This window comes from Clostridium sp. AM29-11AC (genome assembly GCF_003480545.1).
GTDB classification, from domain to species: Bacteria; Bacillota; Clostridia; order Lachnospirales; family Lachnospiraceae; genus Otoolea; species Otoolea saccharolyticum_A.
The window spans coordinates 71,479-129,149 of the sequence record NZ_QUJI01000004.1 but is presented as its reverse complement, the minus strand read 5'-3'; the positions used below and the strand labels follow the sequence as shown (position 1 = coordinate 129,149).

Sequence of the window (57,671 nt, the reverse complement as noted above, 5' to 3'; positions counted from 1 at the left end):
TACGGAACCCGTTAGACGGAGTGGAAGACAGCGGGCAGGAAGGATTCAGGAAAGGAAGAACAGGAAATGGAACTCAATTTAGGAGATAAGGTGGTCTATCAGATTTACCCGAAGTCCTTCAGGGATTCAGATGGAGACGGGATTGGGGATTTGAGAGGCGTGACGGAAAAGCTGGACTATCTGGAGGAGCTGGGAGTGGATTATCTGTGGCTGACTCCGTTTTTCCCCTCTCTGCAGTATGACAATGGATATGATATTACAGATTACAGGGGCATCGATCCCATGTATGGAACCATGGACGACTTCGATGAGCTGGTGAGAGAGGCAGGAAAGCGGGGGATCAGCCTGATGGTGGACATGGTATTCAACCACTGCTCCACTAAGCATGAATGGTTTCAGAGGGCGCTCCAGGGCGATCCCTACTACAGGGACTTTTTCATTATCAAAAAGGGGACGAAGGAGGGGCTCCCTCCTACCAACTGGACCTCCAAATTCGGGGGAAGCGCCTGGGGATACCTGCCCCGGACAGACGAGTATTATCTTCACCTGTTTCATGTGAGCCAGGCGGATCTGAACTGGGAAAACCCCAATGTCCGCCGGGAGCTCTATGATGTGGTGAACTTCTGGATTGAGAAGGGTGTGAAGGGCTTCCGCTTTGATGTGATTAATCTGATCTCAAAGCCTGCGATCTATGAGGACGATCTGGAGGGGGACGGCCACCGGTTTTACACAGACGGGGCGAGAATCCATGAATTTCTCCATGAGCTGAACCGTGAGACCTTTGGCCCCCACGAGGATATTATCACCGTTGGGGAGATGGCGTCCAGCGATCTTCCCAACAGTATCCGCTATTCCAGACGGGAAGAGCAGGAACTGTCCATGATCTTTGATTTCCATCACCTGAAAATCGACTACCCCTCAGGCAACAAGTGGGAGATTCAGCCCTTCCGGTTTCACGATCTGAAGAAGAATCTGTTTGAATGGCAGGAAGGGATGGAACAGGGAGGGGGATGGAACGCTCTGTTCTGGGACAACCACGATCAGCCGAGAATCGTCTCACGGCTGGGAGACGAGGGCTCCTTAAGAAAACAGTCGGCTAAAATGCTGGCCACAGCCCTTCATGGCCTGCGGGGAACGCCCTACATTTACCAGGGAGAGGAGATCGGGATGACCAATGCCGGTTTTACAGAGATTGGCCAGTACCGCGATATCGAGACGCTGAACGTATTCCAGGAGCTGAGGCTAAAGGGAAAAACATCAGAGCAGATCTATGAAAGCCTCAGAAAAAAATCCAGGGACAACGCGAGAACACCCATGCAGTGGGACAGCACAAAAAACGGAGGTTTCACATCAGGAACTCCGTGGATCAGCGTCAACAAAAATTTCCGGGAGATTAATACAGAGGATCGGGAAAAGCCAGATTCTGTTTTTCAGTATTACAGAAAGCTGATTGAGCTGAGAAAGCAGCTTCCGGTTCTTTCCAGAGGCCATTTTGAAGCCCTTCTCAGGGATGACGGCCGGATTCTGGCCTACAGGAGAGTGCTGGAGGAAAACGGGAAGACAGAGCTCTATGTGGTCTGCAATTTCTTCCGGGAGGAGGCAGAGCTTCCGCCGGGGCTTATACCAGAAGGGGCAAGTCTGCTGCTTGGAAACTATGAGACAGAAGCCGGAACGTCACAGGGAGAGAATTCACAGGCTGACGAAAGGGGCCTTTATGAGGCTGCGGCGGGAAGAAGGCTCAGGCCTTATGAGTGCTTTATCGCTCTGGCCCAGGTGTAAAGAATGCCGGTAAGTGATAAGAAGAGGCTCTGACTGACTGATTGTCAAGCCCTCCCTTTCCGGTTATAATAATACCGAATCATATGGAACGGCTGTGACGGCTTTTGACCTGCAGAAAGGCGGAAGCTGGAAGAATAGCAGGTGCAGCCGGTATGAAACGGAGAACAGACACCATGCGCGTAATGATTATCAGCCACGACAGAGCCACGATCCGCGCTCTGAAATTAGCTCTCGGAAGAAAGATGGAAGAGATCCCGGAGATCGCCTCAGCCTACAGCCGGGAGCAGACCCTGTCTCTGGCAAAAAAGGAAGAGTTTGACATTCTGATCTGCGATGCAGATATGCCGGGAGAGGAGGGAGTCCAGGCAATCAGGGAGCTGAGACAGAAAAAATACAGGGGAGGCGTGATCCTCATCAGCAGCCAGTGCAGCCCGAAAATAGCCAGGGAAGCCCTTCACCTGGAGGCCGGAGACTTCCTTTTAAAGCCTGTGGACGCAGCAGAACTCTGGGAGGCAGCCAGGGGTGTGATAAAAAGGTATAAAGAGAAGCAGGAGGAAGAGCTCAAAAGAGACTACGGGGACTGCTGGATGGAGAACCACATGGCCATCAAGGAGCTGTTCTGGAAGGACGTCTGCCTGGGAAGAATCAGGAACGATCCGGAAACTATCAGCAGGAAGGCTCAGGGGTGCAATATCCATCTGGATGCAGATGCGCGCTGCCGCATGGTGCTTATTACTATAAAAAATGTCGAGGAGGTACAGAAGCGCTGGGGGGAGGAACTGTGTCAGGCAGCAATCCAGAACCTGGCCAAGGGGATTGTAAAGGGGAATGTCCAGACCAGCCAGGTCATTGTGATCTATACCAGAGTAGTCGTGATCCTGGATGAAAGGGAGGGGGAACGGTTCCGTGAGGTAGGCCCCCGTCTGGTTGAGCGCTGTCAGGAGATGCTTGGCGCACAGATCCTCTGCTATGTAAGTGAAAACATTTTCTGCGAGGAGATGGAAAAGACGTATTCCGGGCTTCTCAGGTTCAGCAAGGATGATGTGCTCTGTCAGGACAGCATCCAGTATGTGAAGAAGGAGCAGATGTGCGGTGAAAACAGGGAAAAGCAGTGGAAGGAAAGGGTGATTCTGCCTTCTGACTGGGGCGAGATGATTTTTGCAGGGCAGACAGACCGTCTGATTGAGAAGCTCAGACGGTTTCTGGTGGAGCAGGCCAAGAAAAAGAGGCTGGATGAGATGAGCTTCCGGATTCTGCAGCAGGATCTGCTTCAGCTGTTTTTTGCCTGCATGGAGTACCGGGAGCTGAAGGCGCACCAGCTTTTTGAAGATCCGGAGATCTATAAATATTATCAGACCGCCTGTTATTCCATCGATGGAATGTGCAGCTGGATTAGACGGTGCATGGAGCTGATGAACCGCCTGTCCTTCCCGGAGGGAAGCGGCAGAGGGGAGGAGATGGCAGGCCGCATTAAAAACCTGATTAAGGAAAATCTGAAATCCGGTATCAGCCGGCGGGAAATTGCCGAAAAACTGAACCTGAACCCTGATTATGTAAATCGCCTGTTCAAGAGCGAAACGGGGATGACAGTCAAGGAATACGCTATTAAAAAGAGGATGAAACAGGCTGAGCACCTGCTGAAGCATTCTGACCTTGCAGTCAGCGCAGTTGCCGCCGAGGTAGGCTATGATAACTTTTCCCATTTTATCCGCATGTTCAGGAAGGAAACAGGATACACTCCCAAGCAGTACAGGAAAAAGTTTCGGGAACCTAATGTCGAAAAAACATAATTAAGTCTGAAAAGTGCTATTTATATTCGTAAACCGTAAATATAAATAGCATTTTTTTATTGCATTTGTAAAATTGGCAGGAGAAAAAAGTCGGAAAAACGGCAAAACATGTCGGAAGAGAGAAAGACGCAAAAAGAAAATTTCAATATAATTGGAACAGAATAAATAAAGAGAGGGAAGGCAGTATGGAACAGAGAAGTTCGAAGATACGGCTGGTAGTCAGCGATGTAGACGGAACCCTGGTGGGGGACGACTGCGTGATGGAAGAGGGGATAAAAGAACTCTCCAGGCTTCTCAGAGAACAGGGCATTGCCTTTACGCTTGCCAGCGGAAGACCTGTGGGGATGATGAGGCAATACATGGAGGCCCTTGACATTACTCTTCCGGTGATCGCCTCAAACGGGGCGGCGGGGTATGAGAAGGGCACTTTTATCTGGAAGACCGTTCTTCCCGGCAGAGCAGTCCGGACGGCGGCTGAGGAGGCGGACAGATTAGGACTGGCAGTTTTTCTCAACGACGGAATCACAGAGGGCGTTTACCGCCAGAATGACTATACCCGCAGACAGACGGAGAAAACGGGGCTCTATGAAACGGTGATCCATCCGGAGGGAGATGAGTGGGAGACAATAGAGCTTCAGAAGCTCATGATCATTGATCCGGACAGCCCGGGCAGATGTGATGAGCTGAGAGGACTTTTAAAGGAGCGGGAAAACGGAATCTATGTAGTCCGGTACGATGACCGCTGCTTTGAGGCCATGCCTGAGGGGTGCAGCAAGGGAAGCGGCATCAGGCGCCTGGCGGACTATCTCGGGATTCACCCGGGGGAGATTCTGGCAGTGGGCGACAATATCAATGATCTGGACATGTTTGAGGCCGCAGGATGGAGCGCCGCTGTGGGAAATGCCGCAGAGGAACTGAAAAAGAAGGCAGATTATGTCTGCCGGGGCGAAACCGTTCAGGGCGTCATTGAGGCGGTCAGACATTTTATTCTGGAGGGAGAATGCGGTGAAAAAACCTATACTGAAGAAGGCTGAGCCTTACCTGTGGCTTCTGCCGGCGTTTATACTGTTTGCTGTATTTACATTTTATCCGTTTCTTGTGACTGCATTTAAGAGTCTGTTTATCGTAGATTCTTTCGGTCATCTGAAGCGGTTTGTGGGACTGGAAAATTATGCGTATATTTTTGAGGACAAGGTGTTTGTGAAATCCATCATCAACACTCTGATCTTTACGCTGCTGACAGTGCCCACATCGAAGATTCTGGGACTTCTGCTGGCGCTTTTAGCCAATAAGAGGCGCAAAACCTCTGCCTTTTACGAGGCGTCCTTTGCTGTTCCCATGGCGATGGCATCTTCTGTGACAGCGATGATTTTCCAGCTTCTCTACGTGCCGTCCCTGGGCCTGATCAACGGTGTTTTCGGACTGGATATCCAGTGGCTCAACGATCCGAAGTTTGCGCTGCTGTCCATTTCCATTGTCCAGATATGGCTGTCAACGGGATATGCCTTTATCTTCCTTCTGTCGGCTGTCAGAGGAATTTCACCGGATATTATAGAGAGCGCATCTCTGGAGGGGGCTTCGCCGCTTCAGATGATTTTTAAAATCTATCTGCCGCTGACCTCTCCCACCATGTTTTATCTGATTATCACGGATATTTCCTTCAGCGTTATGATGATGAGCCTTTCCAACGTGCTCACAAACGGAGGGCCTCAGAACTCTACGATCACCATGATGCAGTATATTTACAAGCAGATTGCGGGAACAGCCAATTATACAAATGCAAATCCGGCGGCTATCGTGGCGTTTCTGATTGCCTTTGCGGCCACTATGGCAGGCTTTGCATGGGAGAAGAAAGGAGTGCACTATCAATGAAAAAGAAGACTCTGTGGGATATTTCAGTTCAGGCAGTCTGTATCCTGTGCGCCCTTTTGATCCTGTTTCCGATTCTCTATGCCTGTTCTGTTTCCTTTATGGAGCAGAAGGACGTGCTCTCATCGCCGCCGAACCTGCTTCCGCCCAAGGCAACTCTTGAGAACTACAGAACGGCGTTTTCCAGAACCATGCTGCTCCGGTACATGCTCAATTCCTTTATTGTGGCCTCTGTCTGCAGCGTGACCAGGATGGTAACAGCCACCATGGCGGCCTTTGCCTTCTCATTTTTTGAGTTTAAGGGAAAGAAAATTCTGTTTGCCCTGACTATGGCAACGATTATGATTCCGCCGGATGTGCTGATTGTGTCAAACTTTACGACCATCAGCCGCATGGGACTCATCAATACTTATGCGGGTATGTGCTCGATCTTTCTGGTGTCTGCCACCAACGTCTTCCTGCTCAGGCAGTTTTATCTGTCTTTTGTGAAATCTCTGAAGGAGGCGGCCTATGTGGACGGATGCGGAAATGTGAGATTCTTTCTCTGGGTGCTGCTTCCGGCCAGCAAACCGATTATGGTAACTGTGTTCCTTTCCTCCTTTGTGAGTGTGTGGAACCAGTATGTGTGGCCTATGCTTGTCACCAACCAGAATGAGATGCGCACCATCCAGGTGGGAATTACCATGTTAAAGGACAGGGAGTCAGCAGTATTCGGCCCTGTCATGGCAGGCGTTATCATAGCGCTTCTGCCGACGGTTCTGCTGTTCGTGCTCTTCCAGAGGAAGATTGTCAGCGGAATGATGAGCGGAGCTGTAAAGGAGTAAATTTGTATAACCATTATAAGGAGGATAAAAGTATGAAGTTAAAGAAGATGGCGGCAGCGCTCGCAGCGGGAACTGCTCTTTTAAGCCTGACCGGCTGCGGTGCAGGAGCCGGCGGAAATTCTGAGGGAGGCTCTCCGGTAGGAGCTGTCAGCGAGGATGGAACCAGGGAGGTCGTGTTCTGGCATTCCATGGACGGAGTGTATGCAGAGATCACACAGAAGCAGGTGGATCAGTTCAACGAGACTATCGGAAAAGAAAAGAAGATCCATGTAACCCCGGTATTTCAGAACTGGCCGGGAACAGAGGCGCTGACGGCAGCCATGTCCACTGACGATGTGGAAAATATGCCGGATGTGATTCAGCTTTACGGAGAGCACGTAAGCCTTGTAAGGGACTATGACCGTCTTGTGTGGGCTGAGGATATGCTCTCCAAAGAGGGAAATTCCGTGGCAAAGGAGGATCTGATTTCCAATGCAGTCTCTTCCTTTGAAATCGACGACAGGCTTGCAGGCGTGCCGTGGAGTGTTTCCACCCTCCTTCTCTACTACAATCAGGACTATCTGGATCAGATAGGAGCCCAGGTTCCGGCCACCATCGATGAGATGGCCTCCATTCTGGGAACTCTCAAGGATGAGACAGATGCGCAGTACGGACTGAACGTGAGAGTCAGCCTGTTTGAGCTGGGCAACGGGATCGCAACTCAGGGACAGGGTACCTACCTGGGAGACAATGAGAGCGGACACAGCGGAAAAATGAAATCCATGGCCTGCGAGGAGGCACTGGAAGCCTTCCTCACAGAGTGGCAGAAGGTGGTGGACACAGGAGCCTACAAGCCTACCAATGACTCTATCAACGAGGAGTTTGCCCAGGGGCTGAACGCCATGGCGATTATGAGCAGCTCCAGGATCCCGACAATCAAGGAGCTGGTGGGAGACAGCTTCAACTGGGGAGTGGCTCCTATTCCGGTGGTAAACAGCACCGATGACGGAGGAGCTTATCCAAGCGGTTCAGGACTTTTCCTGTTAAACAGGGGAGACGAGGAGACCGTAAATGCAGCATGGGAATTTGAGCAGTATATGATCTCGCCGGAGGCTCAGGCTATGTGGCTGGACGGGGCAGGATATATCCCGGTTAACAAAAACTCATCAGAGCTTGAGAGCTGCCAGAAGGCTATGGAAGAGACTCCTCAGCTTGCCGTTCCGGGCGAGGTGCTCATGGGAACCAGCGAGAATGTAGTTGCTCCGTTTGTGCCGAACTCTGACGGCGTAGACACTGTGATCAAGGATGCCATGCTGATGTTTGGAAACGGGGAGGCGTCCGTGGAGGATACAAAGACAGCGATTATTGACGGCTGCAACCAGATTTTCAATGACTACTACCGTGCAAACGGGGAATAGAGACGGCAGGAAAACAGATTAGATGAAAAAAGGAATGACTGACACAAATCAATACGGGAAGGCCGTTCAGAAACAAAAGGCAGAATCAGCCATTCAGAAGAAGGTGATCATTGACACGGATCCCAGCGCTGACGACGCTATAGCGCTGATGCTTGCGCTGGCGTCGCCGGAGCTTCAGGTCCTTGGAATGACAGCCGCTTATGGCGTGTGCGACTCCGACAGAAGCATCAGAAACATTATGAAGATACAGGAACTGTGCGAAAGGCCGGAGATTCCGGCTGTGCAGGGGGCGAAAGCCCCCCTTTCGCGCCCTATGGAGTTTGACGATGCCTACTGCGGGCCGGACGGGCTGTCCTGCACAGGGCTGCCGGAACCGGAGAAAAGCCCGGAGAAAACAGAGGCCTTCCGCTGGATGGGAGATATGATAAAGGCCCATCCCGGGGAGGTTTTTATTATTTCTATGGCCCCCATGACGAACCTGGCTCTGATGCTGCAGAATGCCCCTGAAACGGCAGGGCTGACGGCAGGAATTTTCACGATTTCGGGAGGATATGGACTGAATCCCGACCATGGAAGGTTAAACCCGAGACCGGAGTGGAACATCGCCCAGGATCCAGAGGCAGCCTCTGCAGTTTTCAGCTCAGGGATCCCCATCACGGCTGCCGGCCTTGATGTAACCTCACGCCTGGAGGACTCTATGATGGACCGCCTTTTATCAGAGGCAGGAGAGGGAAAAAAGACAGATTTTCTGAGACAGGCTGTGCAGTTTAATCTGGAGCATGGCTTAAATCCCTCAGGCCTTCTCGTAGACAGCGCGGCGGTGGCTCTCACAGCCTTCTCTGACATGGCAAAAACTGCCCGGGGAGGCGTTCTGGTGGAGACAAAGGGGGAATATACGACAGGGCAGACCCTGTTCGGCAACAGCGGGCGTTTTAAAGCGCTCCCGCAGAATGTAAGCGCAGCCTGGGAATATGACTGGAACCGGCTTATCAGACTTCTCACAGAAAGGGTATTTATATGAAATTATCTACATCTACAAATATCGTATTTGAAAGGCCGGACAAGAGCATCATGCCGATGGAGGACATGATGGAGCTGGCCTTTGCGGCCGGCTTTGATACCTTTGACATCAGCTTCTATGACTGGTCTCTGCCCCACTCCCCGTTTCTGACTGACGGGTGGGAGCGCTGGCTGGCAGGGATTGAGAGAAAGAAGGATGAACTGGGAGTAACCTTTGGCCAGTGTCATGCCTATACCTATAACTTCTGCGCAGAAATGACAGAGAGCGAGAGAAGGCGCCATGAAGAACTGACAGAGCGCTCTGTCTACTGCTGCGCCGCCCTGGGCTCCAGACTCTGTGTGACACACCCGGAAACAGACTTTGACAGCCCTGCCCTGGTACAGTCCTCAAAGGAAAAAAATACCGCCTATTTCAGGGAGCTTTTAAGGAAAACGGAGCAGTACCATATGGCCTTTGCCGTGGAAAATATGTGCGATTATGCCATTGCACCAAGGCGGAAATACGGCGTGACTCCCGAGGAGCTGGTGGACTTTGTGACAGATTTCGGCGATGAGAGGATGGGCATCTGCTGGGATTTTGAACATGCAGATATTATGAAGCAGGATCAGAGAAAATCCCTTCTCTATATCGGAAAGCATTTAAAGGCCACTCATGTTTCCGATACCCACAGCATGACCGATCCGAATCTGATGCATGTTCTTCCCCTCTTCGGGACTGTGGACTGGAAGACAGCGGTGGAGACATTAAAGGAGATCGGCTATGAGGGGTATTTCAGCTTTGAGGTCAATAATTACGGAAATTATTTTCCTGACAGGCTTCTCCCCACAGCCCTGAAGCTGGCCTACGAGGTGGGAGAATACCTGATGGGGCTGTAGGTGGGAGGCAGGCTGCCGGAGGTTTTAAAGAAGGAGACAGCAGTGCCAACTGCCGCAATATTTTTCTTCTGCCGGCGGAAACCAGTTGACGAATGGAAAAAGCCATTATATGATAGACCTTGACTAATATCAGCCAGTCAGAGGGGAAAGCGGCAGGCGTTCTGCCGCTTTCGCATATAAAGGAGTAAAGCTATGAATGAAATGCAGGATTCAAAATTCAGCCTGTCCAAAACTCTGTTCAGGGTTCTTCAGGGGGCTTTGATAGGCCTGGGCGCAGTGCTGCCGGGCATATCGGGAGGCGTTCTGAGCGTTATTTTCGGAATCTATAAACCGATCATGGAGCTGCTCTCCAACCCCTTCGCAAACTTTAAGACACACGTTCCGAAGCTGCTCCCCGTGTTTATCGGAGGCGGCATCGGATTTCTGGGGATCGCCAATGTGCTGTCATTTTTCCTGGAAAAATACCCGGCGCCGTCGGTGTGCCTCTTCATCGGTCTGATCACAGGCATGCTTCCGTCCCTGTTTCGCGAGGCGGGAGAGCAGGGAAGAAGCAGAGCGTCCTATGTGTCCATGATTGTGTGCATGTGCGCGATCTTTGCGCTTCTCATCGGACTTAAGATGACCAGTGTGGAAATCAGCCCGAACTTCTTCTGGTATCTGTTCTGCGGCTTCTGCCTGGCTCTCAGCGTGATTGCTCCCGGAATGAGCTTTTCCACCCTCCTGATGCCTTTAGGGCTCTATACCCCCTTTGTGGACGGCATCGGACACTTTGACCTGGGAATCCTCATCCCAGGAGGAATCGGTGCGCTGGTGACTGTGATCGCCCTCGCAAAAGCCATCAACACTCTGTTTGACAGACACTATTCTGTGGCCTTCCATGGAATTATCGGAATAGTCATAGCGGCAACGATTATGACAGTCCCTGTGGACGGCTTTACCACAGTGGCCCAGAGCGCAGTAAATGTGGTCTGCTTCGTGGTGGGAATTTTTGCAGCCCTGGCCCTGGATAAGTTCAACAGCAGGGTAAGTGTGGAGTAGGGCACAGAGAGGTAAGCGGCGCCCAAACAGGATGGAGGATGGGAGGACAGTAACGGTTTCGCTTTATCTGGCGGATCGGATTTCGTTTGATTTAGGAAAAGAATAAAGAGAGTTCAGTACAGGCGGGAAGCAGACATAATTCCAGCCTGTACTTTTTTGTTTTTTAATAAGGCAGGAACTGCCGTGTTTTATTAAGAGTAATAGTGTTCTATCCGGTTTGTATCCTATATGCCGAATCGAAAAAAACCTTCTGAACGTAAGTCAGAAAACATGAGTTTCAGAATAACTCCAAAAAGAAAAAAGCAGCTGCTTAAGTATCAGACAAGATTTTTCATCATTTTTCGCAGTTATTTCCTATAAAATGATATAAAATATAAAATTGTCGAATATAGACGATAAAATAGCAGAAAAACAGTTGAACATCCAGTACAAACGGGATATACTGAAAGAAACGTGGGAAGGGGGAGTTATTTTGATTAAACGGGAAACTTATATGAGACGTATTCGTCCATTTATTGGAAATGAGCTGATTAAGGTTATGACTGGTATCCGGCGGGCCGGTAAATCGGTAATGCTGGAATTGATTCAGGAGGAACTGATTTGTTCTGGTGTAACGCCAGAGCATTTTATTTCTATTAATTTTGAAGATTTGAGATATATGCGTCTTCTGGATGCCATGGCACTGCATGAAGAAATTCTGAGACGGGCAGAGCAGATAAAAGGAAAGGTTTATCTGTTTTTTGATGAAATACAGGAAGTGACGGATTGGGAAAAATGTATTAATTCTTTCAGAGTCTCATTGAACTGTGACATTTATATTACCGGTTCCAATGCAAAACTTTTATCAGGGGAGCTTGCAACATATCTGGGCGGACGATATGTGGAGTTTGTTATCTATCCCTTCTCTTTTTCAGAATTTCTTGAATTATATCATACAATGGATCCAGTTGCTTCCGTACAGCAGTGCTTTAAGAGTTATCTTCTGGTGGGAGGTATGCCATATCTTTCCAATATCCGTTACGAAGAAGAACCGGCGAAACAGTACCTGACGGATCTGTTCCATTCAGTTCAGCTGAAAGATATCGTAAAGAGGAACAAGGTTCGGGATGTGGATTTACTGGAACGGGTAATGGCATATGTAATGGCAAATATAGGAACCGTTTTTTCGGCATCTTCTCTGACAAAATTTCTCAAAAATGAGCATCGGACCACATCAACAGATACAGTACTTAACTATATAAAATACTGCTGTGACTCCTATCTGTTTTATCAGGTGAAGCGGGAGGATTTACAGGGAAAGCAGATTCTGGCGACCAATGAAAAATATTATATTGCAGACCATGGGATCCGGGAAGCTGTGTACGGGGGAAACATGCGGGACATTAACCTGATTCTTGAAAATATAGTGTACCTGGAACTTCTGCGCCGCGGATATAAGGTAACAGTCGGGAAAGTTGGCGAAAAGGAAATAGACTTTGTCTGTGACAGGAGAGGTGAAAAACTTTATATCCAGGTAGCTTATCTGCTGGCAGATGAAAGTACAGTAAAGCGGGAATTTGGAGTATATGATTCCATTCGGGATAATTTCCCCAAATATGTAGTCACAATGGATGAGCTGGATATGAGCCGGAATGGGATTAAACATCGGAATATTCGGGATTTTTTAATGGAAAGCGAATGGGATTAAGGATTAAGGGTGAGGGGCCGGATAAGGAAGCCTTTCACCCTTATTTTATATATGGTTCAGAACTGTGTTCTTTACGCAGGTCTTAAGGCTGCTGGCATAGGTTATAAGTGGAGAAATTGCCTGCTTTGGAGGTGTTATCCCGGTCGGGAGAGAGGAGGGAAAACAATGGGAACTCTGTATGGCTATATTCGTGTCAGTACCAGAGAACAGAATGGAGACAGGCAGATTCTTGCATTGAAAGAGCTGTTTATCCCGGAGAAAAACCTTTTTATGGATACCCGCCGAAGCAAAGACCTGATGGGAACGTTTTTAAGCGATATTGTCCTGCAGGTGCTATCCTTTGTGGCAGAGAATGAGCGCATCAATATACGGCAGCGCCAGGCAGAAGGAATCGCTGCCGCCAAAGCCAGGGGCATTCGTTTTGGAAGACCCCCAGCGCCTTTACCGGAAAACTTTCATCACCTGTATCATCAATGGAAAAATGGAAAAATTACTGGAAAAACTGCTGCGAAACTATGTGGGATGCCGCTTTCTACCTTTCGCTATCGGGCAGAGATTTATGAAAAAAACAATTTTTTGTAAACAGATGTTTTACAAAAACACATATTTATTATATCAACTGCAGGAGGTCATTTTTTATGATGGGAAAGCAAAGAGGACAAATCCAGATGGTAATCTTAGACATAGATTCTATAATTCCAGAGGATCATCTTCTGAGACAGATAAAAACTGTGTAAATTTTGACTTTATGTACGAAAAGACAGTTCCCTATTATTCTCATGTTGGCAGAAGATCTATTGCCCCCGCTGTTCTGATGAAAATGCTGCTAATTGGTTATCTTTATGGGATCAAACCAGAGCGGAGACTTGAGGAGGAAGTATCTCTTAACCTTGCTTACCGCTGGTTTTGCGGAATTGATCTTATGGATAGAGTACTGGATCACTCAACTTTTAGCCAGAATAGAAGAAGACGTTTTCAAGAGGCCGGCATATTCCGGGAAATTTTTAATAAGATCGTATTGAAGTGTATAGATCTTGGAATCGTATCAGGAGAAATCGGTGTTGCAGATGGTTCATTCCTTCCAACGGATCCTGGAACAGCCGCTATGAGGCAGTTGAGGCAGTCCAACGCTCCACTGTAAAGTTTCTTGACAATCCCCTTCTTCCATGGTATCCTATGACACGCAGATAAGCCCACAAAAACCAAGGTCTTACGGGCCTGCCGCCGATTCCCGGCGTTAAATGAATCGAGTGTTCGAGACCTTCCACTCGTAAAACAAAACTAAAGGAGAAACAGAATATGAAAGAATCAAACAAGAAATCCGTGTACCTGCTCACCCAGGGCGCAGCCATCGCAGCGATCTACATTGTGCTGACCCTTATCTTTGCGCCAATCAGCTTTGGCCCGGTTCAGTTCCGGATCTCCGAGGCGCTCTGCGTCCTTCCGTTTTTCACACCGGCCGCGATTCCCGGTCTGTTTATCGGCTGCCTGCTGTCCAATCTTCTGGCAGGAGCCATGACCATGGATGTGATCTTCGGAAGCCTGGCAACACTGATCGGAGCTGTGGGCTCCTATGCCCTCAGAAGAAACCGATTCCTGGTTCTTCTGCCTCCGATTATCTCCAACGCTGTGATCGTTCCGTGGGTTCTGCGCTACGCCTACGGCAGTACAGATCTGATCCCGGTAGCCATGGTGACTGTTGGAATCGGGGAGATTCTGGCAGTGGGAGTGCTGGGAAGCATCCTGATCCGCGGACTGGAGCGATACAGGCATACGGTTTTCGGAGGCGTGAAAACTGCCTGATAGATAAGGCGCGGATAGCCATAGAAGAACGATAAAGGGAAGAGCTGTGAATGTTTCCAAATCTCACAGCTCTTCCCTTTTTCTGTGAGGTCCTGCCCGACAAGCACTCCTTTCCACTGTCAGCCCTGGGGCAACCCGCCAATATGGCTCAAATCTGTTGACATTTCCCTTTAAAAGAAGTTAAATTAAAGAAACATCCTGCATATGCTTATCTGGCGCAGTCTGCCGGACAGGAAGGCAGGGGAAGGCAGGCGGCTTTTAGAGACGCCTGATTCCATGGAAAGGAAAAATCAGGTAAAAGGTGGAAAGAAACATGTATCAGATTGATTTTAATAAACCGCAGCACATTTATTTTATGGGAATCGGAGGCATCAGCATGAGCGGCCTGGCGGAGATTCTGATGGATGAGGGATTTACCGTCACAGGCTCTGACTCCAAAGAGAGCGAGCTCACGGAGCATCTGAGAAGCAGAGGGGCCGTGATCTATATCGGACAGCGGGCAGAAAACATCAGACAGGCAGAGCAGACAGGAAAGAAGATTGACGCCGTGGTGTACACGGCAGCTATTCATCCCGACAATCCGGAGTTTGCGGCTGCGAGGGAGGCGGGGCTTCCCATGCTTTCCAGAGCCGTCCTTCTGGGGGAGATGATGCGAAATTACAGGGAGGCCATCGCCGTGTCGGGAACTCACGGAAAGACCACCACAACCTCCATGCTCTCGGAGATCTTTCTGGCTGCCGAGGCAGACCCTACCATATCTGTGGGAGGGATTCTTCCGTCCATAGGAGGAAACATCCGCGTCGGCGGACCGGAATTTTTCATCACAGAGGCCTGTGAATATACAAACAGCTTTCTGGAATTTTTCCCGACTATTGAGGTGATCCTGAATATCGAGGAGGATCACATGGATTTCTTCAAGGATCTGGCAGATATCCGCAGCTCCTTCACACGCTTTGCAAAGAAAACTCCAAAGCAGGGAGCCGTTGTCATAAACGGGGAGATTGAAGACTGGCAGGAGATTGTGAAAAACACAGAGGGCAGGGTGATTACCTTCGGAACAGACAGAGGGTTTGACTACAGCGCAGGGGAGATTTCCTACGACTCCCTTGCCAGGCCGACCTTTGACTTCTATATAAGAGGGGAAAAGCGGGATACCCTGAGCCTTGGAGTCAGCGGCGAGCACAATGTATACAATGCCCTTGCAGCCGCAGCCGCAGCCCTTGAGGCGGGGCTCTCCCTGGAAGCGGTGAAGCGGGGACTTCTGAGCTTTACGGGAACCAAGCGCCGCTTCGAGAAAAAGGGAGTCCTGAATGGGGTGACGATTATAGACGACTACGCCCACCATCCCCAGGAGATTCGGGCGAGCCTTAAGACAGCTCAGAATTATCCCCACAACCGGATCTGGTGCGTGTTCCAGCCTCACACCTATACGAGGACAAAAGCATTTCTCGACGAGTTTGCAGAGGCGCTTTCCATGGCAGACTGTATCGTTCTGGCCGATATCTATGCGGCTCGGGAAACGGATACACTGGGCATCAGCTCCCGCGACATAGCAGAAAAAATTGAGAGGCTGGGTAAAAAAGTCTGGTATTTTCATACCTTTGAGGAAATTGAAGAATTTCTCAAAAAAAGCTGTATACACGGCGATTTGTTGATAACTATGGGGGCCGGAGACATTGTAAATGTGGGAGAAGCGCTGCTTGCAGAGTAGTTATCCACATTATCCACAAAGTTTTCAACATTTTATGTAAAGGAGCACTGTGGATTGTTTGATTTACATAATAAAAGTTTCTATTGTATGAAAAACATTGAAAATTCAATAGTTTCGACAGGAACAGACAGGATCAGCGCAGAAGAAAAATAAATTTGTCCACATTATCCACAATATCCACATGATATTCTGGGGATAAGTGGAAGTGTTTCCTTTTGACAGAACCTGTGTTATGATGATTCCAGTGGATAAGTGCCCCAAATCCGTCAGCCTGCAGACGGGCTGGCGGTTCCGGGGGCGAAAGACAGGAAAAACGGCAGACAGAAAGGTGAAGCAGATGGGACAGTTCATACAGAACCGTCTGGCCCATGAGGTGACGGTCATCCCCAATGAATTTATAGACAGATACATGGCAGAGGCTAACGGCGAGTATGTGAAGGTATATCTCTATATTCTCAGACACGGAGGCAGCGCAGACGATGTCTCCGAGATCGCGGATGCTCTGAATCACACGGAGGCAGACGTGCGCCGCGCCCTTGTCTACTGGGAGAGAGTGGGAGTCCTTGCGCTTACAGACAGGCCGGCGCCCGCCCGCCCGTCTGTTCCCGCCCGGCAGTCTCCGGCTCCTTCCGGAGGGTTCTCCTCTTCCTTTGAACAGGATGCCTCTGCTTCCGGTCAGACAAAGCCTTACCAGGGAGCCGGCCGCACGGAGGGAGGCAGCCCCGGAACGGGCGATATTCTCTGCAGGCTGTCAGGGGATGAGGAATTTTCCCAGCTTCTGTATATCGCCCAGAAGTACCTGAACAGGACCTTTACCCCCACAGACTGCGACGTGCTGGCCAACCTCTATGGGAACCTCCATATGCCCACGGAGCTTCTGGAGTATCTGATAGAGTCCTGCGCCCAGAATGGACATACCAGCATCCGCTACATAGAGAAGGTGGGACTGAGCTGGCATGAGAGGGGCTTTAAGACGGCGGAGGAGGCCAAATCCCAGTCCATGGGCTATAAGAAGGATATTTTTGCCGTGATGAAGGCCTTCGGCCTGTCTGGGCGAAACCCGGCCAACGGCGAGATTGATCTGATGGACAAGTGGTTTGGAACCTACGGCTTTACCAGGGAGATTGTGGTGGAAGCCTGCAACCGGACGATGGCGGCCATTCATAAGCCCAGCTTCCAGTATACGGACAGCATCCTGACTGAGTGGAACCGGGCAGGAGTGCGCACCATGAGAGATGTGGAGGAAGTGACGCGGATGAGAAAGGAGGAGGCGAGAAGGGCCAGAGAGTCAGGCCAGTCCGCCTCCCCGCAGGCAGGAGCCAGGGGAGCGGCAGCTTCCGCAAGACAGCCAGGGACGTCCGGCTCCAGACGCCAGGGCGCCAGAAAGAGCTCCAACCGCTTCCACAACCTGGAGGAGCACGGCTATGATTATGATGAAATGATCTGGAATATGATCAATACAGGAGCCTCAGACAGCCCCGGGGAGCCTCAGAGCGTCCGACAGGAGGCCCGGGGCGGGGAGAATCCCGGGGCGTCCCGGGGATTCCCGGACAAATAGAAATACTCTGCAGCAAGGGCAGCTCAGAGAACGATTGACAGAATACAGGAGGAAACCATGGCACTGAGCAATTCCCAGTACGATTCCATCATGCGTATTTATAACCAGGCACAGCTTCGACAGAAGAGGGAGCTGGATAAGCGCCGGGAAGAGGTTTATGAAAAAATTCCTGCCGTAAAAGAGATCAATGAGGAGATCACCGCCTCTGCCGTCAAGAGTGCGAGACAGCTTCTGGCAGGAGATGACAGGTCGGCTAAGGGGCTTAAAAGGCGTATTGCAGATCTGTGCGAGGAGAGAGAGGTTCTGCTGTCCGCCTACGGCTATCCTGCCGATTACCTGGAGCTTCACTATGACTGCCCGGACTGCTGTGACACAGGCTACAGGGACGGGAAAAAATGCCACTGTTTCAAGAAGCGGGAGATCAGCCTTCTGTACGATCAGTCCAATATCAGGGAAATCCTGAGCAGAGAGAATTTCGACACCTTTTCCTACGAATACTTTGACGACACCAAGGTGGACGAGCGCAGCAACAAGACAGCCAGGGAGTACATGCGCCAGGTGGTGGCCCTGTGCCGTTTCTATGTGGAGCACTTTGGAGAGCACAAGGACAACCTTCTGTTTACGGGAAAGACAGGGCTTGGAAAAACCTTTCTCAGCAACTGCATTGCGAAGGAGCTTCTCGATCAGAGCTATTCCGTCGTCTATCTGCCGGCTGTGGAAATGTATGAGATCTTTTCAAAGGAAAGGTTTGACTACGATTCCACAGAGGAGGACAGGGATCGCTCCCGCTATCTGCTGGACTGCGATCTCCTGATCATCGACGATCTGGGAACGGAGCTGGTAAACACCTTCACCACCTCCCAGCTCTTCTACTGCATCAATGAGCGGCTGAACCGCAGAAAGGGAACCATCATTTCCACCAATCTTCCGGTCAATGAGATGCGCGATGAGTTCACAGATCGGGTCATGTCGAGGATTGTGAGCCAGTACACGGTGATCCCTCTTTATGGGGAGGATATACGAATCAGAAAAAAGCTCATGCAGGCCAGAAGACAGTAGGGGTCGTGGGAGCCAGGATAAGCTGAAAGAGAAGAACTGGTGGCTTCGCGATTTTGATGCACTCCAGGGTTGACTTGATACGCGAAATAATGATATAAAGAATAAGGATTTACGTTCTTTTTACATTTATTTCATAATCTTATTGACTGTCAGACAGCAGCTGCGGCCCTGCCGCAGAGAGTGATGACAGGTTTGGAGGAAAAACATGCTGTACGAAGAGAAAATCATTGAAACGATCCCTGTAGGGCCTCTGGGGTTAATTCCGCTTAAGAGCTGCAGGACCCTGGGCGAGAAGGTTGACCGGTATCTGGTTGACTGGAGAAGAGAGAGGGAGAGCGAGCATAAGACCACAATCGCATTCGCCGGCTACCAGAAGGATTCCTACATGATCGACGCAGGCACGCCGCGCTTTGGCTCCGGCGAGGGCAAGGGAACCCTGAATGAATCTGTCCGCGGAGATGATCTCTATCTGATGGTGGATGTGTGCAATCACAGCCTTACCTATTCCCTGAGCGGAAAGGTGAATCACATGTCGCCGGACGACCATTTCCAGGACTTAAAGCGCGTGATCGCCGCTGTGGGCGGAAAGGCCAGAAGAATCAACGTCATTATGCCGTTCCTCTATGAGAGCCGCCAGCACAAGCGCACCGGCCGAGAATCCTTAGACTGTGCCCTGGCCCTTCAGGAGCTGGTGAAAATGGGAGTGGAGAACATTATCACCTTCGATGCCCACGATCCGAGGGTTCAGAATGCGATCCCCTTAAAGGGATTTGAAACCGTACAGCCGATTTACCAGTTTATCAAGTACCTCTTAAAGAATGAGAAGGAGCTTGAGATTGACAACGAGCATATGATGGTCATCAGCCCCGACGAGGGCGGAATGCGCCGTGCCGTCTATTTCGCAAACGTCCTGGGACTGGATATGGGCATGTTCTACAAGCGCCGCGACTACACCAAGATCGTGAACGGAAGAAACCCGATTGTCGCTCACGAGTTCCTGGGAAGCAGCGTGGAGGGCAAGGATGTGATCATTGTGGATGACATGATCTCCTCCGGCGAGAGTATGCTGGATGTGGCCAAGGAGTTAAAGAGAAGGAAGGCGAGAAAGGTATTTGTGTGCGCTACCTTCGGACTTTTCACAAACGGCCTTCAGAAATTTGACGAATACTATGAGAATGGCCTGATTGACCGTGTGCTGACCACAAACCTGGTTTATCAGTCAGCAGATCTGCTTTCCAGGCCCTACTACATCGATGTGGATATGAGCAAATATATTGCACTGATCATCGACAACCTGAACCACGATGCCTCCTTAAGCGAGCTTTTAAACCCCACAGGGAGGATCAACCGGCTGATCAGCAAATACAAGGCAGGCATCAGAGAATAGCCGGGTGATGCGCGGGAGCTGAGCCAGGGGATTCTCCTGGCCGGACTGTTTAAAACACCCATAACAGCATCAGCAGAGAACAGAAACGATCAGAAAAGAACAGAATAAATCAGAAACGATCAGAAAAGATCAGACAGAGAACGGGAAGGAGGCTGCCGCTTTTGAAGGGCTGCCTCCTTTTTGCGGCTGCCGCGCAGGAAAACCGCCTGATTTCCCGTGCAGGAAAACTCGTCAGGCAGGAGAATATGGAAGGGGGAAGCCTATATGGAAAACAACATGATGAAAGCACTTGTATTTAAAGGACCGGGCAAGCTGTGCCTTACGAGACGGCCGATACCGACGATTCAAGAGCCCGGGGATGCGATTGTGAAGGTGACGCGCTCCACCATCTGCACCAGCGATCTCCATATCCGAAACGGAGCGGTCCCGAGAGCCAGGGAAGGGGTGATCCTGGGACATGAGTTTGCCGGAGAGATTGTAGAAACAGGAACAGGAGTGAAGGGGCTGAAAACAGGAGACAGGGTTGCAGCCAACTGCGAAACCATCTGCGGGGAGTGCTGGTACTGCCGGCGCGGATATGTCAACAACTGCCTCCATGGGGGCTGGCTTCTGGGCTGCACCATAGACGGGTGCCAGGCAGAATACGTCCGGGTTCCCCTGGCCGACACGAGTCTTTACCGGATTCCCGATGGGCTGACTGAGGAGCAGGCGCTCTTTACGGGGGATATCCTGTCCAGCGGCTACTGGGGGGCAGAGCTGTGCGAGATTAAGCCGGGGGATACGACGGCAGTGATCGGCGCAGGCCCTGTGGGAATGTGCGCCGCCCAGTCCGCCCGGCTGATGGGGGCCGGCCAGGTGATTCTCATTGATCCCAATACATACAGGCTCCGTGTGGCCAGGGAAAATGAGCTGGCCCACGTGTATCTGGAGGAGACGGGAAGAGCTGCAGCGGAGGCTGTGAAACGTCTGACAGAGGGGAGAGGAGCCGACTCTGTCATTGAGGCGGCCGGAAATGAACAGTCCTTTGAACTGGCCTGGCAGCTGGCCCGCCCCAACGCCATCGTGGCTCTGGTGGCAATGTACGAGACCGATCCGGTACTGCCGCTGACCCGGATGTATGGAAAGAATCTGATCTTTAAGACAGGGGGAGTGGACGCCTGCCGCTGTCCGCGGCTTCTGGAGCTTTTAAAGGAAGGTAAGCTGAAAACAGACTTTCTCATTACTCATAGAGGAAGGTTGGACGATATATTAGAAGGGTATGAGATATTTGAGAAAAAACAGGACGGCTGCATCAAGTGGGTGGTGACGGGGGAATGACAACTGCTCCTTAAGAGTCAAAGATTCAGATCTTAGCATAATTTTAATACAAAGGTCTGCCAGTGTTCATAGAAAATTCATAAATACGTACTAAAATCTGGAGAAAAAAGGGGTATTTTTAGACAAAATATATAAAAGGGGTGTGTGAAGATGGGGGAATACCAATACCTGTGTGATATAGCAGCCATTCTGCTCAGCACAAAACTGTTAGGACTTGCGACAAGAAAATTTCAGATGCCGCAGGTAGTGGGAGCCCTGCTGGCAGGGCTCATTCTCGGGCCGGCCATGCTCGGTCTGGTTCAGGAAACGGATTTCGTGAAAAAGACAGCGGAGATAGGAGTCATTGTCCTTATGTTCTGCGCCGGTATGGAAACGGATCTGGAGGAGCTAAAAAAAAGCGGGCGTGCGTCGTTTATTATTGCCCTGATCGGAGTGATTGTGCCTCTGTTAGGCGGATATGCCGTCGCCATGCTTTTTAACCGTCCCGGTATGATTGAATCGGATGCGGGCGGAAGCCTTTTTTTACAGAATATGTTTATCGGAGTCATACTGACTGCGACCTCTGTGAGCATTACCGTGGAAACTCTGAAGGAGCTGGGAAAGCTCAAAACCCGTTCGGGAAATGCCATTCTGGGAGCTGCGATCATCGACGACGTGCTGGGCATTATCGCCCTTACCATCATTACGAGTGTGGCAGATTCCAGCGTCCATCTCAGTGTGATTCTGCTAAAAATAGCCGGCTTTTTCGTCTTTGCCCTGGTAGTGGGAGTTCTGTTTCATAAATTTTATGTAAACTGGATAATGCATGCAGAGCGGGGCCTCCACCGCCATGTTCTGATTGCCTTTGTATTCTGTCTGCTTATGTCCTACGTTGCGGAAACCTTTTTCGGAGTGGCAGATATCACAGGCGCCTTTATCGCAGGAGTTGTCATTTCCAGTACGCAGAGAACGAAATTCCTGGCCTCCAAGTTTGACGTGCTGTCCTATGCCTACCTTTCTCCCATCTTTTTTGCCAGCATCGGGCTGAAGGTATCGCTGCCGTCTATGAACTCCACAGTGATTCTCTTCTCTGCCAGCCTTGTGCTGGTTGCCATTCTGACAAAGGTGATCGGCTGCGGAATCGGCGCCAGGCTCTGCGGCTACACCAATGAGGAATGTGTCAGAATTGGAGTCGGAATGATTTCCCGAGGCGAGGTTGCCCTGATTGTGGCCAGCAAGGGTGAGGCTCTGGGCCTGCTGGGAAGCACATTTTTGGGACCTGTGGTGCTGGTGGTCATTATCACCACTATTGTAACGCCTGTATTTCTGAAGCTGGCCTACCGCAGCGGAGTCAGCCACACGATTCCGGTGGGCGAGGGCTTCTCAAATGTATACGAGGAGATGGGAAATTACAGATCCGGAGCCTATATGTTTAAGGAGCATGAGGAGGTGCCCCGGGGGGAGCGCAGATAGCTCAGAGAGGCGGCCAGACGCCGCAGAGAGCTGTGAATTCATAGGGATGTGCGAAGTGATACAGAAATATGCACAAAATGCCCTGCCAGAAAAGAAGAATATCTGGCAGGGCATTTCATAACAGGAAACTTCGTTCCCTGTTATATAAAAACGCTTCGCGGGGATCGCACTGGGTTGGTAAGGAAAATGCCGCTTCTGCGACCCGCCGCAGGCGGAGAATCCTGCTTCGCACTCGCACGCAAGGTAGATGTTGCCTGAAGGCAACCGCGCTCGGCGCGAGTGTGCGCCTTGGCGCACACTTTTTTATATCCGAACTACGTGGTGGGCAATTCCCTCCTGCTCGAGGATTGCCAGTTCTCTCTTATGGCAGGTAAACACGATAATCTGGCCGCTGTAGGCTTTTGTAAGCCACTTTAAGGCCGTTTTAAGCCGGTCGTCGTCGTAGAGGACGAAGCTGTCATCAAAGATCAGGGGCATGGCATCCCGCCCGTTCTGGATAAACTTGGCAGCCGCCAGCCTGAGAGCCAGGTAAATCTGGTCAGCCGTTCCGCTGCTCACCTGTTCGAGAGGGATCAGCTTCCTTTTCGTGTTGAGGAAGGCGTTCAGGTTCTCGTCGATGCTCATGCTGCTGTATAGCCCTCCTGTAATCCCGCTTATGAGTTCAGAGGCCGCCTTGTTGAGATAGAGTCCGAAAGAGTCGCGGATGGACATGGACAGCTCCTTCATAGTATCCTGAGCCATCTCAATGGCTGCGATCTCTTCCCTGATTCTGTCATTTTCAGCGATAATCTGGCGCAGGGCAGCGGCCTGATCCTTAAGCTCCGCCAGGTGTTCCAGCTTCTTTTCCAGCTCCCACTGGATCCTCTGCTGGCGTTCAATGGTCTCTGAGCATTCATTCTGTCGAACCTGCAGCTGCTCTACCATATCCCTCTGCTGTCTCACAGCCTCCTCTGAGCGGGAGAGCATATGGCACAGCCTTACAAACTCCTCCATTCTGGCACGGAGAGCCTCCATGGCGTTCTCACCCACCGTTTGGTCTCCCAGATGCCTCCGGAAAATTTCTGTCAGGGTGGAGGCGCACAGGGAGGCCGTCTTTTTTGACTGCCGGATCTTCAGGCGCAGGATAACGGCTGCAAAGAAGGACACAGCCGCTGCGCAGGACACGGCGGAGGCGGACAGCAGGGCGTCGATCTCCTGGGGCATCCAGGGAAGGAGCGTATTGTCCGGCACAAAGCCCCAGTAAAAGAAGTAGGCAGCAGCCAGAAGCAGAAGAAAGCCGGCCCCTGCAAAGAGTCCCCCCAGAATCCGGAGAGATTTTTTCTCCGCTCCGGCAGCGGCCTCCCTGTACTGTCTGTAAATGTCCTCGGCATGATCCAGATAGGAGGAGACAGACTGGGCGTCCGTAAACTCAAATTCAGCCAGGGCCTTTCGGCCCTTTTCAATGCGGTGGAGAAGTTCATCCCGCTCTGCCTGCTTCTTTTCAATGGCTGCTTTGAGCTCAGAGCGTTCCCGGGTGAAAGACCGGAGCTGGTTTTCATACTCAGGGGAAGAAATTTCCCTTTCCAGATTTTTGATTTCCCCCAGAAGAGAGGTATAGGTTCTGGCGGCCTCCGGCATGAGCTGGCTCTCAAACTGCCGCTTCTGGTTTTTTAAGTAGGCTGTGGCCCTGGTGATATTCAGAGCCATATTTCCGGAGGTGTTCATGTTGGCAATGTAGTTTTTCAGCTCCGAGATCATGCCGTCCTCGGTTGCGCTCTTTAACTGGCCGATGCTGATGGTGTTGTTGTAGGCTGTTTCACTGAGACCGCAGAGGAGCTCGTCCATGAAGGCCTTCGTGGGCTCCACCTCCCTGCCGGCTGTCTCATTGATCACGATAAAGCCCTTTTTGTTTTTCTGAAAGCTCCTCTCAAAGCGGTATACAACGCCGTCAGACTCAAGGCGCAGCTGCCCCTCGTAGGTGGAGCTGTTCTCCCACGGCTCATATTTGCTGTAGAGGTCATTTTTGGCGGCCCTTCCCCTCTGACGCTCGATGCCGAAGAGCATTCCGCGGATAAAGGTGTGAATGGTGGACTTCCCGGCCTCGTTTTTTCCGTAGACGATGTTAAGGCCGTCCTCGAAGGAGAGGAAGGTATCGTGAAATTTTCCAAATCCCTTTATGTATAAATCGAGAAAACGCATGGTCTGATTCCCCTAGCTCCTTTCGTCTGTAGTCAGAAGCAGGGCGTGGATGCCGTAGTAGAGGGCTTTTTTCTCTACAGGGCTCATGTCCGGCTTCTGCAGCGCCTGGATATAAAAACCGATCATATCGCTGGGATGCTCCGCAAAAAGGGCGCTGAAATCGTACTGCGGCTCCGACTCGTCTAGGATATCCGCAATCCGGTAGCGCATCATCAGAGACTCCAGATCAAAGGAGATGTCGGGATCTCTCATGCCGCGGATGCGGAACCGGTAAATATGTTCTGTGCCCCGTTTTTCTATCTCCTGGGACATGCGCAGAAACAGCTCCGTGTTGGTGGTGCCTGGGGTCACATTTACCATCAGGGGAATATACTGAATCTTAGCCATGGGGATAAATTCCAGGTTGGTTACCCGAAGGCTTGTCTCGCTGATCTCTCCATAGATGATTCCGTGCCGCCCTGTTTCCGTCTTGTCAAGAGGCTCGGGGGAGCCGCACCAGGCAAGGCGCAGGCTCTGGGAAATTTCAGGTTTGTGGATATGGCCCAGGGCCACATAGGAAAAGCCTGCCCGAAGCAGAGCCTCCCGGTCCACAGGGACATGCTTCACATCCCCTCCGTGGCCGAGAAGAATGTGGATCAGACCGTCGTCAGGCGCTGATATATCGTTCAGCCTTGCTTCGGCAATCTCTGCGCTCCAGTAGGAAAAGCCTGTGACCTCTGTGTGCAGCTCCTCAAAATAGACGGAGGAGAACTCCTCGTCTGCCAGAAATGTCACATTGGACGCCCAGGTAAAGCTCAGGACAGCAGAGTTTTTTCTCACCCGGTCATGATTTCCAGCAATCAAAACCACCCGCACGTCGGGAATGGTGGAGAAGAGATAATTCACCTCCTTCAAGTCCTTTAAGAGCGGCTGCCGGTGAAACAGATCGCCTGCGATAAAGAGAAAATCCACAGACAGCTCTCTGGCCTTGCCGATAATGGCGGCAAAGGTTTCGCGGATATCCCTGGCCCGCTCCCTGCTCCAGGGCTTGTCACTGTCAGGAGCCATTCCCCAGTGAATATCCCCCGTATGGATAAATTTCAAGATATCAGTCCCCCTTTTAGACCGCCTGCGCAGCTTTCCTTCCAGAGAGGAGGAAACATCCGCCAAAGGAAGGCTTGCCAGAACGCGGGCGGCAAGATAAAACAGTTAAAAATAAGCGCCAGCCCACAGACAGCATCCGCTGAAATACAGCCGTCAAATTCCAGCCAGACAGCGGCAACAGATAAAGATAAAAGGGTATCTCGAGGAAGGCACACAGCCATCTTTTGAGATACCCTCTCTGCTCACTGATATTCTTTTATGCCGGAACTTAAACGGCTGCTGTCTGTGAGCTGCAGCTCTTCGGTTATCCGGTGATGCCCTTACAGCTCACAGTTGTTGACGGTTCTCGGGAATGGGATTACGTCGCGGATGTTGCCCATTCCGGTCAGGTACATAACGCAGCGCTCAAAGCCCAGTCCGAAGCCGGAGTGGCGCACAGAACCGTATTTCCTCAGATCCAGATAGAAGCCGTAGTCCTCCTTCTTAAGGCCCAGCTCATCCATGCGGGCAAGGAGCTTCTCATAGTCGTCCTCTCTCTGGCTTCCTCCGATGATCTCTCCGATTCCAGGTACCAGGCAGTCCATGGCGGCTACAGTCTTTCCGTCCTCATTCATCTTCATATAGAAGGCCTTGATCTCCTTCGGATAATCTGTAACAAATACAGGGCGCTTGAAGATCTGCTCTGTCAGGTAGCGCTCATGCTCTGTCTGCAGGTCGCAGCCCCAGAATACCTTGTAATCAAACTCGTCGTTGTGCTCCTCCAGAAGCTTCACGGCCTCTGTGTAGGTCACATGGCCGAACTCGGAGTTTAATACGTGGTTCAGCCGGTCGAGCAGTCCCTTGTCAATAAACTGGTTGAAGAAGTTCATCTCCTCCGGTGCGTGCTCCAGCACGTAGCGGATCACATATTTTAACATGCTCTCTGCAAGAGCCATATTGTCGTTCAGATCGGCGAATGCCATCTCCGGCTCGATCATCCAGAATTCAGCCGCATGGCGGGTGGTGTTGGAGTTCTCAGCGCGGAAGGTGGGGCCGAAGGTGTAGACATTCCGGAAGGCCATGGCGTAGGTCTCCGCGTTCAGCTGGCCGCTGACCGTCAGGTTTGTGGGCTTTCCAAAGAAGTCCTGGGAGAAGTCTACAGAACCGTCGGAAGCTTTGGGAACATTGGCCAGATCCATGGTTGTCACCTGGAACATCTCTCCTGCGCCCTCGCAGTCGCTTCCCGTAATCAGAGGCGTGTGGACATAGACAAAGTCCCTCTCCTGGAAATACTGGTGGATGGCGTAGGCGATCAGGGAACGCACGCGGAACACAGCCTGGAAGGTGTTCGTCCTCGGACGCAGATGGGAGATGGTTCTCAGATACTCAAGGCTGTGGCGTTTCTTCTGAAGCGGGTAGTCAGGGGAGGATGCTCCCTCCACTAAAACCTCTGTGGCCTGGATCTCAAAGGGCTGCTTGGCCTCCGGTGTGGCGACGAGAGTTCCCTTTACGAGTATAGCCGCTCCTACATTCAGCTTGCTGATCTCATTGAAATTTTCCATATTGTCATGGTAAACGACCTGAAGCGTTTCAAAGTAGCTTCCGTCGCTGACTACGATAAAGCCAAAGGTTTTGGAATCGCGGACGCTTCTCACCCATCCGCCGATCCGGATTTCTTTTCCAAGGAATTTTTCCCTGTCCCTGTAAATCTCTCTAACGGTAATTAAATCCATAACAGTGCTCCTTTTGTGTTTAATAAACGGCCCGGATGCCGTTAAAGCCGACCGCTCCCCAGAACAGAAACGGCGCCGATGACGCAGTTTTTCTGCGGAGGCCTTCCGAACCGATTTGTGTTTCAGAAATAGAACCAGACTCTGTCTGAGATTTTCAGACAAATTTTCAATGAAGCCATTATACTGTATTTTTCCTGTGGATTCAAGGGGAAGAAAGGGATTTTTAAACTGCTGGTTGTATATACAGGGGATGGAAAGCACAATATACAGTGGAATTTGACATTTTATGGTGATATGACAGACAAAATGTCGGAATATGTACAAAAAATATAGAAAATCATTTGGTAATTTGTTCACTTTTTCCAATTATTGTGCTATAATACATGATACAGAATAAAGCACACAAGCAAATATACATCAAGGGGTGATAACGTGATCAAAAAAGAAATGATTGCTATGCTTTTAGCAGGTGGGCAGGGCAGCCGCCTGGGCGTTCTGACACAGAAAGTGGCAAAGCCGGCGGTTTCCTTTGGCGGAAAGTACAGGATTATTGACTTCCCGCTCAGCAACTGTATTAATTCGGGAGTTGACACGGTGGGAGTTCTTACTCAGTATCAGCCGCTGCGTCTGAACGCCCACATCGGAATTGGTATTCCGTGGGATCTGGACCGCAATGTTGGAGGGGTTACCGTCCTTCCGCCGTATGAGAGAAGCAAGGGAAGCGACTGGTATACAGGAACGGCCAACGCTATTTATCAGAATCTGGAATATATGGAAACGTATAATCCGGACTATGTGCTGATCCTTTCCGGCGATCATATTTATAAGATGGACTACGAAGTGATGCTGGAATATCACAAGGCAAACAATGCGGATGTCACGATCGCAGCTATGCCTGTACCGATTGAAGAGGCAAGCCGTTTCGGAATCCTGATCACAGATGATAAAAACCGCATTACAGAATTTGAAGAGAAACCTGCTAACCCGAGAAGCAATCTGGCGTCCATGGGAATTTATATTTTCAGCTGGCCTGTACTTCGTGACGCTCTTATTAAGCTCTCAGAGGAACCAGGCTGCGACTTCGGAAAACATGTCATCCCTTACTGCTTCTCGTCCGGAAAGAGAATATTCGCCTATGAGTACAACGGTTACTGGAAGGATGTGGGAACTCTCGGCTCCTACTGGGAAGCAAATATGGAGCTGATAGATATTATTCCCGAGTTTAATCTGTATGAGGAGTACTGGAGAATCTACACAAAGAGCGATATTATTCCGCCCCAGTATATATCCTCCGATGCCAGGATTGAGAGAAGCATCATAGGAGAGGGCTCTGAGATTTACGGCGAAGTGACTAACTCCGTAGTAGGAGCAGGCGTCACCATCGGCGAAGGGGCAGTGGTGAGGGATTCCATCATAATGAAGGGAAGTGTGATTGGCGCAGGCACGGTTGTGGACAAGGCTATAGTTGCCGAAGATGTGGTGATCGGCCAGAATGCACAGATCGGCGTAGGCGATTATGCTCCCAGCAAATATGATCCGAAAGTATATCAGTTTGACCTTGTGACCATCGGTGAACATTCCATCATTCCCGACGGCGTGAAGGTGGGAAGGAACACTGCTATCTCAGGTGAGACAGAGAGCTCAGATTATCATGGCGGATTACTGGAAAGCGGAGACTATATCATAAAGGCAGGTGGAGTACAATGAGAGCGATCGGTATTGTTTTAGCAGGCGGAAACAGCAAGAGAATGAAAGAACTATCCAACAAGAGGGCAATCGCTGCCATGCCGGTGGCAGGAAGCTTCCGAAGCGTTGACTTTGTACTCAGCAATATGAGCAACTCCCATATCCAGAGTGTGGCTGTGCTTACCCAGTACAATTCCCGTTCCCTGAATGAGCATTTAAGTTCTTCCAAGTGGTGGGATTTCGGAAGAAAACAGGGAGGCATGTATGTGTTCACCCCCACAATCACGGCAGAGCACAGCGACTGGTACAGGGGAACGGCTGACGCCCTCTACCAGAATCTGGATTTTCTTAAAAAGAGCCATGAGCCATATGTGGTGATTGCAGGAGGAGACTGTATTTACAAGCTGGATTACCACAAGGTTCTGGAGTATCATATTGAAAAGAAGGCCGACATCACCATTGTGTGCAAGGATGTAGGGCCGGAAGAGGATACCACCCGATTCGGACTTGTCAAGACAAACGAGGAGGGACGGATCATTGACTTTGAGGAGAAGCCGATGCTTGCCACCTCCAACACGATTTCCTGCGGCATCTATGTAATCAGAAGACGCCAGCTCATTGAACTTCTGGAGCGCTGCGCTGCTGAAGACAGATATGATTTCGTGACGGATATTCTGGTGCGCTATAAGAATTTAAAGAGAATTTACGCATACAAGCTGGATTCTTACTGGAGCAATATTGCTTCTGTAGATTCCTATTACAAGACGAATATGGATTTCTTAAAGCCGGAGGTAAGGCACTACTTCTTCCGCGAGTATCCTGAAATTTATTCCAAGGTAGACGATCTTCCGCCTGCCAAGTACAATCCGGGAGCGGAGGTAAAGAACAGTCTTGTTTCCAGCGGCTGTATTCTGAACGGAACCGTTGAAAACTCCGTCCTCTTTAAAAAGGTCTATATCGGAAACAACTGTGTGATTAAGAATTCGATTATTCTGAATGATGTGTATATCGGTGATAACACAGTTATTGAAAACTGTATCGTAGAAAGCCGCGATACCATTCGTGCAAACACTACGCATATCGGGGCGCCGGATAATGTAAAGATTGTGATTGAGAAAAACGAGCGCTTTACCATATAGTGAGCCGGTCAGCTGACAGTGCACAGACTTAACTTGACATGGGACGGAAGAGGGGTTAATTTATGCAGATTACAGATGTGAGAGTAAGACGGATTGAAAAGGAAGGCAAGATGAGAGCGATTGTGTCCATCACACTGGACAATGAGTTTGTCGTCCACGACATCAAAGTAATTGAGGGGGAGAAGGGACTTTTCATTGCCATGCCGAGCCGCAGGGCCACTGACGGCGAGTACAGGGACATCGCTCATCCGATCAACTCTTCGACAAGAGATATGATCCAGAAGGTGATTCTCGAGAAATACGAGCAGACGGCAGAGGAGCTTGCACAGAACGAGCCGGAAGCATAGCAGAGGCGGCAGACAAGCATGAAGGCGTCTGCTGATGATGGCTGTAAAACCGTTTGCAGACGAACCGGCCTGAAAGATAAATACAAAAGATAAAAAAGAGGGGAAGGAAGATGCACGCTGGGGTGCAAGTCCTTCCCTTCTTTTATATAACAGGAAACTTCGTTCCCTGTTATATAAAAACGCTCCGCGGGGATCGCACTGGGGCACAAAAACAGGGAACCGCTTGACAGATGTGCCGGCAGCCGTTAGAGTATAAAAGAAATTTGCCCAAGCCGGAATACGGCCTTAGTTTGAGGTGTAAAACCGGAGGGCAGAAAACTGAGTAGAGAAAGGAAAATTCTATGAGCGGAACTGTTTTTTCCCTGCTTCCCCCGGTGGCTGCAATCGGGCTGGCTCTGCTGACGAAGGAGGTTTACCTCTCCCTTCTGATCGGAATTCTGGCAGGCTGCTTCCTGTTTTCAGGGGCAAATCCCATCCATGCAGTGGAAACCATGACTGGGATTATGGGAGGAAAGATAGGCGAAAATGTTAATATTCTTTTATTTCTCTCCTTTTTGGGAATAATTGTGGCGCTGATTACCCGATCCGGTGCCTCCAGGGCTTATGGGGAATGGGCGTCCGGTGCGATTAAGACAAGGAGAGGAGCGCTGCTTGCCTCCATGTTTCTGGGCGCCCTTATTTTTGTGGACGACTATTTTAACTGCCTGACGGTCGGCACGGTGATGCGCCCTGTGACGGACAAGCACAGGATCAGCCGGGCAAAGCTGGCCTACATTATCGACGCTACGGCAGCTCCGGTGTGCATCATTGCTCCCATTTCAAGCTGGGCGGCGGCTGTGGGTTCCTCTCTTCCGGCGGACAGCGGAGTGGACGGCTTTTCCCTGTTTCTGCACACCATCCCGTTTAACCTCTATGCGATTCTCACCATCATCTTCCTGCTGTTTGTAATTTTAAATGACTTTGATTTTGCAGCGATGAAGCGATATGAGGAGGAATTTCTGAAAACCGGCAGGGAAAAGACCGTGGAAGGGGAAACAATCGAAGCCGGAGGAAGAGGAAAGGTCGCAGACCTGGCTGTGCCGATTCTTGTGCTGATCGTTCTGTGTGTGGGAGCTATGCTCTACACAGGCGGAATTCTGGAAGGCAAGGGTGTTGTGGAGGCCTTTTCCGGGTGTGACTCGGCGCTGAGTCTGGTACTTGGCTCCTTTTTTACTCTGGTGTTTATCTTTGCCTTCTATCTGGCCAGGCGGGTGCTCTCCTTTAAAGATTTCTGCGGCACATTCGCTTCCGGCATCAGGGCTATGATACCGGCAGTCATGATCCTGTGCCTGGCCTGGACGCTGTCGGGAATCTGCGGCGAGGAGTATCTGAATATCGGAGGCTATGTGAGCAGTGTGGTTGGGGCAAGCCCTCTGGTGGGAGCGCTGCTGCCGGCTCTCCTCTTTCTGGTGGCTGCCGGCCTTTCCTTTTCCACGGGTACCTCCTGGGGGACCTTCGGGATTCTCATCCCCATTGCCTTCGCCGTGGTGGGGGCTGAGGATTTGAATGGACTCACCATCGCCACATCGGCAATTCTGGCGGGAGCGGTCTGCGGGGATCACATGTCTCCCATTTCAGATACCACGATTCTGGCTTCCGCCGGCGCCCAGTGCGATCATATCAACCATGTGTCCACACAGCTTCCCTATGTGCTGTGTACAGCTGGTTTTTGTGTCATCGGCTACCTGGCCGCCGGACTGACGCGAAACGGCTGGACGGGAACGGGGACAGCAGCAGCTCTGGTGTTTGTTTTTCTGTTCTGGATGAAAAAAAACAGGAAAGGGTGATAGCCTGTGCAGAAATCCTTTTAATTTCCATAAAAGAACAGTCAGCAATGAAGAGCAGACAGGAAAGTCTGTGGTATAAATTCCTCTGTTTTACAGATACTACATTTACGGGTAACACAGAAAGATAAATGTAGAAAAATATGTAAAACGGAGGAATTTTTATATGAAAGCTACGGGAATTGTCAGAAGGATTGATGACCTGGGCCGCGTTGTAATCCCCAAGGAGATCAGGCGCACCCTTAGGCTTCGGGAGGGAACCCCTCTGGAGATCTTTACAGACCGGGAGGGGGAAATTATCCTGAAAAAATATTCCCCTATGGTAGAGCTGACTGCCTTCGCCTCCCAGTACGCCGAGGCTATGGCCCAGAGCACGGGCCTTTTAGTGTGCATCACAGACAGGGATCAGGTGATTGCAGTGTCAGGAGGACCCAAAAAAGATTATCTTCAGAAGCCTGTCAGCAGGCAGCTGGAAACCCTCATCGGGGAACGCCAGATTGTGACGGCGGGAAAGGACGACAGAAATTTTATTCCCATTATCTCCGAAGAGCCGGAGGGCGTAACGGCACAGGTGATTGCCCCCATTATCTGTGAGGGAGATGCCATCGGCGCTGTGGCGCTCCTGAGCCGGGAGTCCAGAATAAAATTCGGAGAGCCGGAGCTGAAGCTGGTCTCCACAGCCGCCGGTTTTCTGGGACGTCAGATGGAGGGCTAAGGAGATTTTAAGAGCGGATGTCCAGGGCGTCCTTCAGGCAGGGCTGGCTGCGGCAGTTCAGTCCCATGCTGCGAAGGATGCCTTTTTTGTTCTGCAGGAGAGACCTTGTTCTTCCCTTTCCGGGAGAGGATGTGTTACAATCCATAGGTAAAGAAATCCGAAGGATAGGCATTATGCTGAAAGGGGGAAGCGGCTGTGGAAGAATATCTGAGAGAAAAGAAGAGAGAATATTCAGAGGAGAGGAAGGCTCCGTACAGTCTTGAGGATCTGAGAAACATTATGAGGATCCTCCGATCAGAGGAGGGCTGCCCGTGGGACAGAAGGCAGACCTTTGAGAGTATGGTCTCCTGTGTGACAGAGGAGGCCAAGGAGGTGGTTCAGGCTGTAAAGCAGCAGGATATGGACAATCTCTGCGAGGAGCTGGGAGATCTGCTGTTTCAGGTGGTATTTTACAGCCAGATGGCGCAGGAGCAGGGCCTCTTTACTTTTGAGCAGGTGGTGGACGGGATCAGTGCCAAAATGGTCCGCAGACATCCGAAGGTTTTTGGAGGAAGAGTGCCGGAAACAGACGAAAAAGAAGGCAGCCAGTGGGAGCAGATAAAAAGGGCTGAAAAAGCTGAAAAAGCCCGTGCCCAAAAAGCTAAAAAAGCATAAAAAACCTTGACAAAGCAGGTATAAATGTATATAAATGTAAGGTAAAGTGTTTAGCGGTTTAGCAGGAGTAATACTGCTGTTTTGGCCTTCGGGCTTCAGGGCAGCCAGGACTCATTCGCAAGAAGATGTAGGAGGAATCAATCATGAATAAGACAGAGTTAATCGCAGCTGTAGCTGAGAAGGCAGAGCTTTCCAAGAAGGACGCAGAGAAGGCAATCAAGGCTTTCACAGATACAGTTTCTGAGGAGTTAGTTAAGGGCGGAAAGATTCAGTTAGTTGGTTTTGGAACCTTTGAAGTTTCTGAGAGAGCAGCAAGAGAGGGAAGAAACCCGAAGACAGGCGAGACAATGCCGATCGCAGCTTCCAAGACACCAAAGTTCAAAGCTGGAAAAGCGTTAAAGGATATGGTAAACGCATAATTAAATGAGATTAGATAAGTTTTTAAAGGTATCGCGTCTGATCAAGCGCAGAACAGTGGCCAACGAGGCCTGCGATGCAGGGCGAGTGCTGGTCAATGACAAGGCAGTCAAGGCATCCTATGCGGTGAAAACAGGGGACATCATAGAGATTCAGTTTGGGGTGAAATCTGTGAAGGTGGAAGTCCTCGATGTGGCCGAGACGGTGAAAAAGGATGACGCGAAGGAACTTTACCGTTATTTATAACATAAAGAGACAGACCTCCTAATATATTTAACAATAGTTAAATATGTCAGGAGGTTTTTGTTATGGAAGAAAAGATAAACCGACGTCCCCACCGGCTGGATCTGATGAACCGGGGCAAGGGCAGCGTGACGGGAATTCAGGACGTAGTGGCTTTTGACGAAAATCAGATTGTTCTGGACACAGACATGGGCCTTCTCACGGTCAAGGGAAAAGGACTGCATGTCAGCCGCCTGACGCTGGAAAAGGGAGAGGTGGATATAGAGGGGATGGTCGACAGCCTTACCTATTCGTCTAATGACAGCTACCGCAAACAGGGGGAATCGCTGTTTGCCCGTCTGTTTAAATAGAGGCGGCCGTATGGATACAATGTACACGGAGCTTTCTCTTGCGGCGGCCGGATTCGTTCTGGGGATTTTTTTGATGGCGGTCTACGATGTACTGAGGCTGTTTCGGTTCCTCGTTTCTCATACTCCCCTTTGGACAGGCCTTGAGGATGTAGTCTATTGGCTGTTTTCCGGCATTTCCTGCTTTGCGCTTCTGAGTGTAAAAAACGGGGGAGAGGTGAGAATCTACATTATTGCCTCTGTGCTCATCGGAATGCTTTTATGGGACAAAACCTTCAGCCGGATTCTGCCTGCCCTATTGAAAAAAGTGAAGAAATATTTTAGAATGAAGAAAAGATGAAGATGCAGGAGCTTACAGCTCCCCAGACAAGCAGAACACGTAAAGGAGGCGGCCTGAGTGAAGAAAAACAGCAGAACAGCGAGAAGAAAGAAGAAGGAGAGAGCCGCCAACCGTCTTGCCCTTACAGGCATCACCCTGGTTGTGCTCAGTCTGGCTATCACAGTGCATTTAAGCGGGATCTCCCTGAAGGAAAGGGATCTGCAGTACCGCCTCCGGGAGGAGCAGCTGGAAAAGGAGAAGGCTGCAGAGGAAAAGCGGGCGGAGGATCTGGAGGAGTACCGGGTTTACGTCCAGACAAAAGAATATATAGAAAAAGTTGCGAAGGAAAAGCTGGGACTGGTCAATAAGGACGAGATCCTTCTGAAGCCGGAAAAGTAAGAGGATTGCAGAAATTGCGCAGTCCAGGCAGAACAGGAGAGAATCCTGTCACTAAATTTTTCAAAAGACGCCGCAGATTTGACAAATATTTCCCTCCGGCCTGTATATAATAGGGTTCACGCAGGTCAGGAGGGGATTTTTATGCTTGGAAAGAAAATACATAGAGATATGGCTGATGTGAATGTCTACACGGCGAAGCGGCTTCGGGAGATGGCTTGCTCCCTGAGCGGCCTTGCCAGAGCCTTTACGGACGAGGTGGGGGCAAAGCGTCAGCTGAGCTTTGAGGACGGCCTTGCGGCCATGCAGACGGCGGGGGCCATGGTGTGCGGCGACTGCAGCAAATGCAATCTGTATGAGACAGGACAGAAGGAGGACAGCTATTATCTGTATTACCTTCTGAGGGCGTTTGAGCAGAAGGGGAAGGTGGACGAGGAGGACATGCCCAGGCTGTTCAATGAAACCTGCCGCAGGAGGGAGGAGTACTTAAGTCAGCTTAACAGGAATCTGGGGCGGGCCACCATGAATCTCACCTGGAAAAACCGATTCTTGGAGAGCAGGGACGCGGTGATTGTGCAGTTTCGTGAGATGGCGTCCATTCTCGAGGAGTTTTCCGGCCAGATGGAGCAGGCGGCTGATATTACAGGAAACTATGAGGACAGCGTGCGGTATCTGTTCAGGCGCCACCACATGAAGGTGGAGAATATGCTGATACTGGAATATGAGAATGAGCAGAGGGAGGCGTATCTGACTGTGAGAACTCTGGGCGGCAGGTGTGTGACCTCCAGAGATGCCTCGGACATTCTGACCCGAGCGGTGGGAGGACGCAGATTCGGCATCGCAAGGGACAGCAAGAGCATTATCACAAAGAGGACAGGCACCTTCCGCTTTGTGGAGGAGGGGAAATACCAGATGATCCACGGAGTCGCCAGGGCGGTAAGGAATGGAGAGCTGATCTCCGGCGACAGCTTCACCTTTAATGAAAATCTGCCTCATCAGGTCATCATGAGCCTGTCGGACGGAATGGGGAGCGGGCCGGCGGCCTCAGCCGACAGCAGCCGTGTCATAGAGCTGACAGAGCAGCTTCTGGAAACGGGCTTCTCCGCCAGGGCGGCCCTGAAGCTGGTAAATACCGTACTTCTGCTGGCAGGGATGGAGCAGAATCCGGCGACGCTTGACCTGTGCTGCATTGATCTGTGCACGGGGGTTTTAGAGAGCATGAAGCTGGGGGCAGTGGGTACCTTTATTATGGGCCGGGAGGGAGTGGAGCTTCTGGAGTCGGGAAATGTCCCCATGGGAATTATGAATACGGTGGAGCCGATTCTCCTGTCCAGGAAGCTGTGGGATAATGACAGGATTATCATGGTCAGCGACGGAATCCTTGAGGCCCTGCCGGGGGAGGACAAGGAGCAGACGTTCTGCGAGTTCCTAAACGGGCTGGACGTTCAGAACCCCCAGGATATGGCAGACGAAATTCTGCAGTTTGCCCTGTCCTTCTGCTCTGTCCCGGCAGATGATATGACAGTGCTGGTGGGCGGAGTGTTCGGAAAGTAGGCGCGGCAAACAGATGGAACGATGAGGGGCCGCAGACGGAACGAGGAGACGGAATGAAAGAGGAGACGGAACGAAAGAGGAGAGAGGACGGGATAGGATGAGAGAAAAGGTTTCCAGATACATGGAGAAAAACGGCATGCTGAAAGCCGGGCAGCGGGTGGTGGTGGGCCTTTCCGGAGGCGCGGACTCTGTCTGCCTTCTGAGCCTTCTTTCAGATATGAGAAGCAGCCTTTCCATACGGCTGAGGGCCGTGCATGTCCACCATGGCCTGAGAGGACAGGAGGCAGACAGAGATGCCGATTTTTCCCGGGAGCTGTGCAGGAAACTGGACATTCCCTTTATTTTAAAAATGGAAAACGCGCATCAGGAGGCGCAAAATCGCCGGATCTCCGAGGAGGAAGCAGGCCGGCTTCTCAGGTATGAGGCCTTTGAGCAGGAGGCGGCCAGGTGGGAAGAGGAGGAGCGGGAGCAGGAAGGAGCGGCACTTCCTGTGCGCATAGCAGTGGCCCACCACGGGGATGACAGCGCGGAAACCATACTCTACCATCTGTTTCGCGGAAGCGGCCTCAGGGGGCTGGCCGGAATTGCGCCGGTACGGGGGCGGGTGATCCGGCCCCTTTTATGTGTTTCCAGACAGGAGATTCTGGAATATCTGAGGGAAGAAGGCCTCTCCTATGTGACGGATTCCACAAACCTTCTGAACGATTACACGAGAAACCGGCTCAGAAATCAGATTCTTCCCATGGCGGTTCAGGAGGTAAACCGGGGGGCAGTGGAGCATATTTTAAGGGCCGGGGAGATCATAGGGGAAGCGGATCAGTTCTTTCGGGAGAGGGCCGGGGAGTTCCTGAAGAAGGAGGGAATTTGGAAGGAATCCTGTTTGGAGAAGAGCCGGATGCTGGCTGTCCCTGTTTCAGCCCTCGGGAGTCTGGCGCATATTGAACAGGGCTATGTGATCCGGGAAGCATTTTCAGAACTTGGCTGGCCCCTCAGGAATATCGACGCCTCCCATATTGAGTCCATCCTGTCTCTGCTGGACGGGAGAACAGGGGCAGGGGCGGATCTGCCGGGAGGCGTGAGGGCAGAGCGGGTCTATGAAAATCTGGTTCTGAAAAAAAAGGAGAGGGCAGCGGCGGAGGACGGTCTTCCCCGCCTTTCTATGGAAGTAATCCCCCGGGAAAATCAGGCCGAAATTCCCAAAAACAGGTATACGAAATGGTTTGACTATGATAAAATAAAAGATACGTTATCTGTCAGATACCGCCTTCCCGGAGATTACATTACCCTGAAGGGAGGGGGGCGTAAGAGCCTGAAATCCCTGTTTATCGATGAAAAAATTCCCCGGGAAATGAGAGGGAGCATTCCCCTCCTGGCTGAGGGAAACCATGTCCTGTGGATGATAGGGGGAAGGATCAGCGAATACTATAAGGTAACGGAACAGACTAAGAGAATCTTAAAAGTACATTTAGATGGAGGTACAAACTGTGGCTGACAAAATCCGAGTTTTATTGACAGAAGAAGAGGTAAATAAAAGAATCAGCGAAGTGGCTGCTCAGATCAGCAGTGATTACAAGGGCCGTCCGGTTCACCTGATCTGTATTCTGAAGGGAGGAGTATTCTTCACCTGCGAGCTGGCAAAACGCCTTGACCTGGAGGTGTCCCTGGATTTCATGTCTGTTTCCAGCTATGGATCCGGCACAGAGTCCAGCGGAATCGTGAAGATTGTCAAGGATCTGGATGAGCCTCTGGCGGGCAAGGATGTGCTCATTGTGGAGGACATCATTGACTCCGGACGCACACTGGCGTATCTGATCGAGGTGCTGAAGCAGAGAAATCCAAAGAGCATCCAGCTGTGTACGCTGCTTGACAAACCGGAGAGGCGAGTGAAGAAACAGGTTCAGGTAAAATACACCTGCTTTACGATTCCGGACGAGTTCGTCGTAGGCTACGGACTGGACTATGATCAGAAATATAGAAATCTGCCGTACATCGGCGTGGTGGAAGTATAAGGAGGAAGACCGTTGAAACAGAGACAGCCATTTGGAGGATTTCTCCTCCTCTTACTGGCATTTTTTATGCTCGGTATGATCTGGATGAAGACGCCGAACAGCTTTCTGGGAAATGAGGCCATGACAGAGCAGGATGTGATGGTGGCGCTTGAAAACGGAAGCATAGAGAGAGCCCTGATTTTACCGAACGCGGAAAATGATACTGGGCGGCTCAAGCTCTGGATGAAATCCGGGGAGCAGGAGGAGGTAAACGTCCTGAGTGTAAGCCAGTTTGCCTCGGATTTTCAGAAAGAGGGGATTCCCTATGAGGTAAACGATATCCCGAGAGAGAACAGTATGCTGAACATCATCCTGCCGGTTCTCCTTTCCGCTGCCATTCTGGTGGCATTCTTTATGTTTATGAATACCAGAAATGCAGGCGGAAGCAACGCCAAGATGATGAATTTCGGCAGAAGCAGAGCCAGGATGACCCGAGACAGCAAGGTGAATTTTACTAATGTGGCGGGGCTCAATGAGGAGAAGGAGGAGCTTGAGGAGATTGTGGATTTCCTTAAAAATCCCCAGAAATATACAGGCGTCGGCGCCCGGATCCCCAAGGGAGTGCTTTTGGTGGGCCCGCCTGGAACGGGAAAGACACTTCTGGCCAAGGCCATTGCCGGGGAAGCCGGCGTTCCCTTCTTCTCCATCTCCGGTTCAGACTTTGTGGAGATGTTTGTGGGAGTAGGCGCATCCCGTGTCCGCGATCTGTTTGAAGACGCGAAGAAAAATGCACCCTGTATTGTGTTTATTGACGAGATTGACGCAGTGGCCCGCCAGAGAGGAACAGGTATGGGCGGCGGCCATGACGAGAGGGAGCAGACCTTAAACCAGCTTCTGGTGGAGATGGACGGCTTCGGAGTGAACGAGGGAATTATCGTGATGGCTGCAACGAACCGTGTGGATATCCTTGACCCGGCTATTCTGAGACCGGGGCGCTTTGACAGAAAGGTGGCAGTGGGAAGGCCGGATGTCAGAGGACGCGAGGAGATTCTGGCAGTCCACACCAAGTCAAAGCCTCTCGGCGATGACGTGGATCTGCACCGGGTGGCCCAGACTACGGCCGGCTTTACAGGTGCTGATCTGGAAAACCTGATGAATGAGGCGGCTATCAATGCGGCGAAGGAGAACCGGAAATATCTTGTCCAGGCCGATATTGACAGAGCCTTTATCAAGGTGGGAATCGGAACAGAGAAAAAGAGCCGGATTATGTCGGAGAAGGACAGGAAGATCACAGCCTACCACGAGACAGGCCACGCAATTCTGTTCCACGTGCTGCCGGAGGTCGGCCCGGTGCACACCGTCTCCATTATCCCTACAGGAACGGGAGCAGGAGGCTACACCATGCCTCTGCCGGAGAAGGATGAGCAGTATATTACAAGGGGCAGGATGCTCCAGCAGATCATGGTATCCCTGGGCGGAAGAATTGCCGAGGAGCTGATGTTTGACGACATCACTGCCGGGGCGTCCCAGGATATCCGCCAGGCTACGGCCATAGCCAGGGCCATGGTGACGGAGTACGGTATGTCTGACCGGATTGGTATGATCAATTACGGAAATGAGAGCAGCGAGGTCTTTATCGGACGGGATCTGGCCCATGCCAGAAGCTACGGCGAGGAGGTCGCCACAAAGATTGACGAGGAGATCAAGCGCATCATTGACGAGTGCTACAAGAAGGCGAAGGAGATTATCATGGAGCATGAGGAGGTTCTTCACCGGTGCAGCAGCCTGCTTCTCGAAAAGGAAAAAATCGGTCAGGCTGAGTTTGAGGAGCTGTTTGACGAGACTGTGGAAAACAGTGAAAAGACGGAGCAGAATGCCAGAAAACAGGGTGTTTTCGGATGACTTTTTGATCGTTTGTGCGAAATGGCGGCTGATATTTTCCGGGGTTTTGGCAGCGGTTCGCGATATGCACAAAAAAGCCTTTGAAATTCTTTTATGTTTGTGCAGACTTATTTTATCGCCTATGCTATTATAATACACGTAACCCCCCCCAATACATTATATAGTTTTTGCTACACCCCATAAAAACGAAATACCTTCTCCTAAAAAGGCCAGCTTACCCCGCTGGCCTTTTTACTTGCAGTCATTCAGTCTCCCGCTCTGCGGCAGCAGTCTGAACGGCTGCTTTTACTTTCTTTAAATCTTTCTTTTCTGTTGTGTATTGGCATAGGATGGGATAAAATATAGAAAAAGATAACAAAAAGCAGCTTACCTGAGCGCGCGGCGGACAGGCGGATGCAGCTGAAGCTGGCCGGACGGCTGAAGGCGCAGGGAAGAGAGTAAGGGAATGATGATGATGAAGATTAACAGGGAAGCGCTGTTCTGTGATGAGACGGAGGACTACAGGAGTCCCTATGAGCCGGATACGGGGGATACCGTGTGTTTCAGGCTGCGCACAGGGCGGGACAATGCAGACTCTGTTTTTTATTTAGAGCCTGATACAAAGGTGAGAAGGCGCATGAGACGCGTGTTCAGTGAAGGACGGTTTGACTACTATGAGATAACGATGGAGCTGGGGGAAGGTCCCGTTTCCTACTGCTTTGAGATCCGCCTGGGCAGTGAAGTCTGTTATTACAACCGCCTGGGGCCGGAGGACAGGGCGGATGCCTCCTATGCATTTGAGATTATCCCCGGTTTTCACGTGCCGGAGTGGGTGAAGGGCGCCGTTATATACCAGATCTATGTGGATCGCTTCTGCAACGGTGATCCGACCAACGATGTGGAAACGAATGAATATATCTATATCGGAAGCCCTGTTCAGAGAGTCTCCGACTGGGAGGAGCTTCCGGAGAACCTTGATGTGGGCCGGTTCTACGGAGGGGATCTGAAGGGAGTCTGGAATAAACTTGATTATCTGAAAAGTCTGGGAGTTGAGTGTATCTATCTGAACCCGGTTTTTGTTTCCCCGTCCAATCACAAATATGACTGCCAGGATTATGAGCACATCGATCCTCACTACGGAGTCATCGCGGAGGATCTGGATCTGCTGGTGGACCCCAACGACATGGACAATGACATGGCCGGCAAATATGCCACCAGAACGGCTGACATGACAAACTTAAAGGCCAGCGACGATTTTTTTGCCGCCTTTGTGGAGGCTGCACATGAAAAGGGGATCCGGGTGATCGTGGACGGCGTATTCAACCACTGCGGTTCTTTTAACAAGTGGATGGATGCAGAGCTGCTTTACCAGCACGAGGGAAATTATGAGCCGGGCGCTTATGTTTCGGCCGACAGCCCGTACAGGAGCTATTTCAAATTCAACAATAAGGACGGCTGGCCCTTTAATGACAGCTATGACGGCTGGTGGGGCTTTTCGACCCTGCCCAAGCTCAACTATGAAGAATCGGAGAAGCTCTGCGAGGCCATTATGAATGTGGCCAGAAAGTGGGTGTCTCCTCCCTTTAACGCTGACGGCTGGCGCCTTGACGTGGCGGCAGACCTGGGCAGGAGCAGTGAGTTCAACCATAAGTTCTGGAGAAGATTCAGGGATGCGGTGAAGAAAGCTAACCCGGAAGCTGTGATCCTGGCAGAACACTACGGCGATCCGTCCAGCTGGCTGGATGGCAGCCAGTGGGACACGGTGATGAATTACGACGCCTTTATGGAGCCTGTTTCCTGGTTTCTGACAGGGATGGAAAAGCACAGCGATGAGGCGAATGAGAGCCTTTTTGGAAACGGCGCGGCATTTTTCGACATGATGCGCTACCATATGTGCAGGATGCAGCCTCAGTCAATCCAGGCGGCTATGAATGAGCTCTCCAACCATGACCATTCCCGGTTTATGACCAGGACAAACCGCCGGGTGGGACGCCTTACCAGCGCCGGAGCCCAGGCGGCGTCAGAGGGCATAAGCTACGGCATATTCCGCCAGGGAGTGGTGATGCTGATGACCTGGCCGGGAGCGCCCACCATTTATTACGGAGACGAGACGGGACTCTGCGGCTGGACGGACCCGGACAACAGAAGGACCTACCCCTGGGGGAAAGAAGATCAGGAGCTGATCGAGTTCCACCGGTATATGACAGGAATCCATAAGCGGTATCCAGCCTTCAGGAAGGGATCGGTGAGGAAGCTGCTGGCAGAACAGGATCTGATCGCCTATGCCCGGGTGGTGGAGGGCTGGAAGCCCGGAAGTCATGCACAGGCTCTGGGAAGGGGCTTTGCCAGAGCAGACTTTTCCTGTCTGGATACAGGGGATACAGGGCATCTGTCAGAGCAGTTCAACAGAGAGCGGCGGGAAAATGAGAGCCGGGCAGTGGTGGCTGTCAATACTGCCATGGAGGAAAAAGTGGCGGAAATTCCTGTCTGGCAGGCGGGAATTACAGACGAGATGGAGCTTCACCGCCGGATGCTGACCTATGAGGAGGGCTATAATGTGGGCCGCATCATCTATGAGGTGAAGGACGGGATGGCAAGGATTTCTGTCCCGGCCCGGGGAAGTATAGTTCTGGTGGCAGAGAGAAAACAGGAGGATGAGGCGTAAGCGATGGATGGAGCCTCCTGCAGAAAGAAAAATTTGCCCAAGCTTTCCCCATGGCTGAACGGTTACTATTTTATTTTGAAAAGTGCTTGATTTTTTGATAAAATTGTGTTATTATCTAACACGGTTACAAATCAGCCTGGATGGATTCCCGAGTGGCCAAAGGGGGCAGACTGTAAATCTGTTGCGACACGCTTCGGTGGTTCGAATCCACCTCCATCCATTTCAGCACAAGGATGCTGATTCCCAAAACGGGATACCATATGGGATGCCGCAGTGGCGGAACTGGCAGACGCACAGGACTTAAAATCCTGCGAGGGTTAAACTTCGTACCGGTTCGATTCCGGTCTGCGGCATTGAGATGAGAGCTTTGCTTTGGCAGAGCTCTTTTTTTTATATAACAGGAAACTTCGTTCTCTGTTATATAAAAACGCTCCGCGAGGATCGCACTGCGGCGAAAAGGAAAATGTCGCTTTTGCGACCCGCCGCGCAGCAAAATTTCAAACATCAGTCATAGATTGCTTTTCCCTTTGCATACAATAGATAGCAAAGGAGTGATGGCATGTCTAATTATCAGCGGCTAATATCATATATTTATACATACGAAGGCGGAATCAAGGGGAAAAACACAGGGTTCGCCAAGCTGGAGACGAGAAACGGCCAATGCCGTCTTACGGTCAATGTAAAGAAAATCTTTGTGGGCGGAAATCCGCTGGGCGTTTACCTTCTGTCAGGGGACGGAGAACTCAGAATAGGAACGCTTTTTGCCAGAAACGGAGCAGGAGAATTCCGGGCTGTTCTGGATGTCGGCAATGTGGAGGGAAGCCAGAAAACCCTGGAGGAATTTTACGGGCTGACGATACATGACGTGGAGAGCGGCTGGCGGACCTATACAACCGTATGGGAGGATGCGGTGGCTCACGCTGCGGCTGTGGACCTGGCGGGAGTGACGGCTGAAAATGTGCAGAAAAGCAGGAGAGAAGAGGAAAACCAGAGCGCCAAGGTGCTGCCGGAGCTGGTTCTTCCGATTTCCGGGGAGATTGAAAAGGAGCTTGCCAGGGAGGCTGCCGCTGAGAGCAGGGGGGCAGAGCCGGGGCCGGAAGAGGGAGACGGGACTCAGGAAAGCGTTCAAAGAGAGGAGACAGATCCTTTCGCCGCAGGTGAGCGGGATTCGGTGAATGGTGAGAAAGATGCCGGGGGCAGTCCGGATGAGCCTGAAGACCAGACCGTACAGGAGACAGAGGGAGAGCCGGTGAGTCCAGGGGGGACAGAGGAGGATGAGGAAAAGGCAGAGAGTGTGCGGACCCAGGACGGCGGACAGACAGCAGAAGCCGGCGGGCCAGATGAAAAGTGTGAGGAGCAGGAGCATATCCGGAATGAGGAAGCGGCCGCGGCAAAGGGAGCAGACAGGGAGAAGGACGTAAGAAAAGAAGACGGTGAAATCGTGAGGCAGATGGAGGCTGCGCCTGAGCGGAGAGAGAGCAGAAACTATTCAGAGGAGTTCGTTGTCATGCCGGGCCGCCGGGCCGTCGGCCCGGCGGCGGGGGAGCTGCAGAGGGGGATCAGAGCCCGCCTGATTGGAAGATCCGTGCCTCCGGTCAGTGGAGCTCCTGTGATAAATAAAACTTCCGGGAAAGGCAGGGACAGTGCCAGGGAGCCTTTGGCAGAACAAAGGGAACAGGCTGCCTATGGAAGGCCCCGTTCCAGGAAAAGACCCCAGGAGAGTATGAGCGCGGGAGAATGGGCAAGACAGCTGAACGGCAAGGTGATATATGGAGTCGGCGCGGGAGCAGACCGGACTCAGGAATCCGGACAGACAGGCAGAGAAAGGGAGGAAAAGGGAAGCCATACCCGGGAGGCGGAAGAATTTACGCCCCTTGAGCTGGAGGAGCCGGATATTCTGAGCCACCAGAGAATGTGGGCGAGACTTCGCAGAAAGTATCCGAAGATTCTGGCTTTTGACTACGATGACGGCTGCGAAATCCTGACCATTAAGCCTCAGGATATCGGCCTGCTTCCGAGAGAGGTATGGGTGTTTGGAAACAACAGCTTTCTGCTTCACGGCTATTACAGCTACCGTTATCTGATTCTGGCCAGGCTGGAAAATCCGGATGGAGAGCCGAGGTATCTGCTGGGAGTTCCCGGCCATTACCATCCAAATGAAAAATACATGGCCTCCATGTTTGGCTTCCCTGATTTCGTACTGTCGAAAAAGCAGCCATCCGGAGATGACTGCTTCGGGTACTGGTATACGGATATCCGTGTAGGTGAGTGAGCAAAAGGTGCTTTAATAGTCAACGCCCCTGAGCTCCACATTTTCCACAAAGGGGCGCACAATGTCCATAAAATGGAGAAGCTCCTCGCGGCTGCAGGCGGAAAACCCTGGAACGAGAACCTGCTCTGAATCCTTGTAGCTCTGCAGATAGTAGGCTCTGCAGCCCTGAATCCATCTGCCGATATCGTAAAAGTCACTTTCTGAGTGAAGTTCTTTTACGACGGTGGTGCGGAATTCACAGGCGACAGAACCTGAGAGCAGAAAGGAGACGCTCTCCTCTATCTTTCCCATATCGATGCCCGGAAGGCCGGCTGCGGCTGCGTAATTGCCGTGGCCGGCCTTGATGTCCATGGCCACATAGTCGATCAGCCCTCTGCGGCAGAGATCCTTTAAAACATCAGGGCGGTAGCCGTTTGTATCCAGCTTGACAGACAGGCCGAGGCTTCGTATGCTGTGGATCAGCTTCTCGAGATCAGGCTGAAGAGTGGGTTCTCCGCCTGTAATGCAGACTCCCTCCAGAAGCCCGGAGCGCTTTTTCAGAAAAGCCAGGACATCCTCCGGGTCAAAGGGGTCCTCCCACGGACCGTTCACCAGATCTCCGTTGTGGCAGAATGGACAGCGGAAATTGCAGCCCCCCAAAAAAATCGTGGAGGCCACATGGCCCGGATAGTCGAGAAGAGTCGTTTTCTGTAAACCTGATATGATCATGGCAGATACCTCGCTGATTTTGAAAGTTATGGCTGAGCACACCGGCAAATGCCCGTCTGGGGAGAGCGGTGGGCAGAACCTACCTGTAAGTATAAAGAAGAAGAGCCGGGATTGCAAGTTTCAGGCTGCGTGAGGCGTCAAAAGCCTGTCAGAGGCTTTCTGTCAGTTTTCTCTTCGGGCTTGCCAGAGAAACAGAGGATAGGATATAATGACTGCGAAGCAGTCATTATATCTGCGCATACCGGTTTCAGCATTGACTGCTGAAAGCCGGGCGCTAAATTCCGCCGGAGGCTGTCATATCCGAAGGATAGGATATAATGAGCGCAAGCGAGCGGCGAATGGCGATCACAGGCTGTGCCTGTGATATACTGGTACCATGCGCCAGGGCGGGGCTCTTCCATGCCCCCTTTTTGCCATGGCCGACCGGGAAAATGTGTCTGCGAAAGAGGCTGGACATACTGGGATGAGATCGCGGCCGGGAACCAAAACAGACAGGAGAGAAAGATGAGAAAGCTGACAGAAGATGAGCGGTATATGAGAGAGGCGGTCCGGCAGGCAAAGAAGGCCTGGGCTCTCGGGGAGGTGCCTATCGGATGTGTGATTGTACATAGAGGAAAGATAATCGGAAGGGGATATAACCGCCGCACCACAGACGGAAATGTTCTGGCCCATGCGGAGATACTGGCCATCCGAAAGGCGTGCCGGATCATAGGCGACTGGCGGCTGGAAGAATGCACCATGTATGTGACGCTGGAGCCCTGTCCCATGTGTGCCGGAGCCATCGTTCAGGCAAGGATTCCAAAGGTGGTGATCGGCTGTATGAATCCCAAGGCCGGCTGTGCCGGTTCTGTGCTGGATCTGCTCCACGAGGAGGGGTTTAACCACCAGGCAGAGACAGAGGTGGGAACTCTGGGGGAGGAGTGCTCCTCTATGCTGAAGGAATTTTTCAGGGAGCTGAGGGTCAAAGGGAAGGAGAAAAAGCGGCTTCTCCGGGAGGAGGCCGCTGAAGCAGAGGGACGGGAGAAACAGGAGCCGGCGGGCTGAACTCTTCCCGGAAGCGCTGCAAGTCCGGAAAAAACACGCCCTTGACAAAAATACATCCTCCATGTATACTGAACTGGTTAATAAATCATAACTGTGTCATAAAGATTCCGCACAGCCGGGAAGTTAGCGGTGTCCTGTACCTGCAATCCGCTATAGCAGGGGTGATATTCTGCCTCGGGTGCTTTTTTGCAGAGCTGCCCCCCGTAAGTGGCGTTGAAGCTTGGGTCTTACGCAATGGGAATCCATGAACCGTGTCAGGGCAGGAATGCAGCAGCACTAAGTGGAAACTCCTGTGTGCCGTGAGGGCGCCTGGGCCGAGTTAACTGCGGGGGTAACGTCTGTGAGGAGCATTCAAAGCAGAATGTGCGGATTAAAATAATTGACAGCTTTGTTTAAGAGCGGGAGAGCCTGCTCTGGAATCTGAGAATACAGAGATTAAGCCTTCGCGGCAGATTGCCGCGGAGGCTTTTCCTATTTTGCCGGAAATTCTGTCTGGTTTTCTGCTCTGTCTGGTTTCCTGCTAGAGAAGAAAAGCTGCCGGCGCAGAAGACTGGCCTGTTAAGGTTTTCAGTAAGTTTTCCGTAAAGATTTTTTCCTTGCCCGCGGAAAAAGATTGTATTATAATTACAAAATGGGTATAGTGTAACCTGAAATACCCATACAAAAGGATAGAAGTGAGAGCAGAAAGGGTGTGTCATTATGAAACGAATTGGTATGCTTACCAGCGGCGGCGACTGCCAGAGCTTAAATGCTACCATGCGCGGCGTGGCGAAGGCACTTTATAAGACTTACGACGACGAGGTAGAAATCATCGGATTTGAAGACGGATATAAAGGACTGATGTATGCGGATTATCGGATTATGAAGCCTTCCGATTTTTCAGGAATTCTGACACAGGGGGGAACCATACTCGGAACCTCCAGGCAGCCGTTTAAGCTCATGAGAACACCGGATGAGAATGGTCTTGACAAAGTGGCCTCCATGAAACACACCTATTATAAACTGAAGCTGGAATGTCTTGTGGTGCTCGGAGGAAACGGAAGCCAGAAGACTGCAAACCTGCTGAGGGAGGAAGGATTGAACGTCATCCACCTTCCAAAAACCATTGACAACGATCTCTGGGGAACGGACATGACCTTCGGATTTCAGAGCGCAGTCAATGTAGCCACAAACGCTATTGACTGCATTCATACAACTGCAGCATCCCACGGGCGGGTCTTTATCGTAGAGGTAATGGGCCACAAGGTCGGATGGCTGACGCTCCACGCGGGAATCGCCGGAGGAGCCGACATTATCCTGATCCCTGAAATCCCGTATGATTTGGATGTAGTGGTGGATGCCATTAAGAAGAGGACGAAGGCCGGCAAGAATTTCACTATTCTGGCAGTTGCCGAGGGCGCCATCTCAAAGGAAGACGCGGCCCTCACAAAGAAAGAGCTGAAAGAGAAGAGAAAGACGGGACCGGTATACCCCTCTGTCGCCTATGAGCTGGGAGCAAAGATCACAGAAAAGACAGGCCAGGAGGTGCGCGTCACGGTTCCGGGGCATATGCAGAGAGGCGGCGAGCCCTGTCCTTATGACCGCGTGCTGTCCACCCGCCTGGGCGCATCCGCCGCACAGCTGATAGAGAAGGGAGAATACGGCTACATGGTAGCGGTAAAGAACAACGGAATCGTCAAAGTTCCGCTGTCTGAAGCTGCAGGAAAGTTGAAAACTGTCGATCCGTCCTGCGACATGATCCGGGAGGCGAAGGCGGTGGGAATCAGCTTCGGCGATAAATAGATCCATGAAAAAGTGAGGAGTTGAAAGGCCATGTCCTATACAGCCCTTTACCGAAAATGGCGTCCTGTATCCTTCGAGGATGTAAAGGGTCAGGATCCCATTGTAAAGACACTGAAAAACCAGATAACATCAGGCCGCATCGGCCACGCCTACCTGTTCTGCGGCACAAGGGGAACGGGCAAGACGAGTATTGCGAAGATATTTGCCAGAGCGGTGAACTGTGAACATCCGGTGGACGGCAGCCCGTGCAACGAGTGCGAGACCTGCCGCCATATTATGGAGGGCTCCTCCTTAAATGTGGTGGAGATAGACGCCGCGTCCAACAATGGCGTGGAAAATATCCGCGAAATCCGGGAGCAGGTACAGTATCCCCCCACAGAGGGGACATACAGGGTGTATATCATCGACGAGGTGCACATGCTGTCCATAGGAGCCTTTAATGCTCTGTTAAAGACACTGGAGGAGCCGCCGTCCTATGTGATTTTCATTCTTGCCACCACGGAGGTGCACAAAATTCCCATCACGATCCTGTCCAGGTGCCAGAGATATGACTTTAAGCGCATTTCTCTGGATACGATTGCCGACAGGCTCCGGGAACTGACAGAGGCAGAGCATATCGGAGTGGAGGAACGGGCCCTTCGGTATGTGGCGAAGGCGGCAGACGGCTCCATGAGAGACGCCCTTAGCCTTCTTGACCAGTGCGCGGCCTTTCATTTCGGGGAGACCCTGACCTATGACAATGTTCTGGAGGTTTTGGGCGCTGTGGACAACAGCGTGTTTTCAGAGCTGTTCCGGGCCGCCGTGGAGGGGCGAACCAGGGACTGTATCTGCAGAATAGAGGAGATTATCATCCAGGGGAGAGAGCTTTCCCAGTTTGTAAACGACTTTGTCTGGTATCTGCGGAATCTTCTGATTGTGCAGTCGGCAGACGATGCGGAGAATATGCTGGATATGTCCGCGGAAAATATCCGCCTTTTGAAGGAGGAGGCAGCCCTGGCAGACGCAGATACGCTGATGCGCTATATCAGGATTTTTTCAGAGCTTTCAGGGCAGATGCGGTATGCGAGCCAGAAACGGGTGCTTCTCGAGATTGCCTTTATTAAGCTGACCAGGCCTTCCATGGAGCAGAATTTTGACTCTTTGCTCCAGCGAATTGCAGAGCTGGAAAACAGAATAAAGGAGATACCGTCTCCCCAGGAGCTGGCGGCTCTGGCAGCTGCCGGTCAGGCTGGTGCAGCAGACAGGATGAACGGCGCCATGGGAGCCGGCTTTGGAGGCGCCCCCGGCACAGACAGGGACGGAGCCGGTACAGGATCCGGCAAAGCAGGAGCAGACAGCCCGCCTGCTGAGACGGTGATTCTCCCCAAGGCCCAGTATGAAGATCTGATGATGATAAAGAAGGAGCTTGGGAAAATAGCCAGGCAGATGGGGGGATCGGTGCGTCTGGCCCTTCAGGAGGCTGTGCCAAGACCGTCCGGCGAAGGCTGCCTTTCCCTCGAATTCACGGATGTGAATTACTATACCATCGTGAACAGGGAGAATGTTCTGGCTGAGCTTCGCACTCTGGTGGAGCAGAACTATCAGAAGAGCATTGAGTTTAAGGCTCATCTCAGGGAAACGTCGGTCCCTGTCAATACAGCCTATGTCAGCGAGGAGGATCTGGCTGTAATCCACTGCGAGGTGGAGGTGGAGCCTTAGAGAGGCTGACGAAGAGACGGGAGAAAAGCATTTTGAATCTGCAAAGTGCTGAACAAAATGCTGAAGATAAAATAAAACAGACAAAATATAAAAGACAGAAATTAAAAATCAGGAGGAAAAACACCATGGCAAAGCGTGGCGGTTTCCCGGGAGGAATGCCCGGAAATATGACAAATTTGATGAAGCAGGCGCAGAGGATGCAGCGCCAGATGGAGGAGACAACCAAGGAGCTGGAGGAGAAGGAGTACACAGCGTCTGCGGGGGGCGGAGCCGTTACGGTTACAGTTTCCGGGAAAAAGGAAGTGCTCTCTGTGAAGCTCTCTCCGGAGGTTGTGGATCCGGACGATATCGAGATGCTTGAGGATCTCATCGTGGCTGCTACGAATGAGGCATTCCGCCAGATGGAGGATGCCAGCTCTCAGGCTATGGCTAAGCTGACAGGAGGTCTTGGCGGCCTGGGAGGCGGTCTCGGCGGAGGCTTCCCGTTCTAAGATGGATTACTACAGCAGTCAGATAACAAAATTGATTGAGGAGCTGTCAAAGCTGCCCGGAATCGGAAGCAAATCAGCTCAGCGCCTGGCCTTTCACATCATAAACATGCCGGCTGAGCAGGTTGAACGCCTTTCATCGGCTATCACGGATGCCAAGAAAAATGTCCGTTACTGCCGGGAGTGCTTCACTTTGACAGACAAGGAGCTTTGTCCCATCTGCGAGAGCGCAAGGCGCGATCACGGCATCATCATGGTAGTGGAGAATACGAGGGATTTGGCCGCATATGAGAAGACCGGAAAGTATGAGGGAGTTTACCACGTTCTGCACGGCGCTATATCTCCGATGCTGGGAATCGGACCCGGCGATATTAAGCTGAAGGAGCTGATGACCAGGCTGCAGAAGGAAGAGGTGAGGGAGGTAATCATTGCCACCAACTCAAGCCTTGAGGGAGAGACGACTGCCATGTATATCAGCAAGCTGATAAAGCCTACGGGGATCAAGGTGACTAGGATTGCCAGCGGTGTTCCCGTAGGCGGCGATCTGGAGTATATCGACGAGGTGACTCTGCTCAGGGCGCTGGAAGGCAGAACTGAGCTGTAAGTAGGAAAGCCTGCCTGTCAGGCGTTAGGAGATGCGAAAGAAATGGATAAGTACGAGTTTAACATAAAGGTTGAACAGATTAAAAAGCTGGTAAACAAAGGGGATTATGAGACAGCGATGAAGATTGCCGACGGAATTGACTGGAGGCGTGTGCGCAGCACCAGTCTTCTGGCGTCGATCTCACAGGTATATGAGAGAAATGAGGAGTATCAGGAGGCCAAGGATATTCTGCTTCTTGCCTTTGAGCGGGCTCCAAGCGGAAGAGGACTTCTGTTTAAGCTGACGGATCTTGCGCTCAGGGAGGGAAATGTGCCTGAGGCCGAGGCGTACTACAGAGAGTTCTGCGAGCTGTGCGGGGATGATCCGAGGCAGAATCTGCTGCGGTACCTGATTCTGGAGGCGAAGAAGGCGCCGCTGGATCAGCTGATTGTGTCGCTGGAGCGCTACTGCCAGGAGGAGTTAGACGAGAAGTGGCTTTACAAGCTGGCAGAGCTTTACCAGCAGGCCGGCCGCGAGGAGGACTGCGTTCGTATCTGCGACAAGATTATGCTTCTCTTCGGACTGGGAAAATATGTGGACAAGGCCATGGAATTAAAAAAGAAGTATGCGCCTCTGACCAAGTACCAGATGGATCTGGTGGAAAACCGTGAGAAGTATGAGGAAAAGCTCAGGGCTGTGGAGGAAGAGTACAGCTCAGGGCGCCGCATAGACAGAGATGACGATCTGGATCAGGATTTTGAGCCCGAGGAAGACGAGGCGGAGCAGACTCACGGAAGACGAGGCGGACGCCGTCTGGACTCTGCAGAGCTTCACGAGGCGCAGGCAGAGCAGGATCTGGCCAATGAGATCTCCAAGATCCCGAAGGAGGAGTATCGGGATGAGGAAGATTCTGTGGGAGAAACGAGAGTCCTGGGAGATATCAGAAGAATGAACCGGCAGCCGTCAGATATGCAGGAGCAGGGCGGCGGAGACCCTGACAGGGAAGCACAGGCTGAGACTGGAACAACAGCCGGGATCAGAGCTGTAAGAACAATTCAGGCGGATAAGGCGGCAGCCCGTGCTGACAAAGAGGAAACAGGCCGTCAGGAAGGCTTCAGAGCCGGCCAGGGAGGAGCAGCTGCCTGGGCAGGAGACCAGCTTCAGGGGCAGAGCGCAGCGCCCCAGAAAGATACTGATGCGTACCAGGCAGAGAGTGCAGCAGCCAGGGAGAAGCAGATGGAACAGATTGCCAGAGCCTACGAGGAGGAAGAGGAGACGATTATCGAGGACTGGGATTTAGAGCCTGAGGAGAGTGAGAGCAATCATCTGATGATTGAGGCGGATGATCCTCAGAGCGGTCTGGCACTGGCCCTTGATTCTTTAAAGAAAATTCACAGAGAACTGGGCACAAAAAATCCGGTTGCAAAAATCAGCGCCCAGAATCTGAACAAAAGAGGGATTTTCTCGGTGGCAGACAGGCTGGTGGGCAAGGATCTGATCGTGGAGCACGCCGCAGATCTGGATGAATTCTCCATCAGGGATCTCAGCGAGCTGATGGAGGCTGACAAGAGCGGCATGATTGTAGTTCTGATTGACACGCCGCTCAGGATGGAGCGCCTGCACAATGGAAACCCGGAGCTGGCAGATAAATTCCAGTATATCGGATGCCGCGCTTCTGAGAGAGCAGAGGATCAGGAGGAGCAGGAAGAAAAGAGAAGACAGGCCGCTGCATCGGCAGAGGCTGCCCGCCGTCAGGCAGAGTATGAGGCAGAGCAGGAGAGAAGGCGGATTGCCGAAGCTCAGGCAGAAGAAGAGCGCAGGAGAGAGGAATACGAAGCGGAGGCCGCCAGAAAGAGAGCAGAGCAGGAGGAATTAAAGCGCAGGGAAGAGGAGCGCCAGCGCGAGGAGGAACGCCGCCAGGCGGAGATTGATGCTGAGCTCGAAAGACAGCGCCTGGCAGAATATGCCGCTGAAACTGCCAGAATGGAGCAGGCCGCAGGCACATCCGGAGAGGCAGACAGAGAGTATAGCCGCTCTAATGACGGCTTCCGACAGGAAGACTATACAGAAGAAAGCGGTTACAGGGAAGAAGAGTATGACATGGCTGAAGACCGCAGAGACGATGACGGCTATCAGAACGGAGATGGATACTATCCCGGCGAGGGCTACCATACAGATGAAAGGCCTGGCTCTGATTATGAGGACGATTACCGGGACGAGGATGAAGAGGACGGCTATCAGGAGCCTTATGAGGATGAATGGGATAAGGACGGACATGAGGATGACTACGGGGAAGAGGGCGATGACCGCCAGATGGATGTGGAGGAATTTGCCCAGTATGCCTGCAAATATGCATCTGAAATTGACTGCAGCATCTCAGGAAAAAGTATGCTGGCCCTGTATGAGCGGGCGGAGATGATGGAGGAGGATGGTATTCCTCTGACCAGAGAAACCGCAGAAGATCTGATTGAGGAAGCTGCAGACCGCGCAGAGAAGCCTTCCTTCGGAGGATTCTTCTCATCTAAATATGACAAGGACGGACTTCTGATTTTAAAGGAGAAGCATTTCTTCGACTGATACAGAAGGACAATAGGAATCGAATACAGAAGATGCCCCATCTGCGGCCTGTACGGCCCGGGAGGGGCATTTATTTGATAAGGAAACTCTTTTGTGAAGAAAAATGGAGGACAGCTATGAACATCAGACTGATTGCCCTTGACCTGGACGGAACACTTCTGACCTCCGATAAGAGGCTTTCAGAGCGCAATAAGAGGGCGCTGGAGGAGTGCATCCGGAGGGGAATATATATCGTGCCGTGCACAGGGCGTACGTTCGAGGGAATCCCGAAGCCTGTCCGTATGCTCGATGGGATAAAATATACGATTCTGACAAACGGCGCGTGTATCCAGGATGCAGAGACGGGAGAGATCCTGGAACGGAGGGGACTCTTCTGGGAGAAGGCAATGCAGGTGATTGACCGGATCGAGGACTTTACTCTTATGTACGACTGTTATATAGAGGGGCGAGGAAAGGCGGACCGGCGGTTTCTTGACACCCTGGAGTACTATGAGATCCGGCCGGAAATCTGCAGGCTGATCCGGGAGACGAGAGATCCTCTGCCGTCGTTAAAGGACTACCTGGCAAAAAAGCAGCCTCTTCTCGATAAAATGAATATTTACTTTAAGGGATGTGACAGGGAGACGAAGCAGAGGGTTCGCCGGGAGCTGGCCGAAATAGAGGGGCTCGTTGTGACCTCGTCTATGCCCAACAATCTGGAGATTAACGGGGAGGGGGCCACAAAGGGGGACGCCATTCGCCTTCTCGCCGATCGGCTTAAAATTCCGGTAAGCCAGACGATGGCTTTCGGTGACGGGGAAAATGACAGAAGTATGATGGAGCTGGCCGGGGTCGGTGTGGCCATGGAGAACGGAAGCCCTCTGGCAAAAGAATGTGCATCATATATTGCGCCGTCTAACGATGCAGATGGGGTGGCGGAAATTATAGAAAGGCTGGTGCTGTAAGGAAGGAAATAAGGCCTGTTCCTTCCCTTGAAAGGAAGTTTAAATATGCAGAATTGGTTATCGATTGCAGCAGCTGTCTATCTTGCTGCCATGGTTTTAATAGGACATTACAGAGGATTTATACGGATGGCAGTCTCTGCTGTCGCCCTGGTGGTGACGCTGGTGGCTGTCAATATGGCTGTGCCCCAGGTGACCTCCTATCTCAGGAATAACACAGAGGTTTACCAGACTGTAGAGGAGGCGGTGCGCCAGGCGATTGGCATGGACGAGAGCGCTGATGCAGACACTCCGGCGGCCCAAAGACAGAAAATCGAGGAGCTGGAGCTGCCTGGGCTGTTTAAGGCAGAGCTTTTGGAAAACAACAATCATGAGGTTTACAGCCTGATGGGAGTAGACACCTTTTCCAGATATGTAACAGGATACCTGGTCAGCCAGATCATGAATCTGGCCGTCTATATTCTGCTGTTCATTGTCATTTTCGGCGCACTGGAAATCATTGCGAAATGTCTGGATATCGTGGCCCGGCTGCCCATACTGTCGGGGGTCAACAAACTGGCCGGCGCCGCTTTGGGCGGCGCGGAGGGACTGATCTTCCTGTGGCTTGCGTTTCTGCTGATTACCGCCTTTTCCACGACAGAGTGGGGAATGAATCTGAACCGGATGATAGAGTCCAGCTCCTGGCTGTCATTTCTGTATGACAATAACCTGCTGGCCAAATTCGTCATGTCGCTGATCGCCGGAATCTTTTAAGGCGGCAGGGGAAGTGACAGGCTGTCACAGAAAGCAAAAAAACTGTGATGAAGAAAGCTGTAATGAAAAAAGTTGCAATGAAGAAAGCTGCCTGCTTTGCGTGGAACCAAGTTCTTGCAAGGCAGGCAGCTTTTTCATGACGGTACAAGGCCGTGCAGTTTTGGCAGGCACCATATCCTGGTGACAGATACAGTCAAATTAAAAAGGAAAATCTGTGAATAAAAGGAAAAGAGCAGGAGAATAATAGCTGTATGGAATCGGAGGGTTCCAATGCCTGATGGAGAAGGGAGGGCAGCTAAAGTACAGAACAGGGCTAAAGAAAATTAAATAAACAATATATATTTTATATTCAATTAATACAATTATTCTGAAAAGCCTTTAAATTCAATTATTTTCCAGGACCACAAGATGTAGAAGCAGAGCAAAAAAATGGGCATATATGGTAGTTGGAAAGAAAACTCAAAAATTGTTTAAAAAAATGATACAAATTTCCTTGACAAGTTCTGCCTGCGGTGGTATAGTTTAGTCCAGCGTAAGACATACGCAGAGTCATCTGCCCTGAAAAACAGAGAACTTCTGAGGGGATATCCTCGAAGCGGCAGATGAAAAACAAATCTTAAAAAACTTCAAAAAAGTGCTTGACACGGATGCGAAGTTGTGATAAGATATAACGCGTCGCTGAGAGCGGCACGGAAGTTTAAGGGAAATCTGAAAGGGTTTCGGAAAGCTTCCAAAAAGAAAATAAAAAAAGTTGTTGACAAACACAACAAGTTGTGATAAGATAAACGAGTTGCTGTTGAGAACAAACAACAACGAACCTTGAAAACTGAACAGTATGTAAAACCCTGAAAATTCTAAGAACAACAGGCTTTTGGTTAAGCCTTGAGGTTCGAGAGAACATTCAGAACAAAACCTAAAGAACAGTAAAACGGTTTAAAAATTAGCCAAGCTAAGTTTCGAACCTGGTTCAAACAGAGGAAACGGCTTTTGACTAAGCTCGTGGGAAACATCGCTAAGTAAAAAGCTGTATGTTTCGACTAAACTCGGAACAACCTCGTTAAGTCAAAGACTATAACATGAGAGTTTGATCCTGGCTCAGGATGAACGCTGG

General features: G+C 51.3%; 49 protein-coding genes, 2 tRNA genes and 1 other RNA gene (1 of these 52 running past the window's edge). 48 read left to right on the top strand and 4 right to left on the bottom strand.

The window, feature by feature from the left end:
* The 20 genes from treB to DW757_RS04580 form a co-directional block, all read left to right on the top strand.
* Window positions 1-15, top strand: the 3' end of a protein-coding gene (treB, locus tag DW757_RS04675; protein WP_182433252.1) for a PTS trehalose transporter subunit IIBC. 1,419 nt of this gene lie to the left of the window's left edge; the window shows 15 of its 1,434 coding nt (coding positions 1,420-1,434); its start codon lies beyond the left edge, outside the window; its stop codon occupies window positions 13-15.
* A gap of 51 nt (window positions 16-66) precedes the next feature.
* Window positions 67-1,779 carry an alpha,alpha-phosphotrehalase gene (locus DW757_RS04670; protein ID WP_118751101.1) on the top strand — a complete coding sequence of 571 codons (1,713 nt, stop codon included), beginning with the start codon at window positions 67-69 and terminating at the stop codon, window positions 1,777-1,779.
* Between the two features lie 152 nt (window positions 1,780-1,931).
* Window positions 1,932-3,569, top strand: a complete 1,638-nt coding sequence (locus DW757_RS04665) for a helix-turn-helix domain-containing protein (protein ID WP_118751100.1) — start codon at window positions 1,932-1,934, stop codon at window positions 3,567-3,569.
* A 185-nt stretch (window positions 3,570-3,754) separates the two neighbouring features.
* Window positions 3,755-4,603 carry an HAD family hydrolase gene (locus DW757_RS04660; protein WP_118751099.1) on the top strand — a complete coding sequence of 283 codons (849 nt, stop codon included), beginning with the start codon at window positions 3,755-3,757 and terminating at the stop codon, window positions 4,601-4,603.
* Window positions 4,575-5,441: a sugar ABC transporter permease gene (locus DW757_RS04655; RefSeq protein WP_021966815.1), complete on the top strand. Its 867-nt coding sequence runs from the start codon at window positions 4,575-4,577 to the stop codon at window positions 5,439-5,441. The genes DW757_RS04660 and DW757_RS04655 overlap by 29 nt, the downstream gene beginning before the upstream one ends.
* Window positions 5,438-6,262, top strand: a complete 825-nt coding sequence (locus DW757_RS04650) for a carbohydrate ABC transporter permease (RefSeq protein WP_015544071.1) — start codon at window positions 5,438-5,440, stop codon at window positions 6,260-6,262. Before DW757_RS04655 ends, DW757_RS04650 begins: the two co-directional genes overlap by 4 nt.
* 32 nt (window positions 6,263-6,294) lie before the next feature.
* On the top strand, window positions 6,295-7,659 hold the full coding sequence (locus DW757_RS04645; RefSeq protein WP_118751097.1) for an extracellular solute-binding protein: 1,365 nt from the start codon (window positions 6,295-6,297) through the stop codon (window positions 7,657-7,659).
* A 22-nt stretch (window positions 7,660-7,681) separates the two neighbouring features.
* Complete coding sequence (locus DW757_RS04640) at window positions 7,682-8,680, top strand: nucleoside hydrolase (protein ID WP_118751096.1); 999 nt, start codon at window positions 7,682-7,684, stop codon at window positions 8,678-8,680.
* Window positions 8,677-9,555 carry a sugar phosphate isomerase/epimerase gene (locus DW757_RS04635; protein WP_118751095.1) on the top strand — a complete coding sequence of 293 codons (879 nt, stop codon included), beginning with the start codon at window positions 8,677-8,679 and terminating at the stop codon, window positions 9,553-9,555. Before DW757_RS04640 ends, DW757_RS04635 begins: the two co-directional genes overlap by 4 nt.
* 192 nt (window positions 9,556-9,747) lie before the next feature.
* Window positions 9,748-10,593, top strand: a complete 846-nt coding sequence (locus DW757_RS04630; protein WP_087384866.1) for a DUF368 domain-containing protein — start codon at window positions 9,748-9,750, stop codon at window positions 10,591-10,593.
* Window positions 10,594-11,065: 472 nt separating this feature from the next.
* Entirely contained in the window at window positions 11,066-12,280 is a 1,215-nt protein-coding gene (locus DW757_RS04625) for an ATP-binding protein (protein WP_118751171.1), read from the top strand.
* A gap of 165 nt (window positions 12,281-12,445) precedes the next feature.
* Window positions 12,446-12,862 (top strand): recombinase family protein, encoded by a 417-nt coding sequence (locus DW757_RS04620; RefSeq protein WP_118751094.1) that lies wholly within the window; start codon window positions 12,446-12,448, stop codon window positions 12,860-12,862.
* Window positions 12,840-13,421 (top strand): transposase, encoded by a 582-nt coding sequence (locus DW757_RS04615; RefSeq protein ID WP_182433251.1) that lies wholly within the window; start codon window positions 12,840-12,842, stop codon window positions 13,419-13,421. The genes DW757_RS04620 and DW757_RS04615 overlap by 23 nt, the downstream gene beginning before the upstream one ends.
* A gap of 158 nt (window positions 13,422-13,579) precedes the next feature.
* The gene (locus DW757_RS04610; RefSeq protein ID WP_118751092.1) at window positions 13,580-14,083 is read left to right on the top strand and encodes a QueT transporter family protein; all 504 of its coding nucleotides are present in this window, start codon (window positions 13,580-13,582) and stop codon (window positions 14,081-14,083) included.
* A gap of 313 nt (window positions 14,084-14,396) precedes the next feature.
* Window positions 14,397-15,794, top strand: a complete 1,398-nt coding sequence (murC, locus tag DW757_RS04605) for a UDP-N-acetylmuramate--L-alanine ligase (RefSeq protein WP_021966808.1) — start codon at window positions 14,397-14,399, stop codon at window positions 15,792-15,794.
* A 232-nt stretch (window positions 15,795-16,026) separates the two neighbouring features.
* Entirely contained in the window at window positions 16,027-17,352 is a 1,326-nt protein-coding gene (locus tag DW757_RS04600; RefSeq protein ID WP_347559959.1) for a DnaD domain protein, read from the top strand.
* A 57-nt stretch (window positions 17,353-17,409) separates the two neighbouring features.
* Window positions 17,410-18,411, top strand: a complete 1,002-nt coding sequence (locus DW757_RS04595) for an ATP-binding protein (RefSeq protein WP_118751091.1) — start codon at window positions 17,410-17,412, stop codon at window positions 18,409-18,411.
* 205 nt (window positions 18,412-18,616) lie between these two features.
* Complete coding sequence (locus DW757_RS04590; RefSeq protein ID WP_008396882.1) at window positions 18,617-19,798, top strand: ribose-phosphate pyrophosphokinase; 1,182 nt, start codon at window positions 18,617-18,619, stop codon at window positions 19,796-19,798.
* A gap of 264 nt (window positions 19,799-20,062) precedes the next feature.
* Complete coding sequence (locus tag DW757_RS04585; protein WP_118751090.1) at window positions 20,063-21,115, top strand: alcohol dehydrogenase; 1,053 nt, start codon at window positions 20,063-20,065, stop codon at window positions 21,113-21,115.
* Between the two features lie 150 nt (window positions 21,116-21,265).
* A complete protein-coding gene (locus DW757_RS04580) occupies window positions 21,266-22,567 on the top strand; it encodes a cation:proton antiporter (RefSeq protein WP_118751089.1) in 1,302 nt (433 codons plus the stop codon).
* 303 nt (window positions 22,568-22,870) lie between these two features.
* Here the strand turns inward: DW757_RS04580 and DW757_RS04570 are convergent, their stop codons facing one another.
* The 3 genes from DW757_RS04570 to asnS all read right to left on the bottom strand — a co-directional run bounded on the left by DW757_RS04570 (window position 22,871) and on the right by asnS (window position 27,540).
* Entirely contained in the window at window positions 22,871-24,745 is a 1,875-nt protein-coding gene (locus DW757_RS04570; protein ID WP_118751087.1) for an AAA family ATPase, read from the bottom strand.
* Window positions 24,746-24,757: 12 nt separating this feature from the next.
* Window positions 24,758-25,828 (bottom strand): metallophosphoesterase, encoded by a 1,071-nt coding sequence (locus DW757_RS04565; protein ID WP_021966802.1) that lies wholly within the window; start codon window positions 25,826-25,828, stop codon window positions 24,758-24,760.
* A 320-nt stretch (window positions 25,829-26,148) separates the two neighbouring features.
* Window positions 26,149-27,540, bottom strand: a complete 1,392-nt coding sequence (asnS, locus tag DW757_RS04560; protein ID WP_015572817.1) for an asparagine--tRNA ligase — start codon at window positions 27,538-27,540, stop codon at window positions 26,149-26,151.
* Window positions 27,541-27,972: 432 nt separating this feature from the next.
* On the opposite strand from asnS, the gene DW757_RS04555 reads away from it, so the two are divergent.
* The 19 genes from DW757_RS04555 to DW757_RS04465 all read left to right on the top strand — a co-directional run bounded on the left by DW757_RS04555 (window position 27,973) and on the right by DW757_RS04465 (window position 45,986).
* A complete protein-coding gene (locus DW757_RS04555) occupies window positions 27,973-29,247 on the top strand; it encodes a glucose-1-phosphate adenylyltransferase (RefSeq protein ID WP_008396864.1) in 1,275 nt (424 codons plus the stop codon).
* Complete coding sequence (gene glgD, locus DW757_RS04550) at window positions 29,244-30,365, top strand: glucose-1-phosphate adenylyltransferase subunit GlgD (protein ID WP_008396862.1); 1,122 nt, start codon at window positions 29,244-29,246, stop codon at window positions 30,363-30,365. The genes DW757_RS04555 and glgD overlap by 4 nt, the downstream gene beginning before the upstream one ends.
* A 62-nt stretch (window positions 30,366-30,427) precedes the next feature.
* A complete protein-coding gene (gene spoVG / locus DW757_RS04545) occupies window positions 30,428-30,712 on the top strand; it encodes a septation regulator SpoVG (protein WP_008396860.1) in 285 nt (94 codons plus the stop codon).
* A 341-nt stretch (window positions 30,713-31,053) separates the two neighbouring features.
* Window positions 31,054-32,538 carry a Na+/H+ antiporter NhaC family protein gene (locus tag DW757_RS04540; RefSeq protein ID WP_015544063.1) on the top strand — a complete coding sequence of 495 codons (1,485 nt, stop codon included), beginning with the start codon at window positions 31,054-31,056 and terminating at the stop codon, window positions 32,536-32,538.
* A gap of 163 nt (window positions 32,539-32,701) precedes the next feature.
* Window positions 32,702-33,250, top strand: coding sequence for a stage V sporulation protein T (gene spoVT, locus DW757_RS04535; protein WP_015572818.1), 549 nt, complete (start codon window positions 32,702-32,704; stop codon window positions 33,248-33,250).
* A gap of 195 nt (window positions 33,251-33,445) precedes the next feature.
* Complete coding sequence (locus tag DW757_RS04530; RefSeq protein ID WP_008396768.1) at window positions 33,446-33,904, top strand: MazG family protein; 459 nt, start codon at window positions 33,446-33,448, stop codon at window positions 33,902-33,904.
* Between the two features lie 143 nt (window positions 33,905-34,047).
* Window positions 34,048-34,323: an HU family DNA-binding protein gene (locus DW757_RS04525; RefSeq protein ID WP_008396767.1), complete on the top strand. Its 276-nt coding sequence runs from the start codon at window positions 34,048-34,050 to the stop codon at window positions 34,321-34,323.
* Window positions 34,324-34,327: 4 nt separating this feature from the next.
* Window positions 34,328-34,567: an RNA-binding S4 domain-containing protein gene (locus tag DW757_RS04520; RefSeq protein WP_008396766.1), complete on the top strand. Its 240-nt coding sequence runs from the start codon at window positions 34,328-34,330 to the stop codon at window positions 34,565-34,567.
* Between the two features lie 62 nt (window positions 34,568-34,629).
* A complete protein-coding gene (gene yabP / locus DW757_RS04515; protein WP_008396765.1) occupies window positions 34,630-34,914 on the top strand; it encodes a sporulation protein YabP in 285 nt (94 codons plus the stop codon).
* 10 nt (window positions 34,915-34,924) lie between these two features.
* On the top strand, window positions 34,925-35,251 hold the full coding sequence (gene yabQ / locus DW757_RS04510) for a spore cortex biosynthesis protein YabQ (protein WP_008396763.1): 327 nt from the start codon (window positions 34,925-34,927) through the stop codon (window positions 35,249-35,251).
* 57 nt (window positions 35,252-35,308) lie between these two features.
* Window positions 35,309-35,629, top strand: a complete 321-nt coding sequence (locus DW757_RS04505) for a septum formation initiator (RefSeq protein WP_008396761.1) — start codon at window positions 35,309-35,311, stop codon at window positions 35,627-35,629.
* A gap of 141 nt (window positions 35,630-35,770) precedes the next feature.
* Complete coding sequence (locus DW757_RS04500) at window positions 35,771-37,180, top strand: SpoIIE family protein phosphatase (protein WP_008396759.1); 1,410 nt, start codon at window positions 35,771-35,773, stop codon at window positions 37,178-37,180.
* Window positions 37,181-37,277: 97 nt separating this feature from the next.
* Window positions 37,278-38,672, top strand: coding sequence for a tRNA lysidine(34) synthetase TilS (gene tilS / locus DW757_RS04495; protein WP_118751086.1), 1,395 nt, complete (start codon window positions 37,278-37,280; stop codon window positions 38,670-38,672).
* Window positions 38,665-39,189: a hypoxanthine phosphoribosyltransferase gene (gene hpt / locus DW757_RS04490; RefSeq protein ID WP_021966825.1), complete on the top strand. Its 525-nt coding sequence runs from the start codon at window positions 38,665-38,667 to the stop codon at window positions 39,187-39,189. Before tilS ends, hpt begins: the two co-directional genes overlap by 8 nt.
* Before the next feature lie 66 nt (window positions 39,190-39,255).
* The gene (gene ftsH / locus DW757_RS04485) at window positions 39,256-41,070 is read left to right on the top strand and encodes an ATP-dependent zinc metalloprotease FtsH (RefSeq protein ID WP_118751169.1); all 1,815 of its coding nucleotides are present in this window, start codon (window positions 39,256-39,258) and stop codon (window positions 41,068-41,070) included.
* 445 nt (window positions 41,071-41,515) lie between these two features.
* Complete coding sequence (locus tag DW757_RS04480; protein WP_015544058.1) at window positions 41,516-43,714, top strand: glycoside hydrolase family 13 protein; 2,199 nt, start codon at window positions 41,516-41,518, stop codon at window positions 43,712-43,714.
* A 138-nt stretch (window positions 43,715-43,852) separates the two neighbouring features.
* Window positions 43,853-43,934, top strand: a tRNA-Tyr gene (locus DW757_RS04475).
* A gap of 47 nt (window positions 43,935-43,981) precedes the next feature.
* A tRNA-Leu gene (locus tag DW757_RS04470) sits at window positions 43,982-44,067 on the top strand.
* Window positions 44,068-44,273: 206 nt separating this feature from the next.
* Window positions 44,274-45,986, top strand: coding sequence for a hypothetical protein (locus DW757_RS04465; protein ID WP_118751085.1), 1,713 nt, complete (start codon window positions 44,274-44,276; stop codon window positions 45,984-45,986).
* Window positions 45,987-45,998: 12 nt separating this feature from the next.
* Here the strand turns inward: DW757_RS04465 and DW757_RS04460 are convergent, their stop codons facing one another.
* Window positions 45,999-46,694 (bottom strand): anaerobic ribonucleoside-triphosphate reductase activating protein, encoded by a 696-nt coding sequence (locus tag DW757_RS04460; RefSeq protein WP_008396750.1) that lies wholly within the window; start codon window positions 46,692-46,694, stop codon window positions 45,999-46,001.
* Window positions 46,695-47,207: 513 nt separating this feature from the next.
* On the opposite strand from DW757_RS04460, the gene tadA reads away from it, so the two are divergent.
* The 9 genes from tadA to DW757_RS04415 all read left to right on the top strand — a co-directional run bounded on the left by tadA (window position 47,208) and on the right by DW757_RS04415 (window position 56,560).
* Window positions 47,208-47,738, top strand: a complete 531-nt coding sequence (tadA, locus tag DW757_RS04455; protein ID WP_347476054.1) for a tRNA adenosine(34) deaminase TadA — start codon at window positions 47,208-47,210, stop codon at window positions 47,736-47,738.
* Between the two features lie 107 nt (window positions 47,739-47,845).
* Window positions 47,846-48,107, top strand: an RNA gene (gene ffs / locus DW757_RS04450) — signal recognition particle sRNA large type.
* A 330-nt stretch (window positions 48,108-48,437) separates the two neighbouring features.
* Window positions 48,438-49,520 (top strand): ATP-dependent 6-phosphofructokinase, encoded by a 1,083-nt coding sequence (locus DW757_RS04445; protein WP_008396742.1) that lies wholly within the window; start codon window positions 48,438-48,440, stop codon window positions 49,518-49,520.
* 30 nt (window positions 49,521-49,550) lie between these two features.
* Entirely contained in the window at window positions 49,551-51,218 is a 1,668-nt protein-coding gene (dnaX, locus tag DW757_RS04440) for a DNA polymerase III subunit gamma/tau (RefSeq protein ID WP_118751084.1), read from the top strand.
* A gap of 125 nt (window positions 51,219-51,343) precedes the next feature.
* Window positions 51,344-51,709, top strand: a complete 366-nt coding sequence (locus DW757_RS04435; RefSeq protein WP_021965759.1) for a YbaB/EbfC family nucleoid-associated protein — start codon at window positions 51,344-51,346, stop codon at window positions 51,707-51,709.
* 1 nt (window position 51,710) lies between these two features.
* Window positions 51,711-52,310 (top strand): recombination mediator RecR, encoded by a 600-nt coding sequence (gene recR / locus DW757_RS04430; RefSeq protein WP_008396738.1) that lies wholly within the window; start codon window positions 51,711-51,713, stop codon window positions 52,308-52,310.
* Between the two features lie 42 nt (window positions 52,311-52,352).
* On the top strand, window positions 52,353-54,866 hold the full coding sequence (locus DW757_RS04425) for a hypothetical protein (protein WP_008396736.1): 2,514 nt from the start codon (window positions 52,353-52,355) through the stop codon (window positions 54,864-54,866).
* 116 nt (window positions 54,867-54,982) lie between these two features.
* Window positions 54,983-55,810 carry a Cof-type HAD-IIB family hydrolase gene (locus DW757_RS04420; protein WP_021965757.1) on the top strand — a complete coding sequence of 276 codons (828 nt, stop codon included), beginning with the start codon at window positions 54,983-54,985 and terminating at the stop codon, window positions 55,808-55,810.
* 45 nt (window positions 55,811-55,855) lie between these two features.
* Entirely contained in the window at window positions 55,856-56,560 is a 705-nt protein-coding gene (locus tag DW757_RS04415) for a CvpA family protein (RefSeq protein WP_008396734.1), read from the top strand.
* The last annotated feature ends 1,111 nt before the right edge of the window (window positions 56,561-57,671 follow it).

What these genes read in the sequence shown, in the direction of transcription:
- DW757_RS04670 (WP_118751101.1), top strand. Translation starts at nt 67, where the DNA reads ATGGAACTCAATTTAGGAGATAAGGTGGTCTATCAGATTTACCCGAAG.
- DW757_RS04665 (WP_118751100.1), top strand. Translation starts at nt 1,932, where the DNA reads ATGAAACGGAGAACAGACACCATGCGCGTAATGATTATCAGCCACGAC.
- DW757_RS04660 (WP_118751099.1), top strand. Translation starts at nt 3,755, where the DNA reads ATGGAACAGAGAAGTTCGAAGATACGGCTGGTAGTCAGCGATGTAGAC.
- DW757_RS04650 (WP_015544071.1), top strand. Translation starts at nt 5,438, where the DNA reads ATGAAAAAGAAGACTCTGTGGGATATTTCAGTTCAGGCAGTCTGTATC.
- DW757_RS04645 (WP_118751097.1), top strand. Translation starts at nt 6,295, where the DNA reads ATGAAGTTAAAGAAGATGGCGGCAGCGCTCGCAGCGGGAACTGCTCTT.
- DW757_RS04640 (WP_118751096.1), top strand. Translation starts at nt 7,682, where the DNA reads ATGAAAAAAGGAATGACTGACACAAATCAATACGGGAAGGCCGTTCAG.
- DW757_RS04635 (WP_118751095.1), top strand. Translation starts at nt 8,677, where the DNA reads ATGAAATTATCTACATCTACAAATATCGTATTTGAAAGGCCGGACAAG.
- DW757_RS04630 (WP_087384866.1), top strand. Translation starts at nt 9,748, where the DNA reads ATGAATGAAATGCAGGATTCAAAATTCAGCCTGTCCAAAACTCTGTTC.
- DW757_RS04620 (WP_118751094.1), top strand. Translation starts at nt 12,446, where the DNA reads ATGGGAACTCTGTATGGCTATATTCGTGTCAGTACCAGAGAACAGAAT.
- DW757_RS04615 (WP_182433251.1), top strand. Translation starts at nt 12,840, where the DNA reads ATGAAAAAAACAATTTTTTGTAAACAGATGTTTTACAAAAACACATAT.
- DW757_RS04610 (WP_118751092.1), top strand. Translation starts at nt 13,580, where the DNA reads ATGAAAGAATCAAACAAGAAATCCGTGTACCTGCTCACCCAGGGCGCA.
- murC (WP_021966808.1), top strand. Translation starts at nt 14,397, where the DNA reads ATGTATCAGATTGATTTTAATAAACCGCAGCACATTTATTTTATGGGA.
- DW757_RS04600 (WP_347559959.1), top strand. Translation starts at nt 16,027, where the DNA reads ATGATGATTCCAGTGGATAAGTGCCCCAAATCCGTCAGCCTGCAGACG.
- DW757_RS04595 (WP_118751091.1), top strand. Translation starts at nt 17,410, where the DNA reads ATGGCACTGAGCAATTCCCAGTACGATTCCATCATGCGTATTTATAAC.
- DW757_RS04590 (WP_008396882.1), top strand. Translation starts at nt 18,617, where the DNA reads ATGCTGTACGAAGAGAAAATCATTGAAACGATCCCTGTAGGGCCTCTG.
- DW757_RS04585 (WP_118751090.1), top strand. Translation starts at nt 20,063, where the DNA reads ATGGAAAACAACATGATGAAAGCACTTGTATTTAAAGGACCGGGCAAG.
- DW757_RS04580 (WP_118751089.1), top strand. Translation starts at nt 21,266, where the DNA reads ATGGGGGAATACCAATACCTGTGTGATATAGCAGCCATTCTGCTCAGC.
- DW757_RS04570 (WP_118751087.1), bottom strand. Translation starts at nt 24,745, where the DNA reads ATGCGTTTTCTCGATTTATACATAAAGGGATTTGGAAAATTTCACGAT.
- asnS (WP_015572817.1), bottom strand. Translation starts at nt 27,540, where the DNA reads ATGGATTTAATTACCGTTAGAGAGATTTACAGGGACAGGGAAAAATTC.
- glgD (WP_008396862.1), top strand. Translation starts at nt 29,244, where the DNA reads ATGAGAGCGATCGGTATTGTTTTAGCAGGCGGAAACAGCAAGAGAATG.
- spoVG (WP_008396860.1), top strand. Translation starts at nt 30,428, where the DNA reads ATGCAGATTACAGATGTGAGAGTAAGACGGATTGAAAAGGAAGGCAAG.
- DW757_RS04540 (WP_015544063.1), top strand. Translation starts at nt 31,054, where the DNA reads ATGAGCGGAACTGTTTTTTCCCTGCTTCCCCCGGTGGCTGCAATCGGG.
- spoVT (WP_015572818.1), top strand. Translation starts at nt 32,702, where the DNA reads ATGAAAGCTACGGGAATTGTCAGAAGGATTGATGACCTGGGCCGCGTT.
- DW757_RS04525 (WP_008396767.1), top strand. Translation starts at nt 34,048, where the DNA reads ATGAATAAGACAGAGTTAATCGCAGCTGTAGCTGAGAAGGCAGAGCTT.
- DW757_RS04520 (WP_008396766.1), top strand. Translation starts at nt 34,328, where the DNA reads ATGAGATTAGATAAGTTTTTAAAGGTATCGCGTCTGATCAAGCGCAGA.
- yabP (WP_008396765.1), top strand. Translation starts at nt 34,630, where the DNA reads ATGGAAGAAAAGATAAACCGACGTCCCCACCGGCTGGATCTGATGAAC.
- yabQ (WP_008396763.1), top strand. Translation starts at nt 34,925, where the DNA reads ATGGATACAATGTACACGGAGCTTTCTCTTGCGGCGGCCGGATTCGTT.
- DW757_RS04500 (WP_008396759.1), top strand. Translation starts at nt 35,771, where the DNA reads ATGCTTGGAAAGAAAATACATAGAGATATGGCTGATGTGAATGTCTAC.
- tilS (WP_118751086.1), top strand. Translation starts at nt 37,278, where the DNA reads ATGAGAGAAAAGGTTTCCAGATACATGGAGAAAAACGGCATGCTGAAA.
- ftsH (WP_118751169.1), top strand. Translation starts at nt 39,256, where the DNA reads ATGCTCGGTATGATCTGGATGAAGACGCCGAACAGCTTTCTGGGAAAT.
- DW757_RS04480 (WP_015544058.1), top strand. Translation starts at nt 41,516, where the DNA reads ATGATGATGATGAAGATTAACAGGGAAGCGCTGTTCTGTGATGAGACG.
- DW757_RS04465 (WP_118751085.1), top strand. Translation starts at nt 44,274, where the DNA reads ATGTCTAATTATCAGCGGCTAATATCATATATTTATACATACGAAGGC.
- DW757_RS04460 (WP_008396750.1), bottom strand. Translation starts at nt 46,694, where the DNA reads ATGATCATATCAGGTTTACAGAAAACGACTCTTCTCGACTATCCGGGC.
- DW757_RS04445 (WP_008396742.1), top strand. Translation starts at nt 48,438, where the DNA reads ATGAAACGAATTGGTATGCTTACCAGCGGCGGCGACTGCCAGAGCTTA.
- dnaX (WP_118751084.1), top strand. Translation starts at nt 49,551, where the DNA reads ATGTCCTATACAGCCCTTTACCGAAAATGGCGTCCTGTATCCTTCGAG.
- DW757_RS04435 (WP_021965759.1), top strand. Translation starts at nt 51,344, where the DNA reads ATGGCAAAGCGTGGCGGTTTCCCGGGAGGAATGCCCGGAAATATGACA.
- recR (WP_008396738.1), top strand. Translation starts at nt 51,711, where the DNA reads ATGGATTACTACAGCAGTCAGATAACAAAATTGATTGAGGAGCTGTCA.
- DW757_RS04425 (WP_008396736.1), top strand. Translation starts at nt 52,353, where the DNA reads ATGGATAAGTACGAGTTTAACATAAAGGTTGAACAGATTAAAAAGCTG.
- DW757_RS04420 (WP_021965757.1), top strand. Translation starts at nt 54,983, where the DNA reads ATGAACATCAGACTGATTGCCCTTGACCTGGACGGAACACTTCTGACC.
- DW757_RS04415 (WP_008396734.1), top strand. Translation starts at nt 55,856, where the DNA reads ATGCAGAATTGGTTATCGATTGCAGCAGCTGTCTATCTTGCTGCCATG.